The 56432-nt window shown below is 60.5% G+C and carries 53 protein-coding genes, 2 pseudogenes and 1 riboswitch (2 of these 56 cut by a window edge); of the genes and pseudogenes, 39 read left to right on the top strand and 16 right to left on the bottom strand.

Translation table 11 applies throughout. The features are described 5' to 3' along the window. The 9 genes from RLEG4DRAFT_RS61510 to RLEG4DRAFT_RS61470 form a co-directional block, all read left to right on the top strand. Window positions 1–574, top strand: partial view of a DUF3422 domain-containing protein gene (locus RLEG4DRAFT_RS61510; RefSeq protein WP_003576292.1) — the 3' end only. The gene continues 707 nt to the left of window position 1, outside the view; only the last 574 of its 1281 coding nucleotides appear in the window; the start codon falls outside the window, past its left edge; its stop codon occupies window positions 572–574. Between the two features lie 631 nt (window positions 575–1205). Then, window positions 1206–1317, top strand: a riboswitch (guanidine-I (ykkC/yxkD leader). Window positions 1318–1391: 74 nt separating this feature from the next. Further along, window positions 1392–2465 carry a putative urea ABC transporter substrate-binding protein gene (locus tag RLEG4DRAFT_RS61505; protein ID WP_003576294.1) on the top strand — a complete coding sequence of 358 codons (1074 nt, stop codon included), beginning with the start codon at window positions 1392–1394 and terminating at the stop codon, window positions 2463–2465. 58 nt (window positions 2466–2523) lie between these two features. Beyond that, window positions 2524–3342, top strand: coding sequence for an ABC transporter permease (locus tag RLEG4DRAFT_RS61500; RefSeq protein WP_003576295.1), 819 nt, complete (start codon window positions 2524–2526; stop codon window positions 3340–3342). Beyond that, a complete protein-coding gene (locus RLEG4DRAFT_RS61495) occupies window positions 3339–4163 on the top strand; it encodes an ABC transporter ATP-binding protein (RefSeq protein ID WP_003576296.1) in 825 nt (274 codons plus the stop codon). Before RLEG4DRAFT_RS61500 ends, RLEG4DRAFT_RS61495 begins: the two co-directional genes overlap by 4 nt. Continuing rightward, complete coding sequence (locus RLEG4DRAFT_RS61490; protein WP_003576298.1) at window positions 4160–4981, top strand: urea amidolyase associated protein UAAP1; 822 nt, start codon at window positions 4160–4162, stop codon at window positions 4979–4981. Before RLEG4DRAFT_RS61495 ends, RLEG4DRAFT_RS61490 begins: the two co-directional genes overlap by 4 nt. Window positions 4982–4991: 10 nt before the next feature. Next, window positions 4992–5642 (top strand): urea amidolyase associated protein UAAP2, encoded by a 651-nt coding sequence (locus RLEG4DRAFT_RS61485; protein ID WP_003576300.1) that lies wholly within the window; start codon window positions 4992–4994, stop codon window positions 5640–5642. 2 nt (window positions 5643–5644) lie between these two features. Beyond that, on the top strand, window positions 5645–9184 hold the full coding sequence (uca, locus tag RLEG4DRAFT_RS61480) for an urea carboxylase (protein ID WP_003576303.1): 3540 nt from the start codon (window positions 5645–5647) through the stop codon (window positions 9182–9184). A gap of 3 nt (window positions 9185–9187) precedes the next feature. Then, on the top strand, window positions 9188–10999 hold the full coding sequence (gene atzF, locus RLEG4DRAFT_RS61475) for an allophanate hydrolase (protein WP_003576305.1): 1812 nt from the start codon (window positions 9188–9190) through the stop codon (window positions 10997–10999). 259 nt (window positions 11000–11258) lie between these two features. Beyond that, on the top strand, window positions 11259–12056 hold the full coding sequence (locus RLEG4DRAFT_RS61470) for a creatininase family protein (protein WP_003576309.1): 798 nt from the start codon (window positions 11259–11261) through the stop codon (window positions 12054–12056). A gap of 18 nt (window positions 12057–12074) precedes the next feature. Here the strand turns inward: RLEG4DRAFT_RS61470 and RLEG4DRAFT_RS61465 are convergent, their stop codons facing one another. Next, a complete protein-coding gene (locus tag RLEG4DRAFT_RS61465) occupies window positions 12075–13025 on the bottom strand; it encodes a LysR family transcriptional regulator (RefSeq protein WP_003576310.1) in 951 nt (316 codons plus the stop codon). A gap of 182 nt (window positions 13026–13207) precedes the next feature. On the opposite strand from RLEG4DRAFT_RS61465, the gene RLEG4DRAFT_RS61460 reads away from it, so the two are divergent. The 6 genes from RLEG4DRAFT_RS61460 to RLEG4DRAFT_RS61435 all read left to right on the top strand — a co-directional run bounded on the left by RLEG4DRAFT_RS61460 (window position 13208) and on the right by RLEG4DRAFT_RS61435 (window position 19261). Continuing rightward, the gene (locus RLEG4DRAFT_RS61460; protein ID WP_003576311.1) at window positions 13208–14224 is read left to right on the top strand and encodes an ABC transporter substrate-binding protein; all 1017 of its coding nucleotides are present in this window, start codon (window positions 13208–13210) and stop codon (window positions 14222–14224) included. 68 nt (window positions 14225–14292) lie between these two features. After that, entirely contained in the window at window positions 14293–15117 is an 825-nt protein-coding gene (locus RLEG4DRAFT_RS61455; RefSeq protein WP_003576313.1) for an ABC transporter ATP-binding protein, read from the top strand. Beyond that, window positions 15117–15959, top strand: coding sequence for an ABC transporter permease (locus tag RLEG4DRAFT_RS61450; protein WP_003576315.1), 843 nt, complete (start codon window positions 15117–15119; stop codon window positions 15957–15959). The genes RLEG4DRAFT_RS61455 and RLEG4DRAFT_RS61450 overlap by 1 nt, the downstream gene beginning before the upstream one ends. Continuing rightward, a complete protein-coding gene (locus tag RLEG4DRAFT_RS61445; protein WP_003576317.1) occupies window positions 15959–17272 on the top strand; it encodes a cytosine deaminase in 1314 nt (437 codons plus the stop codon). The genes RLEG4DRAFT_RS61450 and RLEG4DRAFT_RS61445 overlap by 1 nt, the downstream gene beginning before the upstream one ends. A gap of 1 nt (window position 17273) precedes the next feature. Then, complete coding sequence (locus RLEG4DRAFT_RS61440) at window positions 17274–18683, top strand: FAD-binding oxidoreductase (protein ID WP_003576319.1); 1410 nt, start codon at window positions 17274–17276, stop codon at window positions 18681–18683. Next, window positions 18680–19261, top strand: a complete 582-nt coding sequence (locus tag RLEG4DRAFT_RS61435; protein WP_003576321.1) for an NAD(P)H-dependent oxidoreductase — start codon at window positions 18680–18682, stop codon at window positions 19259–19261. Before RLEG4DRAFT_RS61440 ends, RLEG4DRAFT_RS61435 begins: the two co-directional genes overlap by 4 nt. Window positions 19262–19282: 21 nt before the next feature. On the opposite strand, the gene RLEG4DRAFT_RS61430 is transcribed toward RLEG4DRAFT_RS61435, so the two are convergent. Continuing rightward, a complete protein-coding gene (locus RLEG4DRAFT_RS61430) occupies window positions 19283–19672 on the bottom strand; it encodes a RidA family protein (RefSeq protein ID WP_003576323.1) in 390 nt (129 codons plus the stop codon). Between the two features lie 449 nt (window positions 19673–20121). On the opposite strand from RLEG4DRAFT_RS61430, the gene RLEG4DRAFT_RS61425 reads away from it, so the two are divergent. From RLEG4DRAFT_RS61425 to RLEG4DRAFT_RS61415, 3 genes are read left to right on the top strand one after another with little or no spacing between them, the layout of a single operon-like run. Beyond that, window positions 20122–21420, top strand: a complete 1299-nt coding sequence (locus RLEG4DRAFT_RS61425) for a CmpA/NrtA family ABC transporter substrate-binding protein (protein WP_003576325.1) — start codon at window positions 20122–20124, stop codon at window positions 21418–21420. 58 nt (window positions 21421–21478) lie between these two features. Beyond that, a complete protein-coding gene (ntrB, locus tag RLEG4DRAFT_RS61420; protein WP_003576327.1) occupies window positions 21479–22372 on the top strand; it encodes a nitrate ABC transporter permease in 894 nt (297 codons plus the stop codon). Window positions 22373–22383: 11 nt separating this feature from the next. Next, on the top strand, window positions 22384–23181 hold the full coding sequence (locus RLEG4DRAFT_RS61415; protein WP_003576329.1) for an ABC transporter ATP-binding protein: 798 nt from the start codon (window positions 22384–22386) through the stop codon (window positions 23179–23181). Window positions 23182–23248: 67 nt separating this feature from the next. Here RLEG4DRAFT_RS61415 and RLEG4DRAFT_RS61410 read toward each other — a convergent pair whose 3' ends face one another. Next, the gene (locus RLEG4DRAFT_RS61410; RefSeq protein ID WP_037093457.1) at window positions 23249–23941 is read right to left on the bottom strand and encodes a GntR family transcriptional regulator; all 693 of its coding nucleotides are present in this window, start codon (window positions 23939–23941) and stop codon (window positions 23249–23251) included. Window positions 23942–24279: 338 nt separating this feature from the next. Here RLEG4DRAFT_RS61410 and RLEG4DRAFT_RS61405 point away from each other — a divergent pair, with 338 nt between their 5' ends. The 9 genes from RLEG4DRAFT_RS61405 to RLEG4DRAFT_RS61365 are packed head-to-tail and all read left to right on the top strand — an operon-like array spanning window position 24280 to window position 32849. Then, window positions 24280–25407: a BMP family ABC transporter substrate-binding protein gene (locus RLEG4DRAFT_RS61405; protein WP_003576332.1), complete on the top strand. Its 1128-nt coding sequence runs from the start codon at window positions 24280–24282 to the stop codon at window positions 25405–25407. 20 nt (window positions 25408–25427) lie between these two features. Next, the gene (locus RLEG4DRAFT_RS61400) at window positions 25428–26558 is read left to right on the top strand and encodes an ABC transporter permease (protein ID WP_003576334.1); all 1131 of its coding nucleotides are present in this window, start codon (window positions 25428–25430) and stop codon (window positions 26556–26558) included. After that, window positions 26558–27484, top strand: a complete 927-nt coding sequence (locus tag RLEG4DRAFT_RS61395) for an ABC transporter permease (protein ID WP_003576336.1) — start codon at window positions 26558–26560, stop codon at window positions 27482–27484. Before RLEG4DRAFT_RS61400 ends, RLEG4DRAFT_RS61395 begins: the two co-directional genes overlap by 1 nt. 15 nt (window positions 27485–27499) lie before the next feature. Further along, window positions 27500–28516 (top strand): formamidase, encoded by a 1017-nt coding sequence (locus RLEG4DRAFT_RS61390; protein WP_003576337.1) that lies wholly within the window; start codon window positions 27500–27502, stop codon window positions 28514–28516. 10 nt (window positions 28517–28526) lie between these two features. Further along, complete coding sequence (gene biuH / locus RLEG4DRAFT_RS61385; RefSeq protein ID WP_003576339.1) at window positions 28527–29228, top strand: biuret amidohydrolase; 702 nt, start codon at window positions 28527–28529, stop codon at window positions 29226–29228. Beyond that, window positions 29228–30283, top strand: a complete 1056-nt coding sequence (locus RLEG4DRAFT_RS61380) for a ring-opening amidohydrolase (protein WP_003576341.1) — start codon at window positions 29228–29230, stop codon at window positions 30281–30283. Before biuH ends, RLEG4DRAFT_RS61380 begins: the two co-directional genes overlap by 1 nt. Before the next feature lies 1 nt (window position 30284). Beyond that, the gene (locus RLEG4DRAFT_RS61375) at window positions 30285–31835 is read left to right on the top strand and encodes an ABC transporter ATP-binding protein (RefSeq protein ID WP_003576343.1); all 1551 of its coding nucleotides are present in this window, start codon (window positions 30285–30287) and stop codon (window positions 31833–31835) included. Then, window positions 31835–32503, top strand: coding sequence for a cysteine hydrolase family protein (locus RLEG4DRAFT_RS61370; protein ID WP_003576345.1), 669 nt, complete (start codon window positions 31835–31837; stop codon window positions 32501–32503). The genes RLEG4DRAFT_RS61375 and RLEG4DRAFT_RS61370 overlap by 1 nt, the downstream gene beginning before the upstream one ends. After that, window positions 32496–32849, top strand: coding sequence for a cupin domain-containing protein (locus RLEG4DRAFT_RS61365; RefSeq protein WP_003576346.1), 354 nt, complete (start codon window positions 32496–32498; stop codon window positions 32847–32849). The genes RLEG4DRAFT_RS61370 and RLEG4DRAFT_RS61365 overlap by 8 nt, the downstream gene beginning before the upstream one ends. A 155-nt stretch (window positions 32850–33004) precedes the next feature. Here the strand turns inward: RLEG4DRAFT_RS61365 and RLEG4DRAFT_RS61360 are convergent, their stop codons facing one another. Further along, the gene (locus RLEG4DRAFT_RS61360) at window positions 33005–33157 is read right to left on the bottom strand and encodes a DsbA family protein (RefSeq protein ID WP_171898185.1); all 153 of its coding nucleotides are present in this window, start codon (window positions 33155–33157) and stop codon (window positions 33005–33007) included. Between the two features lie 92 nt (window positions 33158–33249). Here RLEG4DRAFT_RS61360 and RLEG4DRAFT_RS61355 point away from each other — a divergent pair. The 3 genes and pseudogenes from RLEG4DRAFT_RS61355 to rsgA form a co-directional block, all read left to right on the top strand. Then, window positions 33250–33465: pseudogene (locus tag RLEG4DRAFT_RS61355) on the top strand (pyridoxamine 5'-phosphate oxidase family protein); the annotation flags it as partial. 230 nt (window positions 33466–33695) lie between these two features. Further along, window positions 33696–33872: a hypothetical protein gene (locus tag RLEG4DRAFT_RS61350; RefSeq protein ID WP_003576347.1), complete on the top strand. Its 177-nt coding sequence runs from the start codon at window positions 33696–33698 to the stop codon at window positions 33870–33872. 64 nt (window positions 33873–33936) lie between these two features. Next, on the top strand, window positions 33937–34959 hold the full coding sequence (gene rsgA, locus RLEG4DRAFT_RS61345) for a ribosome small subunit-dependent GTPase A (protein WP_003576348.1): 1023 nt from the start codon (window positions 33937–33939) through the stop codon (window positions 34957–34959). Between the two features lie 102 nt (window positions 34960–35061). On the opposite strand, the gene RLEG4DRAFT_RS61340 is transcribed toward rsgA, so the two are convergent. Both RLEG4DRAFT_RS61340 and RLEG4DRAFT_RS61335 read right to left on the bottom strand, forming a co-directional pair. After that, window positions 35062–35298, bottom strand: a complete 237-nt coding sequence (locus RLEG4DRAFT_RS61340; RefSeq protein WP_003576349.1) for a hypothetical protein — start codon at window positions 35296–35298, stop codon at window positions 35062–35064. A 329-nt stretch (window positions 35299–35627) separates the two neighbouring features. Beyond that, the gene (locus tag RLEG4DRAFT_RS61335; RefSeq protein WP_003576350.1) at window positions 35628–36554 is read right to left on the bottom strand and encodes a LysR family transcriptional regulator; all 927 of its coding nucleotides are present in this window, start codon (window positions 36552–36554) and stop codon (window positions 35628–35630) included. Between the two features lie 218 nt (window positions 36555–36772). Between RLEG4DRAFT_RS61335 and RLEG4DRAFT_RS61330 the strand changes: the two genes are divergently transcribed. From RLEG4DRAFT_RS61330 to RLEG4DRAFT_RS61310, 5 genes are all read left to right on the top strand, one after another. Next, window positions 36773–37507: an SDR family NAD(P)-dependent oxidoreductase gene (locus RLEG4DRAFT_RS61330; protein WP_003576351.1), complete on the top strand. Its 735-nt coding sequence runs from the start codon at window positions 36773–36775 to the stop codon at window positions 37505–37507. 50 nt (window positions 37508–37557) lie between these two features. Further along, a complete protein-coding gene (locus tag RLEG4DRAFT_RS61325; RefSeq protein WP_003576352.1) occupies window positions 37558–38310 on the top strand; it encodes an SDR family NAD(P)-dependent oxidoreductase in 753 nt (250 codons plus the stop codon). Between the two features lie 31 nt (window positions 38311–38341). Then, window positions 38342–38944, top strand: a complete 603-nt coding sequence (locus tag RLEG4DRAFT_RS61320) for an NADPH-dependent F420 reductase (protein ID WP_003576353.1) — start codon at window positions 38342–38344, stop codon at window positions 38942–38944. A 49-nt stretch (window positions 38945–38993) separates the two neighbouring features. After that, window positions 38994–39407, top strand: coding sequence for a nuclear transport factor 2 family protein (locus RLEG4DRAFT_RS61315; protein ID WP_003576354.1), 414 nt, complete (start codon window positions 38994–38996; stop codon window positions 39405–39407). 105 nt (window positions 39408–39512) lie between these two features. Further along, a complete protein-coding gene (locus tag RLEG4DRAFT_RS61310; RefSeq protein ID WP_003576355.1) occupies window positions 39513–40145 on the top strand; it encodes a class I SAM-dependent methyltransferase in 633 nt (210 codons plus the stop codon). Window positions 40146–40500: 355 nt separating this feature from the next. On the opposite strand, the pseudogene RLEG4DRAFT_RS61305 reads toward RLEG4DRAFT_RS61310, so the two are convergent. The 4 genes and pseudogenes from RLEG4DRAFT_RS61305 to RLEG4DRAFT_RS61290 form a co-directional block, all read right to left on the bottom strand. Next, window positions 40501–40876, bottom strand: a pseudogene (locus tag RLEG4DRAFT_RS61305) (VOC family protein). Window positions 40877–41176: 300 nt separating this feature from the next. Then, window positions 41177–42271 carry a nucleotidyltransferase family protein gene (locus RLEG4DRAFT_RS61300; RefSeq protein ID WP_003576357.1) on the bottom strand — a complete coding sequence of 365 codons (1095 nt, stop codon included), beginning with the start codon at window positions 42269–42271 and terminating at the stop codon, window positions 41177–41179. A gap of 124 nt (window positions 42272–42395) precedes the next feature. Continuing rightward, window positions 42396–42623 (bottom strand): hypothetical protein, encoded by a 228-nt coding sequence (locus tag RLEG4DRAFT_RS61295; protein ID WP_037093319.1) that lies wholly within the window; start codon window positions 42621–42623, stop codon window positions 42396–42398. A 476-nt stretch (window positions 42624–43099) separates the two neighbouring features. Further along, window positions 43100–44245: a helix-turn-helix transcriptional regulator gene (locus tag RLEG4DRAFT_RS61290; protein ID WP_037093321.1), complete on the bottom strand. Its 1146-nt coding sequence runs from the start codon at window positions 44243–44245 to the stop codon at window positions 43100–43102. 609 nt (window positions 44246–44854) lie between these two features. On the opposite strand from RLEG4DRAFT_RS61290, the gene RLEG4DRAFT_RS61285 reads away from it, so the two are divergent. The 3 genes from RLEG4DRAFT_RS61285 to RLEG4DRAFT_RS61275 all read left to right on the top strand — a co-directional run bounded on the left by RLEG4DRAFT_RS61285 (window position 44855) and on the right by RLEG4DRAFT_RS61275 (window position 48712). Then, window positions 44855–45055 carry a hypothetical protein gene (locus RLEG4DRAFT_RS61285; RefSeq protein ID WP_003576359.1) on the top strand — a complete coding sequence of 67 codons (201 nt, stop codon included), beginning with the start codon at window positions 44855–44857 and terminating at the stop codon, window positions 45053–45055. 448 nt (window positions 45056–45503) lie between these two features. After that, the gene (locus RLEG4DRAFT_RS61280; protein WP_003576360.1) at window positions 45504–46736 is read left to right on the top strand and encodes an HlyD family secretion protein; all 1233 of its coding nucleotides are present in this window, start codon (window positions 45504–45506) and stop codon (window positions 46734–46736) included. Then, a complete protein-coding gene (locus tag RLEG4DRAFT_RS61275) occupies window positions 46718–48712 on the top strand; it encodes a glycosyltransferase (protein WP_003576361.1) in 1995 nt (664 codons plus the stop codon). Before RLEG4DRAFT_RS61280 ends, RLEG4DRAFT_RS61275 begins: the two co-directional genes overlap by 19 nt. Window positions 48713–48955: 243 nt before the next feature. Here the strand turns inward: RLEG4DRAFT_RS61275 and RLEG4DRAFT_RS61270 are convergent, their stop codons facing one another. Beyond that, window positions 48956–49552 (bottom strand): TetR/AcrR family transcriptional regulator, encoded by a 597-nt coding sequence (locus RLEG4DRAFT_RS61270; RefSeq protein WP_003576362.1) that lies wholly within the window; start codon window positions 49550–49552, stop codon window positions 48956–48958. Window positions 49553–49655: 103 nt separating this feature from the next. On the opposite strand from RLEG4DRAFT_RS61270, the gene RLEG4DRAFT_RS61265 reads away from it, so the two are divergent. Beyond that, on the top strand, window positions 49656–50729 hold the full coding sequence (locus tag RLEG4DRAFT_RS61265) for a saccharopine dehydrogenase family protein (RefSeq protein ID WP_003576364.1): 1074 nt from the start codon (window positions 49656–49658) through the stop codon (window positions 50727–50729). Between the two features lie 210 nt (window positions 50730–50939). Here RLEG4DRAFT_RS61265 and RLEG4DRAFT_RS61260 read toward each other — a convergent pair whose 3' ends face one another. The 5 genes from RLEG4DRAFT_RS61260 to RLEG4DRAFT_RS61240 all read right to left on the bottom strand — a co-directional run. Next, window positions 50940–51983: an ABC transporter ATP-binding protein gene (locus RLEG4DRAFT_RS61260; protein ID WP_003576367.1), complete on the bottom strand. Its 1044-nt coding sequence runs from the start codon at window positions 51981–51983 to the stop codon at window positions 50940–50942. A gap of 20 nt (window positions 51984–52003) precedes the next feature. Further along, entirely contained in the window at window positions 52004–53713 is a 1710-nt protein-coding gene (locus RLEG4DRAFT_RS61255; RefSeq protein ID WP_003576370.1) for a GH32 C-terminal domain-containing protein, read from the bottom strand. A gap of 4 nt (window positions 53714–53717) precedes the next feature. After that, a complete protein-coding gene (locus RLEG4DRAFT_RS61250) occupies window positions 53718–54611 on the bottom strand; it encodes a carbohydrate ABC transporter permease (RefSeq protein ID WP_003576371.1) in 894 nt (297 codons plus the stop codon). Then, window positions 54604–55542, bottom strand: a complete 939-nt coding sequence (locus tag RLEG4DRAFT_RS61245; protein ID WP_003576373.1) for a carbohydrate ABC transporter permease — start codon at window positions 55540–55542, stop codon at window positions 54604–54606. The genes RLEG4DRAFT_RS61250 and RLEG4DRAFT_RS61245 overlap by 8 nt, the downstream gene beginning before the upstream one ends. A gap of 92 nt (window positions 55543–55634) precedes the next feature. Then, window positions 55635–56432, bottom strand: the 3' portion of a protein-coding gene (locus tag RLEG4DRAFT_RS61240; protein ID WP_003576378.1) for an ABC transporter substrate-binding protein. It continues 495 nt past the right edge of the window; the window shows 798 of its 1293 coding nt (coding positions 496–1293); the start codon falls outside the window, past its right edge; its stop codon occupies window positions 55635–55637.

Here is a 56432-nt window from a genome sequence, read left to right as displayed (position 1 = left end):
GAGTACTCCTGCACATCAGCATAAGCAGCTGCTTGACGAGATCACGGTACTTTCATCGCATATCATCTCGGCCACTGCTGAGACCAGAAACAGGTTCGGAGCAACCGCTGCCTACGCGAAAATCGTTGAGGAGAGGATCGTCCTTTTACGGGAAAGCCACGTCCCCGGCTTCCAACGTTTCGGTACCTTCGTAGAGCGGCGATTCAAACCTGCGGTTCGTACCTGCGAGGCAACTGCGTTGAGGCTCGAACACCTATCGAGAGCTACGATGCATCTGCTCGACCTGCTACAAACCCGAATTCAGGTCGAGATTGAGTTCCAGAACGCTACACAAATCCAGGCAATGGCTGATCGAGCTGCGACGCAGGTCAAGATCCAGCGCGCGGTCGAAGGGTTTTCGATCATCGCGATCAGCTACTATCTGCTGAGCTTGTTGAAGTTTATATACGAGACAGCGGACCACGCAGGGTTCCATTTCGATCCCATGATCATGCTTGTTGCGGTTCCAGTGGTCGTGGGCACGGTTGCGATCACAATCCTCCGCGTCAAGCATGCTCTAAAGGCGGAGAACTAGAACTCGAGGCGAGCTGTGACAGAGTCGCGGAGCATCCGGCAAAAAATCAAAACGACTCGCGTGTCTGACATGGCATCGGCAACGCGTTGCTCAACCAGCCTTGGATACAGCGCCACAGCTTCATTCCTTATAACTGTTTGAAACTATGGTGATGACCAATTGAAAGTTAATGCGTGACCGTTTGAATCAGCATGGCCGCTGATTTAAAGTAGGCGGCTTGCCAGATTGTGGCATGAGATAGGCGAGAGGCCTCGCAGGCGCTGCTTAAACTTTCCCTGATTGTTCATCGGAACTGACTGAGCTGATCCGCAACGGGGGCTACCTGATTGGAAGTTAAGCGAAACCGAAGTTATGCATCGACGTAACGACGATCAGCAAACTGACGAATCCGGGCTCCTGGGAACCCACGACCGCATCCAACGACAGGCCTCCTCGTGCTGTGCAGTTGCTACTTGGATAGCGCCTATTGTTTCTCGCACACCGAACTGCTTCCCAGCGGGCGCGCTCCCGGGTCATCGCTCAAATATTGAGCAAAATGCTGCAAGTGTACACAATACCAAACCACCCAAGGAATTGAGACGAGAAAAATCAACACCTTAATCAGCTGGCACACCTCTTGCAGGTAATGTGCCGAGTTGGTGGCTAGGGTTCCGGCGCTTTTAAGAAGTGCGGCTGGTCCGAGAGCCACCACCGGCGGGGGAGAAATCCCGTCGGGTGCACGGCGGGAAAAAAGCCCGGGAGACCTCGTAAGCCAAGGGATTGGTGGCACGATGGTCTTTGCCGATCCCTTTTGAAGAAAAGCAGAAGGGGAATTTCAATGCAGACTTTTTCGAAAATTGCTTCCACCACAGCGCTGGCGGTATCGCTGATGCTCGGGCTCGCTTCCGTCGCGAAGGCGGAGACGAAGACCGAATTCAAGGTGGCTTGGTCTATCTATGTCGGCTGGATGCCCTGGGGCTATGCTGCCGATCACGGCATCGTCAAGAAGTGGGCTGACAAATACGGTATCAAGATCGATGTCACGCAGTTCAACGACTACGTGGAATCGATGAACCAGTACACGGCCGGCGCCTTCGATGCCGTCACGCTGACCAATATGGACGGGTTGTCGATCCCGGCCGCCGGCGGCGTCGATACGACTGCCGTGATCGTCGGCGACTTCTCGAACGGCAACGACGCCGTGATCCTGAAGGACAAGGCGAGCCTTGCCGATATCAAGGGTCAGAACGTCAATCTCGTCGAATTCTCCGTCTCGCATTATCTGCTCGCCCGTGCGCTCGAAAGCGCCAAGCTGACAGAACGCGACGTGAAGGTGGTAAACACGTCCGACGCCGACATGGTCGCAGCCTACAAGACGCCCGACGTCACCGCTGTCGTCACCTGGAACCCGCTGGTTTCCACCATTCTCGAAGATCCCTCGGCCAAGAAGGTTTTCGATAGTTCGCAGGTGCCGGGCGAAATCATTGACCTGATGGTCGCCAATAGCGGCGTACTGAAGGACAACCCTAACTTCGGCAAGGCGCTTGCCGGCATCTGGTATGAGACGGCCGCACTGCTGCGGGCAGACACCGCAGAGGGCAAGGCGGCCCGTGAGGCTATGGGCTCGGCTTCAGGCACGGATCTCGCCGGCTTCGAAGCCCAGCTTGCCGCCACCAAGCTCTTCGACAAGCCGGGTGATGCCGTTGCCTTTACCGCTTCGCCCAGCCTGCCGAAGACCATGGATCTGGTGCGCAACTTCCTTTTCGAAAAGGGACTGCTCGGCAATGGCGCGCCGTCAGCTGATGTCATCGGCATCGAAATGCCGGATGGCAAGGTGCTGGGCGACTCCGGCAATGTGAAGCTACGCTTCACCGAGGCCTATATGAAGGCAGCCGCCGACGGTTCGCTCTGATCGCAACGGAGGCGCGGTCTGCCCGCGCTCCCTCCCCTTCATCAGCGGAGCAATTCCCATGCGCTGGATCAACACGAGGCCGAGCCGAGGCGCCCAGCTCGCCTTGATGATGCTGCCCTTCGTGCTGCTCGCCCTTGCCTATGCCTTCGGCTCGGCCGCGCGGCTGGCGGAAAACGCCAATGATAAGCTTCTGCCGAGCCTTGCCGGCTTTGCCGATGCGATCAACCGACTGGCCTTCGTCGCCGACCCGCGTACCGGTGAGTTTCTGCTCTGGTCGGACACGGGCGCAAGCCTTATCCGCCTGCTCTCCGGCCTCGGCATCTCGACAGCGATGGCACTCATCATCGGCATGCTGATCGGCATGCTGCCATATCTCAGGGCGCTGCTTGCTCCTTTCGTCGCCGTCATTTCCATGGTGCCACCCTTGGCGCTGCTGCCGATCCTCTTCATCGTCATGGGGCTCGGAGAAACATCGAAGATCGCTCTCATCGTCATCGGTGTTGCGCCGGCGATGATCCGTGATCTCGCGCTGAAGGCGCTGGAATTGCCGCGCGAACAGATCGTCAAGGCTGAGACGCTTGGCGGCTCCTCCTGGCAGATCGGCCTGCGTGTCGTGCTGCCGCAGATCCTGCCACGGCTGATCACCTGCCTCAGACTGCAACTCGGCCCGGCTTGGCTGTTCCTGATCGCGGCCGAAGCGATCTCGTCGGATTCCGGCCTCGGCTACCGCATCTTCCTCGTCCGCCGTTATCTTTCGATGGATATCATCTTTCCTTATGTCATCTGGATCACCCTGCTTGCCGTCGTCATGAACACCCTCCTCGATCGCCTGCGCATCGCCGTCTTCCCCTGGTCGGAGCTGGAGAAGCAGGCATGAGCGAGTTGAAGATAGAAATGGTCTGGAAGGAATATGGCGACCAGATCGTGCTCGAGAACGTGTCCCTGACTGTCGCCTCGCGTGCTTTCATCGCCCTTGTCGGCCCCTCCGGTTGCGGCAAGAGCACCTTCTTGCGCATGCTGCTCGGCCAGGAGCAGCCGACGAAGGGCAAGATCCTGCTCGACGGCGAGCCGCTGCCGCCGGAGCCGGGATCGGATCGCGGCGTCGTCTTCCAGCGTTATTCCGTCTTTCAGCACCTGACGGTGCTTGGCAATGTGCTGCTCGGCAAGGAATTTACCGCTGCGCGCTACAAGGCCAAGCTTTTCGGCGCCGCACGCCGGACCGCCATCGAGGAAGCGCGGCAGCTGATTGCCGAGGTCGGGCTCGATGGTTCGGAGGACAAATATCCGGCCCAGCTTTCCGGCGGCATGCAGCAACGCCTGGCGCTCGCCCAGGCGCTCATCATGAAGCCGAAGGTGCTGTTGCTCGATGAACCCTTCGGTGCGCTCGATCCAGGTATCCGCGCCGAGATCCACACGCTGATGAAGCGGCTCTGGCATGAAACGCAGATGACCGTCGTCATGGTCACGCATGACATGCGCGAGGCGTTCACGCTGGCCAATCGCGTCGTCGCCTTCGAACGCCGGCGCGACCGGCCTGAAGAAAAGGAGCGCTACGGCGCCACCATCACCAAGGATATTGCCATCTGGCCGCCACGCCTTGCCGGCCAGCCATCGATTTTCAGCCCCGACCGGGACGGCCCGGTCGCTTCCCTGGGGCACAGCCGGGACGACCTGGCACCGTCAGGAGAGAAGCTATGATGCATGTGAGACGCTCGCCAGAAGAGATCGCCGCCAATCGCGCGCGCTATGAGGAGCACCAGAAGAAGGGTCTGGAATTTGCGCCCAAGGCGCTTCCCGGCCCAAGCCCGCTGCCGGCACCGGCCATCGATGCCGCTGCCGTCATTCATCAGGAGACCATTGCCGGCGGCTGGTACTGGGCAATGAAGCTTCTGCGTGGCGAAGCGATCCGCATCGACCAGGGCGAGGGAAATTCCACCGTGGCCCTCGTTGCCTGGAATGCCGGCGATACCAGCGAGCGGATCAATCTCGTCGATACTGCCAAGGTCCAGTGGACGACGGCACTCGGCAAGGGGCGGGTTATCTTTTCCGATATGGGCCGCGTCATGTTCTCGATGATTGAGGACAGTTCTGGCGCCCATGACTGCCTGATGGGCGGCTCGACGGCCGCCTCGAATGCCGCGAAATATCCCGGCGAGAAAACCCGCAATACGCGCGATAACCTGATCCTCGTCGCCGTCAAGCTCGGCCTCGACAGGCGCGATATTCCCGGCATCCTCAATTTTTTCGCGCCCGTCCGCCTGGCCGAGAGCGGAGGTTTCGGCTGGCAGAGCAAGCGCTCCAACAGCGGCGACTATGTCGAATTGCGCGCCGAGATGGACATGCTGGTCGGCTTTTCCACTTGCCCGCATCCGCTCGACCCGGATCCCACATATCAGCCGAAGCCTGTCGCCATCACCCGTTACAAGGCGGCAAGTGCGGCTGCCGATGATCTTTGCCGTACGGCAACGGCCGAAGCCGTGCGCGGTTTCGAGAACAACGCCCTGATGCAGGCCTGAGGAAAAGACGATGTCCGATTTCATCCAGACCTCCCCTGCCCGTAACCTGCAAAATGCCGTGCAGGACCATTTCATCGCGGCCGAAGCCCCGTGGTCCGGTATCGTGCGCAAGGGCCAGACGATCCGCATCGAAGACAGTCTTGGCCAGCAGGCGATCGACACGCTCTTCTACCGTGCCGACGGTTTTTCCGAGCGCTATTCCAATCAGGATACGATGCGCATGCAGGGTGCCGCCTATATCGGCATTGGCACGAAGATCATGTCGAACGAAGGCAATGTCATGCTGACCATGACGGCCAACAGCTGCGGCCGCCATGACACCTCCGCCGGCGCCTGCTCCTGCGAGAGCAACACGGTGCGTTTCGGCCATGGCACGAAATACCTGCATGCCTGCCGCGACAACTTCGTCCTCGAGATCAGCAAGCACGGCATGGGCAAACGCGACATCGTGCCGAACATCAACTTCTTCATGAATGTTCCGATCAAGCCGAATGGCGAAATGACCATCGTCGACGGCATCTCCGCGCCGGGCGACTATGTCGAGCTCGTCGCCGAGATGGACGTGCTCTGCGTCATCTCTAATTGCCCGCAGATCAACAACCCGTGCAACGGTTTTGATCCGACGCCGATCCGGGTGTTGATTTGGGATGGCGAGGACTGAGCATGTTCAAGAAAGTCCTGATCGCCAACCGGGGCGAAATCGCCATCCGGGTCATCAAGACCCTGAAGAGCATGGGCATTTCCTCGATCGCCGTCTATTCCGATGCCGACCGTTTCGCGAGACCTGCGATGATGGCGGATGAAGCGGTGCGGCTCGGCCCGGCGCCCGCCAATGAAAGCTATCTCAATGTTGATGCGGTCATTGCCGCCTGCAGGGCAACAGGGGCCGAGGCAGTACATCCGGGCTACGGCTTCCTGTCTGAAAATATCGGCTTTGCCGAGCGGCTTGCCGCCGAAGGCATCGCCTTCATCGGGCCGCGGCCTGAGCACCTATCTGCCTTCGGCCTGAAGCATACGGCGCGCGAGCTTGCCAACGCGAGCGGCGTGCCTTTGCTGCCCGGCACGAGCCTGCTGTCGAGCGCCGAGGAAGCACTCGCTGCGGCCGAAACGATCGGCTATCCCGTGATGCTGAAAAGCACGGCCGGCGGCGGCGGCATCGGCATGCAGCTATGCGTCGATGCCGAAGGCCTGAAGGCGTGCTTCGAAAGCGTGCAGCGCACCGCGCGGGCAAGCTTCGGCGATGCGCGTGTTTATATCGAGCGTTTTGTCGCCGATGCAAGGCATGTCGAGGTGCAGATCTTTGGCAATGGCAAAGGCAAGGTCATCGCGCTCGGCGAGCGCGACTGCTCACTGCAGCGGCGGAACCAGAAGGTGGTCGAGGAGACCCCCGCCCCCGGTCTTTCAGCCGCAATCCGCGCCCGCCTGCACAAGGCGGCCGTCGACCTCGGCTCGGCGGTCTCCTACGAATCCGCCGGCACCGTCGAATTCATCTATGATCCCGTACGTGAGGAATTCTACTTCCTCGAGGTGAACACACGCCTGCAGGTCGAACATCCCGTCACCGAAGCGGTGTTCGGGATCGATCTGGTCGAGTGGATGATCCGCCAGGCCGCCGGCGAGGACGTGCTTTCGGGCACTGAGGCGCTGCAGCCGAAAGGGGCGGCGATCGAAGTGCGCGTCTATGCCGAGATGCCGCATGCCGACTTCCGTCCGAGCGCCGGCCTGCTGACGGAGGTTGTCTTCCCTGAAGATGTCCGTCTCGACGGCTGGATCGAGACCGGCACGGAGGTAACGCCTTTCTACGATCCGATGCTCGCCAAGCTGATCGTTTCCGCGGAGGATCGTCCGGCGGCAATCGAGAAGCTGAAGGCAGCACTCTCCGGCACATTGATATCGGGCATCGAGACCAATCTCGATTATTTGCGCGCCATCGCCAGCTCCGAACTTCTTGCCAGCGGTAAGGTGGCGACGACCGCGCTGCGGGACTTTTCCTTCGTGCCGGACGTTATCGAGGTGATCGCCCCGGGCGCGCAGTCGAGCATTCAGGAATTGCCGGGCAGGCTTGGCCTCTGGCATGTCGGCGTGCCGCCGAGCGGTCCGATGGACGAGCGCTCGTTCCGTCATGCCAACCGTCTCGTCGGCAACGGCGACATGGTCGCGGCACTGGAGCTGACGGTCTCCGGACCGCTGCTTAAATTCCATACCGACACAGTGGTTGCGCTTGCCGGCGCCAGCATGGCGATGAGCGCCGACGGCGTGAAGCTGCCTCACGGTGAGCCCGTCACCATCCGCGCCGGCCAGACCCTGTCGATCGGTAGCATCGACGGGCCAGGGCAGCGGGCTTACCTCGCCGTGGCGGGCGGTTTTGCCGCCCCCGTCGTGCTCGGCTCGCGCGCCACCTTCGGGCTCGGCCAATTCGGCGGCAATGCCACCGGCACGCTGAAGACCGGCCATGTGCTGCATCTTGCCCGTCATGCCGCCGCAGAACCGGCGAAGCCGGCGACAGAGCCGCCGAAACTGACGCGTGAATGGGAGGTCGGCGTCGTCTACGGTCCGCATGGCGCGCCAGATTTTTTCCAGGACGGCGATATCGAGGCCCTGTTTTCGACGGACTACGAGGTGCATTTCAACAGCGCGCGCACCGGCGTTCGTCTCATCGGTCCGGCACCGAAATGGGCGCGAAGTGATGGGGGCGAGGCCGGTCTTCATCCCTCCAACCTGCATGACAACGCTTATGCGATCGGCGCGATCGACTTTACCGGCGACATGCCGATCATCCTCGGACCGGACGGGCCGAGCCTCGGGGGCTTTGTCTGCCCAGCGGTGATTGCCCGCGACGAGCAGTGGAAGATGGGCCAGTTCAAGCCGGGTGATCGCATTCGCTTCCGTCCCGTCGCGCGGCCCGAAGATCCGGTGGCCGGCCCGGTCGTGCATCGGGGGAAGGAAGAAGCGGGGTCGCCGATTGTCGGCAAGCGCGATGACGGCCCTGTCTCGGTCGTCTACCGCCGGCAGGGCGATGACAATCTGCTGGTCGAATACGGGCCGATGACGCTCGATATCGCTCTGCGGCTGCGGGTGCATCTTTTGATGCAGGCCGTCTCGCAGGCGCGTCTGCCCGGCGTGATCGATCTCACCCCTGGCATCCGCTCGCTGCAGATTCACTACGATGGCACGGCCTTGACCCGCAACCGCCTGCTCGGCCTGCTGGCCGAAATCGAGGCGAACCTGCCGGCAGCCCAGGAAGTCAAGGTACCGAGCCGCATCGTGCACCTGCCGCTTTCCTGGAACGATCCCGATGCGGAACTTGCCATGCGCAAATATCAGGAACTCGTGCGGCCGAACGCGCCCTGGTGCCCTGACAACATCGAGTTCATCCGCCGCATCAACGGGCTGGCAGACGAGCAGGCCGTGCGGGACGTCGTCTTCGATGCGAGCTACCTCGTGCTCGGCCTCGGCGACGTCTATCTCGGCGCACCGGTCGCGACGCCGGTCGATCCGCGCCATCGGTTGGTAACGACGAAGTACAATCCGGCCCGCACGTGGACGCCTGAAAATGCCGTCGGCATCGGTGGGGCCTATATGTGTATCTACGGCATGGAAGGCCCTGGGGGCTACCAGCTCTTCGGCCGCACTATTCAGGTATGGAATACATGGCGGCAGACGCCGGTCTTCGCCAAGGACAAACCGTGGCTGCTCGATTTCTTCGATCAGATCCGCTTCTTCCCGGTCAGCCACCAGGAACTGGCGGAAGCCCGCAGTGCCTTCCCCCATGGCGGCTATCCCGTCCGGATCGAGGAGGCGGAATTCTCTTATGCCGCCTATGAGAGAGAGTTACAGGCTAATTCGGCCTCGATCCGGGCCTTCAAGGCAAGACAACAGGCGGCCTTCGAGGCCGAACGCCAGCGCTGGAAGGAGGCTGGTCTCGATAGTTTCATTACCGACGAGGGCACGGGCGAAAGTCCGGATGGAGATATCCCGGAAGGCTGCTTCGGTGTTGCCAGCGCCGTGCCCGGCAATATCTGGAAACTGCTGGTGGAGCCGGGGGCACCGGTTGCAGCCGGCGACACGCTTGCCATTATCGAATCCATGAAGATGGAAATCAACGTCACCGCACATGCGGCTGGCCGCGTCCGCGACCTGCGCGCCGGCCCCGGACGCAATGTCAAAGCGGGCGATATCATTGTTGTTCTGGAGGAATGCTGAACCATGCTGCCGACCATTCTTGATCTCACCAGCCTTCGCGCAGCCTATTCTACCGGCCAAACCCCGCTCGACCTTGTCGAGACCATCATTGTCCGTCGCGCAGCCTCGGAGGATCCTGCAATCTTCATCACGCCGACGCCTGATGAAGCACTGCGGGCCGAAGCACGCGCGCTGATGGAGCGGGCACCTGAGCCGAACAGCCTGCCGCTCTGGGGCATTCCTTTCGCCGTCAAGGACAATATCGATGTGGAGGGGCTGCCGAGCACGGCCGCGTGCCCCGCTTTCGCCTATGATCCCGAGAGTGACGCAACCGTCGTTGCAAGACTGCGGGCTGCAGGCGCGATCGTGATCGGGAAGACCAACCTCGATCAGTTTGCGACCGGCCTCAACGGCACGCGCTCGCCTCATGGCGCGCCGCGCTCGGTCTTCGACAGGAACTATGTGTCGGGCGGCTCGAGTTCCGGCTCGGCGGTTGCCGTCGCCTCGGGCCTGGCAAGCTTCGCGCTCGGCACAGACACGGCGGGCTCCGGACGCGTACCGGCTGCCTTCAACAATCTCGTCGGCATCAAGCCGACACCGGGACTGGTGCCGAATGTCGGCGTCGTGCCTGCATGCCGCAGCGTTGATGTCGTCACCGTCTTTGCTGCAACGGTGGGTGACGGCGTCGCGATCCGCAAGGTGATGGAGGGCTACGATGCCGCCGATCCGTTTTCGCGCAAGGCGGTTGCCTCCTGCCTGCCCGTCTCAGGTTTGCGGATCGGTGTGCTCGACGGAGCAGAACGGGAATTCTTCGGCAACAGCCACGTCGAGGCTCTCTATGACGCCGCGATCGAAAGAGCGCGCGCACTCGGCGCCACGATCGTTCCCTTCGACTACGCGCCGTTCCGGCAGGCGGCAGAGCTGCTCTACAACGGCCCCTGGGTCGCCGAACGGCTGGCGGCGGTGAAGGATTTCCTTGCCACCAATGCCGCCGACTTCGACCCGACGGTTCGCATCATCATCGAGGGCGCGAAAGCCTATGACGCGGTCGCCGCTTTCGAAGGCCGGTACAAGCTCGAAGCGCTGCGTCAAAAGACCGGGAAGGAATGGGAAAAGGTCGATATCCTGATGCTGCCCACCTCGCCGACCACCTACACGGTCGAAGAAATGATGGCGGATCCGATTGTGAAAAACGGTCATTTCGGCCGCTACACCAATTTCGTCAATCTGCTCGATTGCGCGGCGATCGCCGTTCCGATCGGCTTCGACGCCAACGGTCATCTCCCGGCCGGCGTGACCCTGATCGGTCCCGCCTTCACCGATGACGCGCTTGCCCCCTTCGCCGATGCCATGCACCGGGCGGCGAATGCCGGCATGGGTAAGGACCGCAAGGTCGCCTTGCCGGAGGCAAGCCGCGTTAAACCTCCCGCCGATGACTTCATGCCGATCGTGGTTGTCGGCGCGCATCTGACGGATATGCCGCTGAACCACGAGCTGACGCGCGCGGGCGGATATAGGTTGAAAACAGCTCGGACGGATGGCAGCTATCGGCTTTTTGCCCTCCATGGCACCGTCCCGCCCAAACCGGGGTTGGTTCGCGATCCGGGCTTTACGGGCAATGGCGTGGAAATCGAAGTCTGGGCGCTCCCACCGACGGCATTCGCAAGTTTCGTTCAGAACATTCCGGCGCCGCTTGGCGTGGGTAAGATCACCCTGAACGATGGGAGTTGCCTTACGGGATTTCTTTGCGAGGGTCATGCCGTCGCCGGTGGGCGAGAGATCACCGAGTTCGGTGGCTGGCGCAACTATATCAGCGCCAGCAGTCCGATAGCCTGAAGGGAGATGGGATGCAGAAACTTTTGCCAATGACAATGCAGCTCATTCTCAGGGGGCTGATTGCCAGGTCCGGCGCGATATGGGCGGGGAAGCACTCGCGATAACCGGCGTGTCTGCTGCGCTTTCGATGAGCCGCGCCTTGAGCGGACGACAGCTGCTTTACCAGACGCTAAAAGGCATCGGTATGGGCGCAAATTGATGCTTTTCGCGCGCAATAATTTTCCCTACTCCTGCGTGATGAGCAACGCGAGGCGCAGCGATGGCAATGCCATTCTACTGGAACGAACTGAATAGCTCCGACTTCGCCGGACTCTCGCCCGACACCACCATCGCCATCCTGCCGATCGCCTCGACGGAACAGCACGGCCCGCACCTACCGATCGCCACCGACGTGGCGATCGCCAACGGCATGCTGGCCGAGTTGCGAAAGCAGAAGCCGGTCGACCTCGATTTTCTGGTCCTGCCGACACAGGAGATTGGCAAGGCCAACGAACATATCTACGGGCCCGGCACGCTGTCCCTCTCCGCGGAGCTGCTCATTCCGGTCTGGACCGCGATCGGCGCCAAGGTTGCCGAAGCCGGCATCCGCAAGATGGTGATCGTCAATTCGCATGGCGGCAATGTCGATATCATGAGCATCGTGGCGCGTGAGCTGCGTGTGCGTTACCAGATGGCGGTCGTGTCGACGCAATGGGGCCGCTTCGGCCATCCCGAAGGCATGATCGGCGAGCATGAGATGAAATACGGCATCCATGGCGGCGAGGTGGAAACGTCGCTGATGCTCTATTTTCGCCCAGACCTGGTGCGGATGGACAAGGCGGAGAACTTCACGTCCAAGGCGGAATGGATGCGTGAACAATCAAAATACATTCAGCCGCTGCCCCCTCATTCGCTCGCCTGGATCGCCCATGACCTCAATGCGAACGGCGTCGTCGGCAACGCTTCGCTCGGGACTGTCGAAAAGGGTGAAGCGATCTGCCGCCACCAGGTCAAGGGTTTCGTCGAGCTGCTCCACGACCTGAAACGCTATCCGCTTTCCAATCTTTATTCGAAATAGGCCAGTCCGCAAAAGGGCTCAGACCGCGACGGACTTTTCCATCGCGATATGCCCCTTTGCCTGCAGTTCCTGCACCAGGCCGGCCAACTCCGCCAGGAGATACTCGACGAACAGGCTGGTGGCGGAATCGAGCGGGGTGCGCGCGCGGGCGAAAAGCTTCATCGTCTGGTGGCGCGCATGCGGCTCGGCGATCGGCCGGAAGACCAGCTCGCCCTGCCGGCATTCGGTGATCACGTCGAGCGGGTTCAGCATCGTCACCCCGGCCCCCGCTTTAACCAGCTTCTTTAGCATCTCCGCTGCATTGGTTTCCAGCACAGGCTCGATGTGCACGTCGAGGCGCGCCATCGCCAGATTGATCACGTCGCGCAGGCTGGTGCCTTGCTGCGCCAATACCAGGCGCTCCTGGACGATATCGGCCAGGTTGATCGGACCCGAAGCAATCAGCGGGTGGCCGGGAGGCAGCACAACGCCGATCGGGATGTCGAAATTGCCGAGCGTGCGGATGCCAGGCGTTGCCGGAATATTGAAACCCAAGCCGATATCCACCTCGCCCGACAGCACCGGATTGACCGTCATCGTCCCCGCATCATTGCGCAGCTGCATGAAGACGCGCGGATGCTCCGACTGGAACCGGGCGATGATCTCAGGTAGCGGACCGGCGGCCAGGCCCACCGTCGTCACCAGGCGGATCTTGCCGGCCTGTTGCGTCTTGAGGCTGCGAATGCGGCCCTCCAGCCGCTCGTAATTCTTCAGCACCTCGCGAATATGCTCGATGCAGAGTTCACCCGCCGCCGTCAGGCGCAGGCCGCGCGGCAGGCGCTCGAAGAGCGGCGCGCCGATTTCCTCCTCCAGCGCCAAAATCTGGCGGTTGATCGCCGAAGACGCCACATTCAGCCGCGCCGCCGCCTTGCGGATCGAGCCGGCGCGGGCGATCTCATTGATGTAGAGAAGCTTTCTGGAATGCAGCATCGCGACCTCTTTGCATAAAAATACAGCACAAAGCACAAATTAGGCACAGGCTTCGCTTGAGATGCCGAAAAGGCATCATTGCGCACGAAATTTGATGCTTTTCAAAGAGCAAAGCAATCGGTCCTATGAAGAAAATCCGACGTTGCCACAGGCGTCGCGAACTCAGAAGGGGAACGCTGATCATGCGCATTGCACAAAAGAATACGGTCTTTTCCGCAGTCGTCAGCCTTGGTATCGGCCTTGGCGCTGCCGTCTCGGCGCAGGCGGCAGACAAGGTAAGCTATGGCACGAACTGGCTGGCGCAGGCCGAGCATGGCGGCTTCTACCAGGCGGTCGCCGACGGCACCTATGCCAAACACGGCCTCGACGTTACCATCGTCCAGGGCGGCCCCAACGCCGCCAACAGCGCGCTGCTGATCTCCGGAAAAATCGATTTCTACATGGGTGGGCCGCAGGGCGAAATCGCAGCCGTCGAACAGGGCATTCCGCTGGTCGACGTCGCGGCGATCTTCCAGAAGGACCCGCAGGTGCTGATCGCCCACCCCGATGCCGGCATCGACGAATTCGAAGATCTCGCCAAGCTCAAGACGCTGTTTCTCGGCAAGGACGGCTATCTCACCTATTTCGAGTGGATGAAGGCAAACTTCAAGGGCTTCAAGGACGAGCAGTACAAGCCCTATAATTTCAGCCCGGCGCCGTTCCTCGCCGACAAGGGGTCGGCGCAGCAAGGCTACCTCACCTCCGAGCCCTACGAGATCCAGAAGCAGGCCGGCTTCGAGCCGAAAGTCTTCCTGCTCGCCGATAACGGCTATTCCCCCTATTCGACGATGATCACCACCACGCAGGCGATGATCGACAGCAAGCCCGACGTCGTCCAGCGCTTCGTCGATGCCTCGATCGAGGGTTGGTACAACTATCTCTACGGTGACAACAGCAAGGCGAACGCGCTGATCAAGAAGGACAATCCCGAGATGACCGATGGCCAGATCGCCTACTCCATCGCCAAGATGAAGGAATACGGCATCATCGAATCGGGCGACAGCCTCGACAAGGGCATCGGCTGCATCACCGATGCGCATTACAAGGCGTTCTTCACCGAAATGGTTGGTATCAAGGTGTTCAAGCCGGAGACGGATTACACCAAGGCGTTCACGACGAAATTCGTCTGCAAGAACACCGGCGTTGCGCTGAAGAAGTAGGCCAGACGCCTCCGAGGTCCGCCGCAGATGCGGCGGATCGCATCCTCCCCTGGTGAACGAGACAGGCAATGCCCTTAGCAGAAGCCCAGGCCCTATCCCCGCAAGAGACACGCAAGCGACCGCTGGTCGTCATGCGCGAGGTCTCGAAGGTCTTTTCCAGCGGAACGGTGGCGCTTTCGAATATGTCGCTCACCGTCGAAAGCGGCGAGTTCGTCAGCCTGCTCGGCCCTTCCGGCTGCGGCAAGTCGACGGCGCTACGCATCATTGCCGGTCTCGGTGACGTCACGTCCGGCGCGATCGACTGGCCGAGTTCACGCATCAATTCCAGCGGCCTGCCGGAAGGCGATATCGGCTTCGTCTTCCAGGAGCCGACGCTGATGCCGTGGAAAAACGTCTTCGACAATGTCCACCTGCCGCTGAGGCTCAGGCGCGTTTCCAAAGCAGCGGCGCGTGACCAAATCATGGAAGTCCTGACGACCGTCGGCCTTCAGGATTTCGCCAGGGCCTATCCGCGCGAACTGTCCGGCGGCATGAAGATGCGCGTCTCGATTGCCCGCGCGCTGGTGACGAAACCGAAGCTGCTGCTGATGGACGAGCCCTTCGCGGCACTCGACGAGATCAGCCGGCAGAAATTGAACGACGACGTGCTGCGGCTCTGGAAGACAACCGGCATCACGGTGATCTTCGTCACCCATTCAGTCTTCGAGTCCGCCTATCTCTCGAGCCGCATCGTCGTGATGAAGGCAAGGCCGGGCCGCGTGCATGCCGACGTTCCGCTGACCACCAGCCTCGAACGCGACGCGCATTACCGCAGCTCGGAAGAATACCGGAAGGCCTGCGAGACCGTCTCGTATTCGCTGATCGGGGCGATCAACTCGGCGGGAGACCATTAATGAGCGACGAAACCAATGCACAGCCGCCACCCCTTCAAGGCACTGCCAGCGCAGCGCGCCGCGATCTGGCCCTGCGCATTTCCATCCCTTTCTTGGTCATCGCCCTGCTGATCCTGGTCTGGTACGCCTATGTGAAACTATCCGGCGTGCCGCCCTATATCCTGCCCGGGCCGGCGGCCGTCGCCAGCGCCTTCGTGACCGATTGGGGCACGCTTGCCCCTGCCCTCTGGGTCACCACCAAGATCACCTTCCTGTCGCTGATGCTGGCGCTTGTCGGCGGCGTCGGTTTTGCGATCTTCCTCGTGCAGTCGCGCTGGATCGAACTCGCCTTCTATCCGCTTGCCGTCATCCTGCAGGTGACGCCGATCGTGGCGATCTCGCCGCTGATCCTGATCTATGCGCCGTCGACGCAGGTGGCGCTGCTGATTTGCGCCTTCCTCGTCGCTTTTTTTCCGATCCTTTCGAATATGGTCCAGGGGCTGAAGAGCGTCGACCACAACCTCATCAACCTTTTCGAACTCTACGGCGCCTCCCGCTGGCAGACGCTGCTTTTTCTCAAGCTGCCCGCGGCCCAGCCCTATTTCATGACCGGGCTGCGGATCGGCGGCGGCCTTGCGCTGATTGCCGCCGTCGTCGCGGAATTTGCAGCGGGTTCGGCCGGCGCCGGCTCCGGTCTGGCTTTCCGGCTCCTCGAAGCGCAGTACCGGCTGAACATTCCGCGGCTCTTTGCGGCGCTCTTGATGCTCTCCCTGCTCGGCGTCGCAATCTTTGCCGTCACCTCCTTTATTTCCTGGCTCGCCCTGCACCGTTGGCACGAGAGCAGCCTGAAACGGGAAAACTGATGACTTATTCCTTCATCTCGCCGCCGAACGCCGGCCGCTTCGTGCTGAGCAACGCAACGCTGCCGGCCGTTGCCGTCGCAGGCTATGACGCGCCCGCTGTCGAAGGGCTGGTCAAAGCCGATATCGTCATCACCGACGGCATCGTTTCCGCCGTGCTGCCGCCGGGCGAAGCGCCGGTGGAATTTGCCAGATCCGATCTGAAGGACGGCATGGTCTGGCCCTGCTTCGCCGATATGCATACCCATCTCGACAAGGGCCATATCTGGCCGCGCAACGCCAATATGGACGGCACCTTCATGGGCGCGCTGGAGGCGGTGCGCACCGACCGCGAAGCGCATTGGTCGGCCGCCGATGTCAGGAAGCGCATGGAATTCTCGTTGCGCTCGGCCTATGCGCACGGCACCAGCCTGATCCGCACCCATCTCGATTCGCTGGCGCCGCAACACCGCATTTCCTTCGAGGTCTTCGCCGACCTGCGCGAGGTCTGGAAGGACAGGATCGCGCTGCAGGCAGTGGCGCTCTTCCCGACGGAAGACATGGTGGACACGGCCTATTTCGCCGATCTCGTCAGCGTGGTCCGAGACAAGGGCGGGCTGATCGGCGGCGTCACCCGGATGAGCCCCGATCTCGATAGCCAGCTCGACACGCTGTTCAGAGCGGCGGCCGACAACGGGCTCGACGTCGACCTGCATGTTGACGAAACCGACGATCCTGCCGCCGAGACACTGAAGGCGATCGCGCGGGCCGTGCTGCGCAACCGCTTCGACGGCAGGGTCACATCAGGCCATTGCTGCTCGCTCGCCCGCCAGGACGAGGCGACGGCAAAACGCACCGTCGAGCTCGTCGCAGAAGCCGGGCTCTCGATCGTCTCGCTGCCGATGTGCAACATGTATCTGCAGGACCGCTATCCTGGCCGAACACCGCGCTGGCGCGGTGTCACCCTGTTCAAGGAACTGGCCGCGGCCGGCGTTGCCACCGCTGTTGCCTCTGATAACACGCGCGATCCCTTCTATGCCTATGGCGATCTCGACCCGGTCGAGGTGTTCCGCGAGGCGGTGCGCATCCTGCATCTCGATCATCCCCTCGATAGGGCCGCGCGCGTCGTCACCACCTCGCCCGCCGATATTCTCGGCCGGCCGGATATGGGGCGCATTGCCGTTGGCGCTGCGGCCGATCTCGTGCTCTTCAGCGCCAGGCGCTGGAGCGAATTTCTTTCCCGTCCGCAGTCCGACCGCGTCGTGCTTCGCCGCGGCAAGGTGATCGACCGCAGCCTGCCGGACTATCGTGAACTCGACAGCACCGTTGGAGCCTGACATGCCGGATTATCAGACGATCAGACAAGAACTCGAAGGCATCGCCATCGAAGACAATCCGGCGCTCGTGCGCCAAAAGAGCCGCGATTTCTACTGGTATTCGCCGATCCTGAAAGCGCAGCTCGACAATGTGACGGCCGATCTCGTCGTCACGCCGAAAAACGAGGAAGAGGTGATCCGGACGCTGAAGGTTGCCTTCGCGCACGGCGTGCCGGTCACCCCGCGCGGCGGCGGCACCGGCAATTACGGCCAGGCCATGCCGCTTTCCGGCGGCATAGTGCTGAACCTTGCCGCCATGGACAAGATCAAGGAAATCCATCCTGGCCGGGTGATCTGCGAGCCGGGCATCGTCATTGCCCAGCTCGACAAGCAAACCAAGGCGCATTCCGGCCAGGAGTTGCGGTTTCACCCCTCGACGGCGCAAATGGCGACCGTCGGCGGCTTCATCGCCGGCGGCTCCGGCGGCGTCGGTTCGATCACCTGGGGCGGACTGCGCGATCTCGGCAATATCCTGCGCCTGCGCGTCGTCACCATGGAGGCCGAGCCGCGCGTGCTCGATCTCACAGGCTGGGACCTGCAGAAGGTCAGCCACGCCTACGGCACCAACGGCATCATCACCGAGATCGAAATGCCGCTGGCGCCCGCCTATGACTGGGTCGACGTGCTCGTTGGTTATGACGACTTCATGACCTGCGTGCGCTTTTGCGATGCGCTCGCCAAGTGCAACGGCATTCTCGTCAAGGAGATCGCACCGATCGCCGCCCCCATCCCGCACGACTATTTCACCCGTCACAAGCCCTATATCCGCAAGGGACAGTCGGTGGCGGTGCTGATGATCGCCCCGCATTCGATGGATGCCTTCCTCGCCTTCACCTCCGCCCATAAGGGCGAGGTGATCTTCCGCTCAGACACGGTCGAGAGCATGAAGGGCATTCCGCATGCCTATGAGCTTGCCTGGAATCATACGACGCTGCGCGCGCTGAAAGTCGATCCTGGCTTCACCTATCTGCAGGTACAGTATCCGGGGCCGGATCACGTCGCAAAAGTCGCCAAGATGGTGGAGATATTCGGCGACGAGGTGCCGGGCCATCTCGAATTCATCAAGTTCGACGGGCAGATCCAATGCTCCGGCCTGCCGCTGGTGCGCTATACCACCGAGGAGCGTCTCGAGGAGATCATCAAGATCCATCAGGACCACGGCTGCCCGATCTTCAACCCGCACCGTTACACACTGGAGGAAGGCGGGATGAAGCGCACCGACAAGGTGCAGCTCGCCTTCAAGCACGAGACCGACCCGAAGGGGCTGCTCAACCCCGGCAAGATGATCGCCTGGGAAAACCCAGACTTCGATTTCAATGCCGGCAAGAACTATCTCTTCCCCGGCCTTGCGAGCGTCATGGAAGCCTCATGAGGGTTCTGGTGCTGCATTCGCATCCGGTCGAGGAGAGCTACGGCAAGGCGCTTTACAAACAAACGCTGGAAAGCCTTCAACAGGCCGGGCACGAAGTGGATGGCTGTGACCTCTATGCCGAGAACTTTGATCCCGTGTTGTCCCGCCATGACCGGCTCGCCTATCACGACTATCCCGGCAATACCGAACTGGTGAAGCCCTATGTCGAGCGGCTGAAGCAGGCCGAAGGGCTGGTGTTGGTCACCCCGATCTGGAATTTCGGTTTCCCGGCGATACTGAAAGGTTATTTCGACCGCGTCTGGCTTCCCGGCGTCTCCTTCGAACTTGTCGACGGCAAGGTGGAATCGCGGCTGCGCCACATCAGCAAGCTTGCCGCCGTGCTGACCTACGGCGCAACGCCGTTCCGCGCCTTTGCCGCCGGCAACCCGCCGAAGAAGATCGTCAAACGTGTGCTGAGAGCACAGATCAACCCGCTGCGGCCCGTCACCTTTCTTGCTCATTACGATATGAACAACTGTACGCCTGAAACGCGGGCAAGGTTTCTGGCGCAGGTGGAGAGGTCGATGGAACGGTTCTGAAGCGCATCGCGCCAGCGGAAATCAGAACAGTTTGGCGGCCGTGACCTCGACTTCGACGAGGAAATTCGGTCGGGTGAACCCGCCGACGATGATCAAGGTCGAGACGGGTTTCGGGTCGAGCGTATAGCGATCGCGCACCGCCATATAGGCCGGGAAGTCCTCCCTATTCGTCACGAACCCGGAAATGCGGATGACGTCCGCAAAACTCATCTCCGCATCGGAAAGAATGGCATTGATCGCTTCGAAACATAGCTCAGCCTGCTTGCCGATATCCTCCGGAACCTCGTCGTCGAGACCAATGCCGAGTTGACCTGAGGTGACGAGCAGCGAAGCGCCCGGCGGCACAAGTAACCCATGATTATAATGTCCGAACGGACGGCGGACCGAGGGCGGATTGAAAACCTTCTTCATCGGATCTCCTGCTTCAAGCCGAACACGACGCGGGAAAACGAGAGCGGGGATGGGTTGATAGCGGTTTTTCGACTCCCAACCAATCAAGCTTCTCCGACGTTGCAACTTTGTGCGGTGCATAAATATAACGCTGTTTAAAACCCAGGCGCAACCACAGACGCATAAATGGTTAGCATATTTTGTCGCTGCCCAATAAACGGGCAGTTCAAAATTTCCAGTATTTCTCCTTTCTGTTCATGAGGTTATTCGACTTTTGGAAATTTGGCACGCGGATTGCAAGCCTCCTGTCTGCATCGGTCAACGACGACCGCTGCAGATAGGCGCGGCATAAGCGCTTACACAAGACACCGACGTCGCAAGGATTGCCATCCGGGATACTTCCATTCCCGAGGACGCATTCCGGCGGCGTTTTTTTGTGTCCAAATTCGGCCAGCAGAGGGAACCTGCACATGACGAAGAATTCCACCATCGGCATAACCCGCCGCAGCATGCTCAAGACGACCGCAACGGCTGCCCTCATCGGCGCCGTCAAGACTGCCTTTCCGTCCGGCGCTTTTGCAGCCGGTGCGGGCCCTGAAGTGAAAGGCCTCAAGCTCGGCTTTATCGCTCTGACGGATTCCGCGCCGCTGATCATCGCTAAGGAAAAGGGTTTTTTCGACAAACATGGCCTTCCGGAAACGGACGTCGCCAAACAGGCATCCTGGGGCGCGACCCGCGACAATCTGGTGCTGGGCGGTGCCGCCAATGGTATCGACGGTGCCCATATTCTTTCGCCACTCCCCTATCTCATGCATACCGGCAAGGTGACACAGAACAACAAGCCGGTGCCGATGGCGATCCTCGCCCGGCTTAACCTCGACAGCCAGGGCATTTCCGTCTCCAAGGAATATGCCGAGACCGGCGTGCAGCTCGATGCCTCCAAGCTGAAAGCCGCCTTCGAGAAAAAGAAGGCGGAAGGCAAGGAGATCAAGGCCGCCATGACCTTCCCGGGCGGCACCCACGATCTCTGGATCCGTTACTGGCTCGCTGCCGGTGGCATCGACCCGAACAAGGACGTTTCGACCATCGTCGTGCCGCCGCCGCAGATGGTTGCCAATATGAAGGTTGGCAACATGGACGTCTTCTGTGTGGGCGAGCCGTGGAACGAGCAGCTCGTCAACCAAGGCATCGGCTTCACCGCGGCGACCACCGGCGAGCTCTGGAAGGGTCATCCCGAAAAGGCGCTCGGGCTCCGCGCCGAGTGGATCGAAAAGAATCCCATTGCTGCCAAGGCCCTGCTGATGGCTGTCATGGAGGCTCAGCAGTGGTGCGACAGCATGGATAACAAAGCGGAGATGGCCGATATCCTCGGCAAGCGCCAATGGTTCAACGTTCCGACCAAGGACGTGCTCGGCCGCCTCAAGGGCGACATCAATTATGGCAACGGACGCGAAGCCAAGGCCACCGACCTCTACATGAAGTTCTGGAAAGACGGTGCCTCCTACCCGTTCAAGAGCCACGACACCTGGTTCATGACGGAAAATATCCGCTGGGGAAATCTGCCGGCGACGACCGACACCAAGGCGCTGGTCAACCAGGTGAACCGCGAGGACATCTGGCGCGAGGCCGCCAAGGATCTCGGTGTTGCTGCAGCCGACATCCCCGCATCGTCCTCCCGTGGCAAGGAGACCTTCTTCGACGGCAAGGTTTTCGATCCCGAAAATCCCTCCGCCTATCTCGACAGCCTTTCGATCAAGGCCGTCTCGTGATCTCGCCTCCGGCGCGCCAGCGGCGGGCCGGCCTTTCATTCCCGTGAGGAGCACGTCGATGCCCGCCCTGGCAAACAAAGAAAATCTCTCCACTGCCGCCGCTGCCAAGCCGGCGGCAAAGGTTCTGCCGTTTTCCGCCAAGCACGGATCACGGATCGATTTTCGTCGTGCGGCAATCGCCGCGTTTCGCAACGTCGTTCCGCCAGCCGTCGTAATGGCACTCATCCTGCTCGTCTGGCAGGTGCTCTGTTCATCGCCGGATGCGTCTTTGCCCTCGCCGCATCGGGTCTGGCAGGATAGCTACGACCTGATCGCCTATCCGTTCTTCAACAACGGCTCCCAGGATATCGGGCTTGGCTGGCGCGTGCTCGTTTCGCTGCAACGCGTGCTCTATGGCTTTGGCCTTGCCGCCGTCACCGGGGTTATCATCGGGGCGATTATCGGCCAATCGGTTTGGGCAATGCGCGGTCTCGATCCGATCTTCCAGGTGCTGCGTACGGTTCCGCCGCTCGCCTGGTTGCCGCTATCGCTCGCAGCCTTCCAGGATTCCAACCCCTCGGCGATCTTTGTCATCTTCATCACCTCGATCTGGCCGGTGATTATCAACACTGCCGTCGGCGTACGCAATATCCCACAGGACTATCGCAACGTTGCCGAGGTACTGCGGCTCAATCAGTTCGAGTTTTTCTGGAAGATCATGCTGCCTTCTGCAGCGCCTTACATCTTCACGGGGCTCAGGATCGGCGTCGGCCTATCCTGGCTCGCCATCGTCGCAGCCGAAATGCTGACCGGCGGCGTCGGCATTGGCTTCTTCATCTGGGACGCGTGGAACTCGTCGCGCCTGCCGGACATCATCGTAGCGCTCGCCTATATCGGCATCGTCGGCTTTGCCCTCGATAAGTTGGTGGCAGCACTCGGCAAACTTATCACTCGCGGCGCCACCGCCAATTAAGGAACGTCCCGATGAATGCCTATCTCAAGCTCGATCATATCGACAAACATTTCGATAGCAGCGGCGTGCGCGCCGAAGTCCTGAAGGACATCAACCTGACGATTTCCGCGGGCGAATTCGTCTCGATCATCGGCCATTCGGGCTGTGGCAAATCCACCCTGCTTAATCTGATTGCCGGCCTGACCCCGGTTTCCGCAGGCGCCGTGCTGCTTGAGGACCGCGAGGTCAACGAACCGGGTCCGGAACGCGCGGTCGTCTTCCAGAACCACTCGCTGCTGCCCTGGCTGACGGTCTACGAGAACGTCAATCTCGCCGTCTCCAAGGTCTTCGGTAGAACAAAGACCAAGGCCGAGCGGCATGAGTGGGTCATGGCCAATCTCGATCTCGTACAGATGGCGCATGCGAGCGATAAGCGGCCTTCGGAAATTTCCGGGGGTATGAAACAGCGCGTCGGCATTGCCCGCGCGCTTTCGATGGAGCCGAAGATCTTGCTGCTCGACGAGCCCTTCGGCGCGCTCGATGCGCTGACCCGCGCCCATCTTCAGGACGCGGTGATGGAGATCCATGCCCGGCTTGGCAACACGATGGTGATGATCACCCATGATGTCGATGAGGCGGTGCTGCTGTCCGATCGGATCGTGATGATGACCAACGGCCCGGCCGCCCGCATCGGCGAAGTCCTCGATGTGACCATGTCCCGTCCTCGCCATCGCATCGAACTCGCCTCCGACTGGACATATCTGAAATGCCGCGAAGCCGTGTTGAAGTTCCTTTACGAACGCCACCGTTTCATTGAGGCTGCGGAGTAGATGCAAAGGGCAGCCGGGGTGGTTGTGGCCGCCGTGGCTTTCGTTGTCACGGAGCGCGCGCGCATGACTAGGTACTTCGCGCGCTAGCCTCGCCGGTTGTTGCAAACACCGCGCTCGCATCGCTGACCATCCCCACATGGGAATAGGCTGCCCGCGCGGCAGCGCTACCGTTCGCTCGCATGATCGCGATCACGATCTGGCCGTGCTCCTCGTAGGACTTTGCCAAGCGGCCGGGCAGCCGAAATTGCGCCCGTCGAAATGGGGCAAGCCGTGCCCGCGTCTGCGTCACCATCTCGAAGATATGATCATTATGCGCGCCGCGATAAAGGCGGGTGTGAAATTCCGTGTTGTGCGCCGAATACTCCTCTTGCGCGCCGGCATGGACGAGCTTCATCGATGCCTTGTGCTCCAGCTCCATCGTGCGCCGCTCATCCACAGTCATTCGCTCAGCCGAGAGCCTGGCGCAGATCGCTTCGAGTTCCGCCATCGCTTCGAACATCGAATGCAGATAGGTCTCGCTCACATTGGTGACAACAGCACTGCGGTTCGGCTCCCGGTCGACGAGTCCCATCGCTCCGAGTTCACGGAGCGCCTCGCGCACCGGTGTGCGCGATACTTCGAAACGGGCAGCCAGCGAGACTTCATCAAGCTTCTCGCCAGGCAACATCTGCCCGGTGACGATCATATCGGCGATCGCCCGCACCATCTGCTCGACGGTCGTCCCTGCCCTGATGATTTCTCTGCGTCTGACTTGCTTCAAGGAATGGTTCTGCATTGTTGCGATTGCATACACATGCCTGCTCGAGCAGACAAAGTCAAACCTCAGTATATATCTTTGATTTTGCTGAAAGACTCGCATTTTTCACTATTCAATCACGCGGCCCCTTTAGCTCACAAAGCAAATATTCGGTAAAATTATAGGCGCTGCATATTTTTTGATCTAATCCGAAGATTAAATTGCATGCACTTCTCCGTCCCGGCTGGCGTGCCCGAAGATTTCTTTCATAAATTCAATAGAATAAAATTTGGCATGACCATTGCATACACTTTTCCGTAACCAATTGAAAACGGCAAGAATGCCGTCAGGGGAGCATTCCGATGACCAGACTCCTTTCTATGAATCGACGCCAATTCCTCCAGGCTTCCGCCGCCGCCACTCTCGTCGGCACGGCGCCCGGTCTCCTTTCCTCGCCCGCATTTGCGCAGACCGCTCTCACCGTTGGCTTCATCTATGTCGGCCCCAAGGATGACTATGGCTATAACCAGGCGCATGCCGAGGGCGCTGCCGCCGTCAAGGCGTTGCCCGGCATTACCGTCGTCGAAGAAGAGAACGTTCCAGAGACGGTGGACGTTCAGAAGACGATGGAATCGATGATCAATCTCGACGGGGCGACGTTGGTCTTTCCGACCTCCTTCGGTTATTTCGACCCCCACATGCTCGCCATGGCCGCCAAATATCCTGACATCCAGTTCCGCCATTGCGGCGGCCTCTGGCAGGAAGGCAAGCATCCCGCCAATACGGGATCCTACTTTGGCTACATCAATCAGGGCCAGTATCTGAACGGCATTGCCGCCGGCCATGCGACGAAGACCAAGAAGATCGGCTTCGTTGCCGCCAAGCCGATTCCCCAGGTGCTGCAGAATATCAACGCCTTCCTGCTCGGTGCCCGCTCGGTCGATCCTGCCATCACCTGCCAGGTGATTTTCACCGGCGAGTGGTCGCTCGCCGTCAAGGAAGCCGAAGCCACCAACGCCTTGGCCGATCAGGGGGCCGACGTCATTACCTGCCACGTCGATAGCCCCAAGGTCGTGGTCGAGACGGCCGCCGGCCGTGGCGCCTTCGTCTGCGGCTACCACGCCAACCAGAGCCCGCTTGCGCCCGAGAAATACCTGACCGGCGCGGAATGGGCCTGGGGCAATGTCTACAGCGACTTCGTCAAGAAGGCGCAGGCCGGCGAAAAGCTCGGAAACTTCGTCCGCGGCGGCCTAAAGGACGGCTTCGTGAAAATGAGCGCGCTCGGCCCCGGCGTTTCCGAGGAGGGGCGCAAGGTCTTCGAAGCCACCCACGCGGACATGATGAAGGGCGGCTTCTCGGTGTTCAAGGGACCGCTGAAGGACAACAAGGGCAACACCGTCGTCACCGCCGACAAGAGCTATCCTGAAGGTGCGATCGAGCTCGAAAGCATGGATTATCTGGTCGAGGGCGTCGTCGGATCCACGGCCTGAACCGGAAAGGGAGAAGCGCCATGACCGTCGAGGCCAATGATCCCGCAATATCAATTGCTTCAGAAAAGGCTTTTTCGTTGCGCCCGGTTCTCGAATGGATCGCGCGGCGAGCCGAACCTGTTGTCATCGGCCTTGCGGCCATCCTGATTGGTCTGGCGCTCTTCTCCCTTTTCATCCTGGCGGTTGGCAAGTCGCCGGCCACCCTCTTCCAGCTGATGTATACCGGCGGCTTCGGCAGCTGGTTTTCCGTCCAGAACAGTTTAAGCCGCGCCGCACCCCTTCTCCTGACGGCGCTCTGCGTCGCCCTGCCCGCCCGTCTCGGCCTCGTCATCATCGGCGGGGAAGGAGCGGTCGTGCTGGGCGGCGTTGCGGCGGCGGCGATCGCCTTGCCGATCGTCGGCACGCTTCCGCCGCTCGTGGCGCTCATGCTGATGGGCATCGCCGCCATGGTGATCGGCGGCATCTGGATCGGCCTTGCCGGTTTCCTGCGCCATTACCGCGGCGTCAACGAAACCATCTCCTCGTTGCTGCTTGCCTATATCGCCATTGCGCTAATGAACCAGTTCGTCGAGGGGCTGCTGCGCGATCCCGCAAGCCTCAACAAACCGTCGACCAAACCACTGCCGCCGGAATACATGCTCGGCAACATTCCCGGCATGGACGTGCATTGGGGCCTCGTCATCGGCATCGTTGCCTGCATCCTCTCCTGGATCCTGATCGAGGTGACGAGTTTTGGCTTCGCCGCCCGCATCGCCGGCGGCAATGTCCGCGCCGCCCAAATCCAGGGCCTGCCCGTCGGTCGCTTGATCGCTGGCTTTACGGCGATTGCCGGCAGCTTCGCCGGGCTTGCCGGCATGGTCGAGGTCGCAGCCGTCCAGGGCAGCGCCAATGCCTCGCTCGCGGCAGGTTATGGTTATACCGGCATCCTCGTCGCCTTCCTCGCCAGGCACAATCCGCTGGCGATCATCCCGGTCGCGATCCTGCTCGGCGGTATCGATGCCTCGGGTGGCCTCATCCAGCGCCGCATGGGTCTGCCGGATGCAACGGTGCTGGTGCTTCAGGGCGCGCTCTTCATCGTCATCCTCTTCTGCGAGACCTTCTACGGGCGCTTCAAGATCTTCAATCCCGACCTCTGGAAAAGGAGCCTCTGATGGAAGAGACAGGTATCGGCCTCTGGGGCGTGCCCCTCGCCATCCTTGCAGGCGCCATCCGCGTTTCGACACCCTTTATCTTCGTCAGCCTCGGCGAGACGATCACCGAGCGCTCCGGGCGCATCAATCTCGGCCTCGAAGGCACATTGGTCTTCGGCGCCATGACAGCCTATGCGGTCGCCGTGATGAGCAATTCGCCCTGGCTTGGGGTCCTTGCCGCCATGGCGACGGGCGCGGTCTTCGGCCTTGTCCACGGCTGGATCTGCAAATGGCCGAAGGTCAACGACATCGCCATCGGCATCGCCATGATGCAGTTCGGCCTCGGCCTTGCCTTCTTTCTCGGGAAGTCCTTCATCCAGCCGGCCGCACCGCATCTGCCGGCGATCCCGCTCGGCTTCTGGTCTGATATGCCGCAGATCCAGGCGGCCCTGAACATCAACGTGCTCTTCGTGATCGGCGCGGTGCTTGCCTTCGTGCTTCGCTGGGCCTTCAAGAACACCCGCATCGGCCTGATCCTGCGCGTTGTCGGCGACAGCACCGATGCGGCGCGCGCCATGGGCATCGATCCGGATCTCGTCCGCCTTCTCGCAACCGCCGTCGGTGGTTCGCTGGCGGCGATCGGCGGCGCTTATCTGTCGCTCTACTATCCCGGCTCCTGGAATGAGGGCATCTCCTCCGGCCAGGGCTTGATGGCCGTGGCGCTCGTCATCTTCGCTCGCTGGAACCCGATCGGCTGCTTCCTCGCCGCCCTGCTTTTCGGCGGCGCCGGTGCGCTTGGTCCTGCACTGCAATCGGTCGGCGTCACCCAAGGTTATTACCTCTTCTACGCCGCACCTTACGTGCTCACCCTCGTGATCATGATCGCCACCTCCTCGCCCACCCGCTCGCTGTCAGGCGCGCCGGGCGCGCTGTCGCTGACGAAATAAATAAGGAAAGACGCCATGAACGGCCTCGGCGGATTGAACAAATCGGAGCATGGTGTCGGCATCGGCCTCGTCCAGCTGCAATTGCCGAATACCGTCACCAAAGCTGATCTCAACAGGCAGACCCAGGTGATCGTCGATCTGGTCGGCAAAGCGCGGCGCAACCAGCCGGGCATGGATCTGGTTGTCTTCCCGGAATATGCCCTGCACGGCCTGTCGATGGACATCAATCCCGAAATCATGTGCACGCTCGACGGCCCGGAGGTCGCGGCCTTCAAGAAGGCCTGCCGCGACAACCGCATCTGGGGCTGCTTCTCGATCATGGAGCTCAATCCCGGCGGCATGCCCTATAATTCCGGCATCGTCATCGACGATACCGGCGAGTTGAAGCTCTATTACCGCAAGATGCACCCCTGGGTGCCGGTCGAGCCCTGGGAGCCCGGTAATCTCGGCATCCCTGTTATCGATGGTCCGAAGGGCGCCAAGCTGGCGCTGATCATCTGCCATGACGGCATGTTCCCCGAGATGGCGCGCGAGTGCGCCTATAAGGGTGCCGAAATCATGATCCGCACCGCCGGTTATACCGCGCCGATCCGCGAGAGCTGGAAGTTCACCAACCAGTCGAACGCCTTCTGCAATCTTATGGTCACCGCCAGCGTCTGCATGTGCGGCACGGACGGCACTTTCGACAGCATGGGCGAAGGCATGATCTGCAACTTCGACGGCACGATCATCGCCCATGGCACATCGGGCCGCATCAACGAGATCATTACCGCCGAGGTTCGACCCGACCTCGCGCGCGAGGCGCGCCGCGGATGGGGCGTCGAGAACAACATCTATCAGTTTGGCCATCGCGGCTACGTCGCCGTTTCCGGCGGCGCCGGCGACGCGCCCTACACCTACATGCACGACCTCGTCGCCGGGCGATATCGCCTGCCCTGGGAAGACGAGGTCAAGGTGACGGACGGCACGTCCTGCGGCTTCGACAGGCCGGTGCGCCGCTATGGCGAGACATTCAAACTTGCTGGCGAATAGGAGAGACAGGATGGACGCGATGGTCGAGACCAAAGGGCACTATATCAACGCCGACCCCTATCCCTGGCCCTATAACGGCGATCTGAGGCCGGAGAATACAGCGCTGATCATCATCGACATGCAGACGGATTTCTGCGGCAAGGGCGGCTATGTCGATCACATGGGCTACGACCTGTCGCTGGTCCAGGCGCCGATCGAGCCGATCAAGAAGGTACTGACCATGATGCGCGCCAAGGGCTATCACATCATCCACACGCGCGAAGGCCATCGCCCCGATCTCGCCGACCTGCCGGCCAACAAGCGCTGGCGCTCGCAGCGCATCGGCGCCGGCATCGGCGATCCCGGTCCCTGCGGCCGCATCCTGACCCGTGGCGAGCCCGGCTGGGACATCATCCCGGAGCTCTACCCGATCGAGGGCGAGGTGATCATCGACAAACCGGGCAAGGGCTCCTTCTGCGCCACCGATCTGGAATTGATCCTCAGCCAGAAGCGCATCGAAAACATCATCCTGACCGGTATCACCACCGATGTCTGCGTCTCCACCACCATGCGCGAGGCGAACGACCGCGGCTTCGAATGCCTGCTGCTCGAGGATTGCTGCGGCGCCACCGACTATGGCAATCACCTCGCCGCCATCAAGATGGTCAAGATGCAGGGCGGGGTATTCGGCTCGGTCTCCAATTCCGCGGCCCTGGTCGAGGCGCTGCCCTGATGCCGTCATTGCGTGCCCATGTCTTTCGCGTGCCGGCCGACGGCCCCGATGACGTCGCCGGCGTCGAGGCGCTCTTTGCCGGCGGCCTTCCGGCCAACAATGTCGTCGCCGTTCTCGGCAAGACGGAAGGCAACGGCTGCGTCAATGATTTTACTCGCGGATATGCCACGCGCAGCTTCGAGACATTGTTCGGCAGGCATGGCGTCGACGGTGTCTCGATCGTCATGTCCGGCGGCACCGAAGGTGCGCTCTCGCCGCATTGGACGGTTTTTGCGCGTGAAACCGTAGAGGTCCCGGGCGAACGGGCGCTGGCCATTGGTGTGTCGCGTACCCCCGCGCTGCCCTTTGAACATCTCGGGCGGCGGGAACAGATCCTGCTCGTTGCCGAAGGCGTGAGGTCCGCGATGAAGGATGCCGGCATCGATGATCCCGCCGATGTCCATTTCGTGCAGATCAAGTGCCCGCTGCTCACCTCGCGCCGGATTGCCGAGGCCGAGGGCGCAGGCAGGACGGTCGCAACCCGCGACACGCTGAAATCCATGGGCCTCTCGCGCGGTGCTTCGGCTCTCGGCGTCGCCGTAGCACTCGGCGAGGTCGATGCGGCATCGATCGGCGATGCCGACATCTGCACACGTTTCGATCTCTTTTCCCGCTGCGCCTCGACATCAGCCGGCGTCGAACTCACCGATCACGAGATCATCGTCCTCGGCATGAGCGCAAAATGGTCCGGTCCGTTGTCGATCGACCACGCCGTCATGCGGGATGCGATCGACGCGCTCTCCGTCACGAAAGCCCGCGAACGCCTGCCGGAAAACAGCCGGCTGGCGGCGGTTCTCGCCAAGGCCGAGCCGGACCCGTCCGGCAGGGTCGGCGGCCGGCGTCACACGATGCTCGACGACTCCGATATCGCCGGCACCCGCCATGCCCGTGCCTTCGTCGGCGGCGTTCTCGCGGGCATCTTCGGCATTACCGATCTCTATGTGTCCGGCGGCGCCGAACACCAGGGGCCGCCCGGCGGCGGTCCTGTCGCCATCATCGTCGAAAAGGAGCAATGAAGTGAGCACCGTCCGCGATACGCCTCTCCCGCAAGCTGGCAAGGCCGTCGGCATCGAGACGCTCGATATGACCATGCGTTTCGGCAGCTTCACCGCGCTCGACCACGTCTCGATCAACATTCCGGCCGGCACCTTCCATGCGCTTCTCGGCGAAAATGGCGCCGGCAAGTCGACCCTCGTCAAATGCATCATGGGCTTCTATCACCAGACCTTTGGCTCGCTCTCGGTCGACGGCCGCGAAGTCGCCGTCGCCTCGCCGAAGGATGCGGCGACCTATGGCCTCGGCATGGTCTATCAGCATTTCACCCTTGTGCCTTCGCTGACCGGCGCCGAAAACCTTGTCATCAGCCGCACCGAAGTGCCCGCCATCATCAACTGGGCAAAGGAGCGCAAGGACCTCGCGGCCTTCATGGAGCGTATGCCCTTTCAGATTCCGCTCGACCGGCCGGTGAGCGAGCTTGCCGCCGGCGAAAAGCAGAAGCTGGAGATCGTCAAACAGCTCTACCTCGGCCGCAGCTTCCTCGTGCTCGACGAGCCGACGTCGGTGCTCACGCCTGCCGAGGCCGATGAAATGCTCGGCCTGGTTCGCGCCATGACCGAACGCGGCGAACTGACGGTGCTAATGATCAGCCATAAATTTCACGAGGTGACGAAATTCGCCGACGCAGTGTCGATCCTGCGCCGCGGCAAGCTTGTCGGGTCCGGCAGGGTCGGCGACCTCTCGACATCGGATATGGCAGCCATGATGATCGGCGACGTCAAGCTTGCCGAACTCGACACCCGCGTAGCGGTCGGCGATACGGCCAAACCGGTGCTGAAGGTCGAGCGCGTCAAGGCGCCGGATCGATCCGGCCTCAAGACCATCGAGATCGACAATCTGACGGTCCGCTCCGGCGAGATCGTCGGCATTGCCGGCATTTCGGGAAACGGCCAGAAGGAACTGACCGAAATCCTCGCCGGCCAGCGCCCCGCCGTCACGGGCATGGTGAGCGTGAACGGCGAAGCCTATGGCGCCACGCGGCCGGAAACGCGCCGGAACAATGTCCGCTTCATTCCGGAGGAACCGCTGCAGAATGCCTGCGCCCCGCGCATGACCGTCAGCGAGAATCTCGCCTTCCGCACCTTCGACCTGAAGGAGGATGGCAAGGATGCGATCTGGCTCAACAAAGGCCGGATGAAGAAGAGCGCCACCTCGCTGATCTCCGATTTCAAGGTGAAGACCGCGTCTTCGTCCTCGCCGATAGCGGCGCTATCAGGCGGCAACGTCCAGCGCGCCGTGCTCGCCCGTGAACTGACGGGAGAAGTCGATCTGCTGATCGTCTCCAATCCCTGCTTCGGCCTTGATTTCTCCGCCGTCGCCGAAATTCGCGCCCGCATCATGCGCGCCCGCAATGCCGGCACCGCCGTGCTGCTGCTGTCGGAGGACCTGGACGAGTTGCTCGAAATGTCCGACCGGATCATCGTCATTTCCGAAGGCAAGCTGGTTTACGAGACACCGGCACGGTCGGCCGATATCGGCGTGATCGGCGCGCATATGGCAGGGCATCACTGATGGTGAAGATCAAAGCCGAACCCTTCGCCTTTGCGGTGAAGCACGATCAGCTCGCGCTTATCGTCATCGACATGCAGCGTGATTTTGCCGAGCCCGGCGGCTTTGGCGCCAGTCTCGGCAACGACGTCAGCCGAATCACCCGGATTGTGCCTGACGTCAAACGGCTCATCCAGGGCTTCCGTTATGCCGGGCTGCCGGTCATCCACACGATGGAATGCCACAGGCCCGATCTTTCGGATCTGCCGTCGGCGAAACGCAACCGTGGCAATCCCGCGCTTCGCATCGGCGACAAAGGCCCCATGGGCCGTATCCTCATCTCCGGCGAGCCCGGCACCGGGATTTTGCCGGAGCTTGCTCCGATCAAAGGCGAAACGGTCATAGAAAAACCCGGCAAGGGCGGCTTCTACGCGACCGAGCTCGATGCGATCCTGCAGCAGAAAGGCATCACGCAGCTCGTCTTTGCCGGCGTCACGACCGAGGTCTGCGTGCAGACAACCATGCGTGAGGCCAACGACCGCGGTTACGAATGCCTGCTCGCCGAGGAGGCGACGGAAAGCTATTTTCCGGAGTTCAAGGCCGCAGCAATCGCCATGATCCGCGCCCAGGGGGCGATCGTCGGCTGGACGGCCCATGTCGACGACATCCTGGAAAGCATCGCCCATGCCTGAAACCACCCGTGAACTGCTGACCTCGGGTGGCTGGAGGGATCTGGAGTTCGGCCCCTTCCGCGATCAGGTGACGATCCACTGGATCCGACCGTTTGAGGGCGATCAGCCGGGCGTCGCGCTCTTGAAATACGAAGCCGGCGCCGGCGTCCCCCGCCATCGGCATGAGGGGCTGGAGACCATTCTCGTCCTTGATGGCGTTCAATCCGACGAAACGGGCGACTACGGCCGCGGCAGTTATGTGGTCAACGCATCTGGCACCGAACACTCGGTCTGGAGCGACACCGGTTGTGTCGTCCTCATCCAATGGGATCGGCCTGTGACCATACTGGGAGAGGAAGCAGAATGAATTCGGCGCCCGGCACCGGTGGTCAGGTGACAGTCTGCTGGGACAATCTGGCAGCTAACATCATGTGAATGGTTCCTTGCGATGGGCATCTGATTGCGATGCCAATTAGAGCGATAAGGCATCGACGACCGCCGTCCTCAGCCGACGAGCATCGCTCAAGCGGCGGCGAGGATTGCCTCATTAATCGCCGATAAAAGTGCGCCGCCGCCGTAGGGGCCGTCGTGCCGCGCCCCGTTGATGAAGAACGTCGGCGTACCATTGACGCCGCTTCGAACGCCGCCGATGAAATCCTCCCGGACCTTTTCCACAAAAGTACCGGACGCTAAGGCGTCGCGCAGTGCGATTTGGTGAGAGCTTGAGTTCTGCGGCGAGCGCGACGAGAAGCGAGACGCTCAATCGGGACATAGTTTTCGACGCCAGCTATCGAGCAAAGGCGGAGCGGATTTTGCGGCTCAGACTGGAGGCCTTCGATTGGAATTGCCCGCAGCATATCACGCCTTGCTACACCGAACCGGAAATCGAGACGGCGGTAACACTCTTGCGTGACCGGTTGACGCAACTGGAAGAAGAGAATGCAGAATTACGTGCTCGGTTCAACGCACTTGGAGCACAATGATGGACACGACAAGTCCGCCTCGGGCACCTTTTCGGATCGCCTCCACAGCGGAAAAGATTGGTCTTGCCGAGGACGGCTGGAATAGCCGTAACCCCAAAGGGCTCTAGCTCTGCCCGCAGCCGGCATGCTAGTCCCATGGCTAAACACCCGATAGATCACTGGCCGCTGAGCATGAACTGTCGGGCATCATTTTCAGAGTACAGAAATCTCGGACCAGACTGGAGAGCTTGATGGGTTGGAAAACACCGAAGATTGAATACGTGAACGGTTATAAGATTGTTGAAGTTGATGGGCCGGTCTTCAAGGTCTACAACGGCGATTGTCAGCTCGGAGATGATTTCCCCTATTCCGGCGAGGCTGCGGCTTACGCAACCTCGTTGCCAAAACGCGATCATCCACGCAGGTAGGCGAGAAGCCCTGGAAAATGATCTAAAATCCTTTATGGCAGCCTAACCGAATGCGGAACGAAAATTGACCAGTTCCAACCTTTCTTCATCGCTGAAACTGCTAGGGTGGTCTGAATTCTTCGCGGATCAGGTCCAAACCGGCGAAGCACACCTCGTCCCCAGACGGATCGCATCAGTTCACCGGGCGCGCATCGAGGCGATCGATGTCACGGGGCCCGTCGGACTGACGCTTCCAGCCAACTCCAACAGTGCTGACTACGCGGTGGGCGACTGGGTTCTTGTGGATCCGCTTACCGACATGCTTGTCGGCCGTCTCGAGCGAAAAAGCGTCTTTCAACGACGCTCGGAAGGCGGACGTGGCCATCAACTTCTTGCCGCCAACGTCGATTCCCTACTCATTGTGACCTCGTGCAACGCAGATTTCAATCTTGCTCGGCTGGAACGCTACCTGATCATGGCCAACCAAGCCGGTAGCAACCCGGTGATCGTACTGACGAAGGCTGACACCGCCGACGATGCTGGCGTGTTCCAGGCGCAAGCCGAGACTCTGCAGCGTGACTTGCCTGTCATCGCCGTGAACGGGCGCTCCGCGGACGCCGTTGCCCTGTTGAGGCCCTGGTGCGGTGTTGGCCAGACGGTTGCGCTGGTGGGATCCTCCGGTGTCGGAAAATCGACACTGGTAAACACCATGACTGGGCCTGAATCTGACACAAAGCAGAAAACCGGGACTATCCGCGAATACGACGCGCAGGGTCGACACACTACTACGGCGCGATCGCTGCATGCTATTTCAGGCGGCGGCTGGGTCATAGATACCCCGGGAATAAGAACGCTCTACCTAAGTGATGTCACCAACGGTATAGACACTCTCTTTGCGGAAATAGCCGAACTGGCGCCGCTTTGCCGGTTTCGCGATTGTACACATGCCCACGAACCCGGGTGCGCGGTTCAGGCCGCTGTCTCAAGCGGTGCCCTGGTCCCCGATCGCTTGGAACGTTGGCGGGCTCTCCTTCGAGAAAATCGCGACCGAACACCGGTCTTAAGCGGGCCCCGTGGCAACAAGATCGTTCGCAAGAAGAAATATTGAAAGTTTTGAGCGTTTGAGCAGGGCCTCATCGGCGCGGGCCACGATCCCCCGCCTTGATGAATTGGCTCGGCGGGATCACCGCGTCAGGATTCAGTGATCGTATTAGCGGTCAAGAAGAGGAACCTGAAAGCGGCCGCTTCCGCTCGTAAGGGGTATGTCTTTGAACAACCGCGATATGAGGCGCGGTCGCAATCCTTGCCTCTCATCGATGAGGAGAAATGACATCCTCTTTATCTCGATCGTGATCACGCCTTCATTGTCATGGCGACGATAATTCCTGGAATCGATCGCAAGGAATCCGTTTTCCACCGCCCAGGCGGCTATCATATCCGCGTTCATCAAGGTCCTGCTTTAGGAGATGTGGACGTGCTTCTCTCGCTGTCCCGCTCATGCAAATCGCTTTGCAGTCCTACGGATACCGCAACTGAAACGCTCTAATCCAACCAAATCCGTGCAAGATCAAAGTTCCCGCTCAGGTGTTGCGAGAAAGACTCGCAGCACTCGGTACGAGTCCGACGTGGCCCCGCCGTTTCGTGCTGTTGGAGGGAATCGAACCAATGATCCTGTTGTTGCTATTTCGATCCTCCCTCCGCAATGCGCTTCGATTTCACGCAGAGCGGCCGCTCCGCAGCCTGTCCCCTTGAGAAGCCAATCCAACAGCAATTTCTCTAGCCCATTTGTGGCGTTGGCACGGGACGTTCAGCCGCGTCTATGGACCGCCCGGCGAGGAGCGGAGCATACGCGGCGAGCCGGTAGGAAATGAACTCTGTGAAAAGCCGCACGCGCTTCGTCTTGCGTGTCTCCCCCTGCGTGAGAAGCCAGATCGTCGCAGGTGATTTCAAATCGATGCCCGGGACTTTCGCCAGCAGGTGATCGGCATCTCCGACGAAACAGGGCAGTTTGGTCATGCCTATCCCTTGCCTTGCCGCATCGATCTGCGCATCGGCGTCCGGCGTCCTGAACGGAACCCCTGTAGCGCGAACCTCCCCTTGGTCGACCCAGTCCGGAAGAGCCTGACCGCCGATGACGATGGGCCGGATTGGATCCGGCGCACCCGCACGCCACGCCGCCAGTCTATCGCGGGACATATAAACACCCGCAAGCAGATCCGGACCTTTCAGGCCATGAAGATTGAGCGGCAGGGTCTTGCGATTGGAGACCATCCGGATCGCCACATCCGCCTCCCGGTTGGTCAGATTCACGACCTCGCCGGTCGATACGATCTCCATCTCGATGTCCGGATGCAGACGGGCAAAATCGGCGATATCCGGCATGAGCAGGTGTGTCGCAAGGAACGGGGGCAGCGTCACCCGCAGAAGCCCGCGTACGCTCTGATCGCGCCCGAGGACGCGCGTCTCCAGTTGGTGCGACGAGGCTTCCATCTGGTTCGCGAACTCCAGAACCTCCTCGCCCGCGGCCGTCAGGCGGTAGCCCGAAGGTAGCTTTTCGAACATCTGCGCCCCGAGGCGATCCTCGAGCTGGGCAATGCGCCGCAGCACGGTCGCGTGGTTCACGGCCAGACGTTTAGCGGCAGCCCGCACTGAGCCGCCACGCGCGGCGGCAAGAAAGTAGCGAACGTCATCCCAGTCGATCATGGTCCATTCCCGCGCCGCATGGGGCGGCTTCCGAAGACCAGGCTACCATGGATCGCGCGCGATCGTCGCTGCGTTCAATCACGTAGGTGGATCGTTTTCGCACCACGGATACGCGCGATTGCGCACTCACCGCCTGGCGCCGGCGAACCCATATCGAGGCTATCGGAGGGTGTCTCCGCAAAGCGATGACCCGAGACGCGACACAAGGAATGCATGACATGACCAGACTGAATGGAAAGACCGCCGTGATCACGGGCGGCGCCACCGGTATCGGCCTCGCCGCTGCAAGGCGCTTCATCGAGGAGGGTGCCTTCGTCTTCATCTACGGCCGTCGGCAGCAAGCACTCGATGCGGCTGTGGCCGAGCTCGGCCCCAACGCCCGCGCGGTGAAGGGCTCGGTCTCAGATGAGGACGACCTTGATCGGCTCTACGCGGCGGTGAATGCCGAGCGCGGAACGCTTGACGTCATCTTCGCCAATGCCGGGGCCGGGAGCCCGCTTCCTCTCGGCCAGATCACCGCTAAGCATATCCAAGATACTTTCGACACCAATGTGAAGGGCACGATCTTCACAGTCCAGAAGGCGTTGCCGCTGATGGGTCCAGGCGGTTCGATCATCCTCACCGGATCGAGCGCCGGCACCACGGGTGCCGCCGGTTTCACCGCCTACAGCGCCAGCAAGGCGGCAGTGCGCAATCTCGCGCGCACCTGGGCGGAGGACCTGAAGGGCACAGGCATCCGGGTCAACGTGCTGTCGCCCGGCGCGACGGCGACAGAACTTGCAAAGGAAGCGCTCGGAGAGGACGGCCAGAAGGCCTACGGCGCGATGACTCCGCTCCAGCGCATGGCAGATCCGGCGGAGATCGCGGCGGCTGCCGCCTTCCTCGCGTCGGACGACAGCAGCTTCATGACCGCCAGCGAAGTCGCCGTCGATGGCGGCCTGGCCCAACTCTGACCCCGGCACGGCTCCGTGCCTAGCTCACACACAACGAAGGACAAAATATTATGAAACCACTCGAAGGTAAAATCGCCGTCATCACGGGCGGAAGCAGCGGGATTGGCTTGGCCACAGCCAAGCGTTTCGTGGAAGAAAGTGCGCAGGTCGTGATCATTGGGCGACGCGAGAAAGTCTTACAAGAGGCCGCGGCCCTTATCGGGAAAAACGTGACAACAGTAGTGGGCGACGTCTCGCGCCTGGAAGACCTGGACCGGCTCTATGCCACCGTGAAGGAGAAACATGGTCACATCGACATTCTCTTCGCAAACGCGGGTGCAGGCACGGTCGCGCCGCTCGCGGCAGCGACTGAGGCCCATTTTGACCAGACCTTCGATGTGAACGTGAAGGGTCTGTTCTTTACGGTGCAGAAGGCCCTTCCTCTCTTCAAGGACGGCGGTTCGATCATTCTGAACTCGTCGGTCTCGAATGTGATGGGGCTGCCAGCGTTCAGCGCCTACGCAGCAAGCAAGGCGGCTGTTCGCAGCTTCTCGCGGTCCTGGACCCAGGAGCTGAAGGATCGCAATATCCGCGTCAACACGATGAGCCCCGGCGCGATCGAGACTCCCGCCTTGGCGACAACGACCGGCCTCACCGCTGAGCAAGCCGAGGAGGCGGTCGCCCAGTTTGCGTCACAGATCCCAATGGGCCGCAGGGGCAAGCCAGAGGAAATCGCAGCTGCACTCACGTTCCTTGCCTCCGATGAAAGCTCCTACGTCACCGGTATAGATCTCGCCGTCGATGGTGGTTGGGCGCAGGTCTGAACCGGCGCCAACACAGGATCGGAGAAGCATTATGAGCTATGCAATTATTGGCTTAGGCAATATCGGCCGAGCTTTGGCCAAAGCGTTTTCCCGCAAGGGCATCGAAGTATCTGTCGCAACCAGGCGGGACCCGGAAAGCTTTGCAGCTGATGCGGCCGCGATCGGGCCCAAGGTCATAGCCAAAACCCTGGCGGAGGCCGTCAAGGCGGACGTCATCTTTTTGGCTGTCCGCTTCGAGGCGCACCCGGATGTCGCAAGGGCGCTCTCCAACTGGGATGGCAAGATCATCATCGATGTGACCAATGCCTACGGCGTGCCCCCTGAGGAGCTGGGAGAACAGCCTTCTTCCAAGGCCGTCGCGCAAGCCTTTTCTGGCGCAAGGCTGGTCAAGGGCTTCAACCATTTGATCGCCGCCTCCCTTGCCCAAGATCCAGCCGCGCATGGCGGCAGGCGAGTTGTGTTCCTGGCGAGCGACGACGACGCTGCCGCAGACGAGATTGGCGCGCTCGCGGAAAATCTCGGCTTCGCGCCGATCAAGCTTGGCGGGCTGTCGGAGGGCGGCCTGCTGGTCCAGGCGCGCGGAAAGAGCTGGGGTCATCTGATCTTCAAGAATCTGGTCAAGTTCGACGGATAAAACGACAGCCCCGCCGACAGGACCACGATGTACGGATGGAGACGTTCCCATGAGTATTGAAAAAAACATCCAGACCGTGAAGGACTTCTTCACTGCGATCGGCCGGGGCGACAAGGAGGCTCTGCTGGCGCTGGTCGCGGAAGATTTCGAGTGGATCATTCCGGGCAAGGACTGGCCGCTGGCCGGCACCTACCGGGGGCACGCGGGGCTGGCAGATTTGCTGGAGACGGCATCCAGGTCGATGGAAACCTCCACGGAGCCCCGGGAGTTTGTCGCACAAGGAGACCGGGTTCTCGTCGTCGGCTTCGCCAGCGGGAAGGTCAAAATCACGAACAAGCCGTTCGAGGACGACTGGATCTTTTCCATCACGGTCCGGGACGGCAGACTGGCCAGCATCCGGGAATATGTCGACACGCAAGCGCTGGCCCGGGCCTCGCAGATGGACGCTTCCGGGCCCACGTAGCGCAAGTCTTCTGCAACCATCAGCTTTCGCCGAAGGTGAATGAGCCGCGGATCGCCGTCTCGCGTGCCGCGCGCTCGTCAAATACCCAACCGTAAAGGAGATCCGATGTACGACCAATCCAAACTATCCGAGTTAATCCGGTTCGCACGCATTGATGCGGGTGCCACCGTCATCGACGTTTACCCAGGCGACGGCGACTGGACGCGCCTGTTCTCCGACATCGTCGGACCCGAAGGTCAAGTCACCAGCTTCGTGCCGGCCGAAGTCGCGCACTTCAAGAACGATCCGGTCGGCCTCATGCGAACGCTCGCGCAAGAGCCAGGCCTGGAAAACGTCGAAGCCGTCTCAGCGGACCTCGTGGCAATGCCGGACGTCACTCAGCCAGCTGATGTCCTGTGGCTGCACCTGTTCTACCACGATCTCCACACCGCGCTGATGCGGGCCAAGGGCGCGACGGCGGCCGACTTCAATCGAGCTGTCTACGAGCGGCTGAAGCCCGGTGGATTCTACGTCATCGTCGATCACGCCGCCGCCGCCGGAGCCGGCACAGGTGATGCCCAGTCACTGCATCGCATCGACCCTGCCTCCGTGCGCGAGGAGGTAGAGGATGCCGGCTTCGTACTGGATGGGGAAAGCACCCTGCTCGCGAACAGGAACGATCCACACGCGATCAAGGTCTTTGATCCCTTAATCAAGGGCGAGACCGATCGCTTCGCATATCGGTTTGTGAAGCCCTGAAGCTCAAGTCGACCACCCGAGGACGTCGGGATACTGCTCAACTGCGCCAGTCTGCGGCAACGTTTGCGTTCGGAACTCGCTGGAGAGCCTGCAAAGGTCAAGCTTGGGGGCGCGAAAGAGACCTCGGCCTAAAGCCGCATTCGGGCCCTTCGCGGCCGTTCGAGGTCGATTCGAGAAACGCGCGACATGTTTTCACCGCGTCGTGTCCGCTTTTGCAGCAACGGCGACCGGTGGCTCGATGACCGCTAGGAGCCCGATGCCGCCATGACGAGGTCCGCCCGAAGCAGACATTCCCAAGCCTATTTGCCGCTTGAGCATCGATCACTATGGCCACCAAGCACTGAATGACGCTGTTTCATCTCGTCGGCTGAGACCGCGCGGTCAATTTATTTCCGTCAGGATCGCGAAGGTATGCGACAAATGACCCGTTCGGACGCTCTGCGGGCGGGCTCTCGATTGCCGTGCCGCCATGCGCTGTACCGGCGGCATGCCACGCGAGAACATGGTCGCGGCTCGCGACGGCTATACCGATAGTCCCGCCGTTAGCCGCGGTTGCAGGTTTGCCGTCGATCGGTTGGGTAATCATCAGCCGACCGCCGTCGTGGGCATAGATCAGCCTGCCTCGCGCATCCATCTCGCCGAGATTGCCCCCCCAATGCAGCGAATGTGGCGTCGTAGAAGCTTCTGGCTCGCTCCAAATCGTTGCTTCCAATCATGACGTGAGTGAACATGCTTCATCTCCAGAAAAATACCCAATGGATCCCACCAAGGCTAACCTAATCTAGCTATGGGGCAGCAGCAAAACTCACGATTAAAGTCGCACTTGTTTTCCGGACTTTTGCACATCGCAGACTAGGGCGCTTCGCGCCGGCCGCAATGTCCCGCATTGGCGCAAACCTGTCGTTGAGATCGCAGCAAGTTTCAGCGCGGGACGCGGGAGCGGATGCGTGGTCTTGCGCGGACTCGAACTCCAGGCACCATATTTGTCTTCACATTTATAAATTAAATCAACTCTTCGAATAGCAGAATACCTATTCCTCAAACGGGAGCTCGATGTCTTCACGGTTTTTCTTTGCCCCCTCGATCAGGACCGTGTTGAACCGCTCGGCATCTTGAGCCGGCAGCATTCCCGCCCCGGTTCGAATACCTTCTTGCCACGCAGGTCCGCGCTCCCATGCTTCCTTGTAGACGAGCGCCAAGTCGGCAGATCGCCTTGTCTGCTGCAAGGCTTCAAAGAGCAGCGCAGCTTGACGAACATCCTTCTCTCGCTTCGCGGACTCCTGCCCGTCGGTGTGTCGGCGGCTGGCGACTATGAGCTTGTGGACCGCATACCGCGATGGATCAGGGACGACGACTGGGACACCGCTTCGGTGAAGCAGCATTGTCCTGACGGGTTCCCTTATGAGGAAGTCGAGAAAGCGTAGTGGATCGGCGCTGGCACCACCAAGGGCGGGCATCTTCGCCGGCTGGTCAATGTAGTCATCCGAACCACGGTTCGACGTCAGGAATTCAACCCTGTAGCCGTCGGCATTCTGAAACGCCGACGAGGCCGCGGATCCCGATCGATGTGGAACTGGCCGGAAGCTGGCGTCGACGCCCTGCAGCAGCTCAATGATCGGAGGCAGACTGTCTTCAACCTCTCGACTGATGGCATAGTCCTGGGCGATGTCCGCATCCCCCGTCAGGATAGCAGCCATGGGAAGGCGGACGCCCAGAAGTCCTGAATAGCACTGAAAGGCAACCGTGCCGATCAGAACACCCCGTAGCCGAAAAAGACCGCCATCGGCAAGTGCCTCGACGACGTCGCCAGACATGGCGTCAGGGGCGATCATCCCGCCTTCGCGGGTCAGGGTATTTACCAAGCGTCTGCGAGCGCGTAGATCGTCCTTGTCCCGCTTATGATTAGCTACGCGCTGCGTGATATCCGGATCATCAGCAGAACCGACATAACGACGCTTCGTACCACCATGTCCATCCGGGATGTCGAAGTACCAATATTTGCGCCCTTTAATCTTCGCCGGGGTGAACCGACCTTCCGGAGAGAAATCGGCCGTCCAAGCGGCGTCGAGCGAGCGCTGACCTAGCTCGGCGAGCATCGTCTGATACATGAGGTCGATGGACTTCAAAACCCGACTCGGTGTTATACTGTTTTTCAAAAACAGTATAACGGCCGAGAAGGTAGGTCACAAGATGCTAGCTATATCGCCTTGGTATTTGCGGGGCGCACCCAAGTTGACCAGTGTGTCTCAGCTACCGGACTGTCACGAACATCGGCGACGTCCAGACACGGGAATGATCGCGCTGCCTTGCCGTCAGGAAAAGCGGATGTTCGTGCCCATCCTGCAATCCGAGTTCGTCAATCGGTATCTTGCCTGAGAGGTCGCGCGGCAAGGTGTGATCGGTGACGCGCTCCAACAGAAGGCGTAACTCAACACCGGCAAGATCGATGGAGATGGAGCCCTTTCCCTCGTGCGGCATACGTAACCGGCATTGAGTGTTTGCGATTGCGACACCAAGCATTCCTCAAAAGGCTAGCTGTCTTACTAATCGATATGCGCCACGGAGAAACTGCTATCATCGCGGCTCGTTCTCCATCTCGTCCCTTCCGTCGAAGAGCGCCGCGTCTACGATCCCTGGTTCACCGCCTTACGCCGGACCACTAAATCCGAGACTCGCGACACCTCGAGTCGCCCTCGCCGGTCGGCTACCGAGAGACCGCCTCGGAGTTCATGGGAACCGGCTGAAATGATCAAGCTGCCCGATCGTTCCAATACCGGGCGGGGTCTCGCGCAGATGACTCCAGCATGTCCTCGGGCCTGGTTCCTGGGGCTGGACTCACCTTCAAGAATGCCTTGAGTTCCGCCTCGCCTGCCTTGCAAGGCGATGCATCATCTGACCGAAGTGTATCCTGGGGTGGATCTCAGACTGAGTTGAAGAAAGCTTAGCCCACCGCATCAACGTGCGAGCGTTGTTAGCCAATCGCCGATCGTTGTCCCAAAACGCCGCATGGAACGTGTTGCGGGGATGGCGGGGCGCTCAATTGCTATGGTCTTTCTGACTTCACGCGGGCTGAGCCCGAATTCATGGCTGAACGCGCGCGTGAAATTGGCTGCAACGTCGAAGCCAGCGGCCTCGGCAATCTCCGAGATCGGCCTGTTGTCGGTCGGCTTGGTAAGATCCGCATATGCCTGCAGCAATCGACGTTTGCGAATGTAGTTGAAGACGCCCCCGCTCGTTTCAAACAATTGGTAGAGCCGGGTTCGCGAGATGCCCAGCGCACGGCAGATGACATCAGGCGTCAGGCTGTCTGAATGAAGATTGAGGTGAATATAGCGATGCGCCCGCTCCATGAGCCCCATAGTGGTCTGTTCCTGACCGCGATCCAAACTTGCCGACGATGCAGCGCATGCAACGACCATATCGCTGATCGTCCGTATGATCCGCGGCGCCTCCTCCACCGTCAAATTGCCCAGGTTCGCTTCCAGGCCGTCGATATAGCTGACGAGCAATTCGGCGAGGCTGCCTGAGAGGGCGATGTTGTGGGCGTTTTGCAGAAGACCCGCATCACGGGTCAACAGTTCATAGGGCAGGAAGACGAGCACCGCGGCTGAATCGGTCATCCGCCCACGGTACGGAGAACCTAGAGACCTGAAAAATATCTCCCCCGGGCCGGTCTCCGTTACATGGCGATTGGCCTCGGTCCAGGCCCGGCCGCTGCGAAATACGCCAACGTTCCAGTGATCGATTGGGCTCGATCGCAGCATGGCCTGATCGCGGATATAGCTGCATGCCTGCGCGCGCTGCTGGACGATGAGGATATCGCCGAGATGCCAGCCGGTCTGTTCTGCGAGAAAACCGTCGTCCTCTGATTGTCCGTCCGGCAGATGGACATCCATAAGCGGCGCCATGTGTGATCGCCAGGACTGGAATTGTTCTTTCGGCGGCAGGTCTCGCGTCGAAAATCGCAAGGGCACCAATGCAGGCGGAACGTCCACCCGGTGTTCTTTCTGCGTGGACGGTTCGCGCGGCCAGCGCCGCCGCTCCAGGTGGGCCGGCCATTCCCGTCCAGCAGCGGGGTCATCTCCAGACTCCGTAACCATCCAATTCCCCCAGCGCATAAGCCGATCCGGGCTGTTGACAGCAAAAAACCGACTTCGCGGCTGAAACGTCCGCGAGCCATCCGATAACACCGAATCGACTGAAGCCTTACGTGCATAAGTTACTTATCATATTCCATTACGAGCAGAAATGGACGGACCGATAATTTTCGGGATGCGGCGATAACGACAATAGCGTCCTGTTCCTGTATCTAAATGAGCACGGGTTAGTTCCCCGAAGGACGTTCGGAAAGCCCAAATACTCACTTGCCAGTGCCAGGCAGTTTCAAAGCACTCTCAACGTGAAACGACAATAATCACAACAAAATATGCAAGCAGAGGAGGATAGGTCGTGAACTATCGGAGCAATATTCGTGCGCGCTTTGTGCGAGCGTCGGCTTACGACAGGAATTCGGCGGGTTTCCTCTGCTCAACTTCATGCGAGACGCTCCTGAGGCCGGACATCGGCAAATAAGGACGCGAAGGGGTTGCGCGCAGGCTAAGGCCGCCTGTGTCGATGCGTAATAAGGCCGAGGCTTGCACGCAACCCTTACCATATCCACCCATTGGCGAATTGACGCTGCCCATTGCTATGGCAGAACGGAGGCTACGATGACCACCGCATGTGATGAGAAACATAACGAATTGAAGCCGATTTCGATCTGCAGACGAGAGGTCGAAGTCGCGATGGTGGAAATGCTCGTCAGTTTGCAGAAACGTGGATGGACGGCTGCGGAACTGGCATTGGAGCTCGCAGATGCCTCCGAAGATCTCGTCATGCTGATCGCGACCAAAAGGCTTCGACCGCATTAGAGCAATTCCAGGAAAAGTGCGAAGCGGTTTTCCGTCCGGGATTGCGAAAAAACAAAGTTAGAGCGGTTCGGCGCTTCCGTGAAAACCTGAACCGCTCTAGAAAAAAGATCGCGTGGAATTATGCCATTTCTGACTGAATGAGATGGCAGCACTGTCGGGCGCGGCGCAGTGATTTCCCACGCCATCATCACCCCCATCACCCATCACCCATCACCTCAGGCGCCGCGCCGGAGATGGCTTGACCATATTCCCTGCGCCGCATCGATACGATGCCAAGCCTCCCGTCCGCGGCGGTTCCTCCACATCCGAACTTTGTTTCTGCCTCAGCTTTACGACCATCACTTGTCTACTAATTTTCGATGCGCTAAATTACCAGAATGAGTTGCATCCGTTTGTGCCGGCTCGATAGGGACGGATGGCTGCAGAAGCGATATCGTCGGATGCCAACATGATCTGGAACCACCGCATCACGCGCATCGTTGTCGGCTTGCTGCTGCTGGCACTCGTGACTGTCATCTCATTGCCGACGATCACCGGCTTTACGAGCCTTGATGGCACGGTCAATGCGCGGTTTGCCGTCGTTAATGCGCCGATTGACGGCACGATTGCGGAAGACCCCCTCAAGGTCGGCAGCCCGGTCAAAGCGGGACAATCGCTGGCTCAAATCAGAAATACCCGCGTCAACCACGCAATCCTCGCTTCGCTCGAGGCGGATCGCAATACGGCGCTCGACCGCGTCGCGGCGCTGAAAAAAGAACGGGAGGAGCTCTCCACGCTTCGCGAGGAATTGTCTGCCAGATTGGAAGTCTACAGGCAGACCACCATTGCCAATCTCGAAAGCGAAGTCGAAATCCTGCGGAAAAAAGTCGAAGTGTCGCAAGCGCAGGATCTGGTCGCCCAGGTCGACCTGAGCCGCCGGATGCAGCTCGAGTCAAAAGGCATTCTGACGCAGAAGCTGGTTGAGGCCGCGCGTGCTGCCGGCGCTGCGACCGGCGGCGAGGTCGAAATCAGCAATCTGACTGTCGATCAATTGCAACAAAGGCTCAATGCGGTCCGCCAGGGTATCTTTGTTTTCGGCGACGGACAGAATGACGTGCCTTATTCGCGACAGCGTGAAGACGAGGTGGTCGTTCGCATCAATGACTTGAACTCGCGCATCGCGGAAAACGAGACACGAGCGACCGAAGTTCAAAAGCAGCTGGTCAAAGAGGCAGGCCGCGTCAGCAGCCTTGAATCCGCAACTGCAATGGCGCCGTTCGACGGCGTTGTTTGGACCAGGAGTATCGTCAACGGTTCCAACGTCGTGCTGAACGACGAACTGATGCGCCTTCTCGACTGTCGAGAGCTGTTCGTGGATATCCTGGTCCCTGAGGTCAACTATGACGAGATTTATCCAGGACTCGTCGCTCAGGTGCGCTTGTTCGGCCGCAGCGATGTCTTCCAAGGTACGGTCGTGGCCGTCAGAGGCAGTTCGGCTTCGGTCGAGGCCGATTCCTTTGCCGCCAGTTTGCCGCCGTCGACACAACGCAATGCCCGCATTCGGGTTCGCCTCGATCCATCCTTCATGAACGACGACTTTGCGAACTCCTGCCAGGTCGGACGTACAGTGCAGGTACGGTTTTCCAAACACGGCATCAACGTATCCAACTGGGTCAAAAGCCTGTGGTTCAGTATCTTGTAGCGCTGGTTCCGACCTTTGTCGTTTTGGCCTTCTTCTTCCTGGGGCCGTTCAATTGGTCGCGCCTTCACACCTGGACACGGGCGGTGACCTGCGCGTTTGTCGCAGCAGTCGCACTGCGATACATGTTCTGGCGTTTGACCGAGACAGTGCTTCCCTATCCCGACGGCGGTGCGAGTTTCTACTGGGTCTGGATCCTCTTCATCGTCGAGATTCTGGCGTGCGTCGAAGTCATCCTTTTTCTGGTATTGATGAGCCGCTACGTCGACCGCAGCGCAGAAGCGGACAGGCTGGCGCGCGTTTTCTTTGCGCGGGAGCAGCGTGAGCTGCCGACTGTCGATGTTTTCATTCCCACCTATAATGAGCCGCTCGACGTGCTCGAGCGAACCATCATCGGCGCCCGCGCGCTGGATTATCCTGCCGACAAATTGAATGTGTATGTGCTTGACGATCAACGCCGAGATTGGCTGAAGGCCTATTGCGAGGAAAAGAACGTCATCCACGTCACGCGCGGCGACAACAGCCATGCCAAAGCAGGCAATATGAACAATGGGCTGAAAGTCAGCTCGGGCGAGTTTATTGCGATCTTCGACGCCGATTTTGTTCCCTATCGACATTTCCTTCGCCGGACGCTGCCCTTCTTTGGCGATGACAGCATCGGCATCGTCCAGACGCCTCAACATTTCTTCAATGTCGATCCGGTGCAATCAAACCTTGGCCTGGAGAATATCTGGCCGGACGAGCAGCGCTTGTTCTTCGACGAGATCGCGCCCAGCCGGGATGCCTGGGACGTCAGTTTCTGCTGCGGGTCATGCTCGATTGCCCGCCGCAAGGCCGTCGACGCGATCGGCGGGTTTCCGACGGAGTCGATCACAGAAGACCTGCTGACAACTCTTTCGATGCTCAACAAAGGCTACAAGACGCGCTATCTGAACGAGCGGCTATCGATGGGACTGGCCGCCGAAAACCTGACCGGATATTTTGTGCAGCGTGAACGGTGGTGTCAGGGGGGTATTCAAACCCTTTACCTGTATAATGGCCCGCTGCGCGGCCCGGGATTGACGCTCTTTCAACGGATCATGTTCCTGCCGGCATCATGGCTGGTGCAGTACCTGGTCCGCTTCACGATATTGCTCGTCCCCATCGTCTATCTTTGGTTCGGCCTGCTCCCGCTCTATTTCACTGATATAGCCGATTATGTCTCTCATCAGGTGCCGTTGCTGGCGGCGTATTTTCTACTGATGCTGTGGATCACGCCGACCCGCTATTTGCCTGTGATTTCCAGCGCCGTCGGGACCTTTGCGACATTCCGCATGTTGCCGACCGTGGTCTCCAGCCTGGTGAGGCCATTCGGCAAGGCGTTCAGGGTGACGCCAAAGGGCAGCGGCAATGAGTCGAACCAGTTCGACCGCTACAGCTTTACCTGGATCGCAAGCGTAGTCACGATCACCGTCCTTGGTCTGCTGGTCAACGTCGTACCGGAAACGTCGCATGTACAAGGCCAGTTTTCGCCGGTCGCGGCCTGGTGGTCAGGTATCAATATCGTCGTCCTGCTCATCGCGTCGCTCATCTGCTTTGAGAAACCCCGGCGCCTGTTTCATGCGTTCAAGCTCGATGAGCCCGCCGTCGTCGACGATGTCTCCGGCCAAATCGTCAGCCTGGCACTGGACAAGGCCGTCGTTGCAGTCCCCACCATGGCCCGATTTCAATCCAAATCGGTCATGCTGAAACTCCCCGGCTTCGCCCCGTTCAAAGCGGAGCTCGGACAGGTCACTCAGCGAGGAAGGAGCGTAAGTCGCAGCGGCGACAAGCAAGCCTATTACCTGCATCTGTATTTCGAACTCAGCGGCGCTGCTCGCGACAGCATGATTGTCAAACTCTACACCGGTCAATATTCGCGGGATATTCGCGACATCGACAAGGTTGCCGTCTCTCTTAATCTGTTGTTGCGGTCATTCGGGCGAACGCGCACCTTGTAGCCCGGCTCACGCGAGAGTTCGTCGCGTCTTTGACAAAGTTGACCTCGCTTGATCGCCTTGAAGGGATCCGAACCCGCGGCCCGTTGTTGCGAAAGCCTTGTGCTCGCAAAAGCGCCGACAGGAAATATTGCGGTACAAATTTTGGCTGAGCACAAATCGACGAATGTCGGAAACTCTCGATCCCGATGCGTGGCCAGTTCCATTGATCCATTTCCCAACTCTGGGAACTGTGCCTCAAGTGAATCAATTGCGGCTGGCGGCGATCAGGGCGTGAGCGGCATCGCGGAGCAAACCCGTTGCTTCGCCGGGTTCGAAGACCTGCATGCTGACAAAGGCGCCGTTGATCAGCACCGCGAGTTGGCCGGCAAGCCGGTCGGGCGCTGCAACCGCCAGTCTCCCGGCGATGATCTGCAGACGCCGCCGCATTTCGCGCATGTGGGCTTCGGCGACTTTGCGGGCGGGGTGACCGGCTTCGGGAAACTCGGCAGCCGTGTTGATCTGCGGGCAGCCACGGTAATTATCCCGCCCGACCCGCTCGCCGATCCACTCGAAATGGGCGTCGAGTTCGGCCCCGGCGTCGTCCGCGTGCTGTTCGGTTACCTGGTCCCAGGTGCTCCAGAAGTCCAGGTCCTCGCGCTTCAGGAAGGCCGCGATCAAATCGTCCTTTGTGCCGAAATGCCGGTAAAGGCTGGTTTTGGCGACGCCGGATTTTTCAACCACCAGATCGACGCCGACGGCACGCACGCCGCGCCGGTAGAAGAGCTCCGACGCCGTCTCGAGAATTCTGTCCCGCACCTCGTTCACGGCCGGCGCGGGTGCGTTCGCTGTGCTTTTCGTCATTTGTGTATCTCCAATTCAGTCATCCTAGCAGAAAGTTGGTTGACACGCTACAGACCTGTATGTTTTATTGAGTACAGACAGGTCTGTATCGATGGAGAGAGCAATGACCACCACCCAACAAGCCGACACTATCAGAACACCACCCGCGTCCGTGGCGGTGCTTGGCGTGAATGGCCATACCGGCCGTTTTGTCGTCGCTGAACTGTTGCGGCGCGGGCTGAAGCCGATTGCGATCGGACGGAGTGCCGAACGTTTGGCGGAGGCGGGCTTTGCGGAACGCGGCGTCGAATGCCGGGAAGCAGCGATAGAGGATGACGCGGCGCTGGACCGGGCACTCACTGGTGCGGCAGCGGTCATCAACTGCGCCGGCCCGTTCATGGACACGGCCGACGCGGTCGTGCGTGCGGCGTTGCGGGCCGGCATCCATTATCTCGACGTAACGGCCGAACAGCCAAGCGTACAGGCGACGTTCGAGCGGCACGAGGCTGCGGCTCGGAAAGCCGGCGTAGCCGTCATCCCGGCCATGGGATTTTACGGCGGACTGGCCGACCTGCTGGTGGCTGCCCTGATGGACGAATGGCAACACGCCGACACTGTCGAAATCCGAATTGCGCTCGACAGTTGGCTGCCCACGAAAGGCACGCGCGTGACCGGGGAAAAGAACACCGCAAAGCGCCTGGCGGTCAGCGGCGGCCAGCTTGGGCCCGTGCACCAGCCGCCGGCCGAGAAAGTTTCCGTTTTGCCGGCCCCGTTCGGCCGGCAGACATTCGTCGAGCTCCCATTTTCAGAAGTGCCGCTGATCGCCCGCCATGTCAGGACCAAGGAGCTGCACAGCTTTCTCAGCGCGATAGCCCTACGGGATGTTCGGGATCCATCGACGCCCCCGCCCCAAGCCATCGATGAAACCGGACGTTCGGCGCAGCGCTTCGCCGTTGAGGTGATCGTCACGCAAGGCAACCTGCGCCGCCGGAGTCTCGCCCAGGGGCAGGACATCTATGCCGTTACCGCGCCGATCATTTGCGAAGCGGTCCAGCGTATCCTGTCCGGTGACATCCGCGATACCGGGGCAAAGCCACCGGCTGCCATCTTCCATGCCGCGAGTTTCCTGGACGCGCTCGGCCCCAATCTGTCGATCGAGACATCGGAAACCCCGGATTTTCAGAAGGTCCATCCATAAATGGCGTGAGGGACCTCAAGTCTCCAGCGTAATTTGAGAGCCTGTTGCTGCACAACTCCCCGCGAAACCACCCACTTTAATCGTCCAGAACAATCTGTGTGGAAGACGTCCCTCGCAAAAGTCGGGCATTTTGCGAGGGACCTCTGCGACACTCACAATCGGCACGCCACTCAAGGCGATCATAGGGCATCGATTCATAGGGCATCGATCTTAATTTAGGCGGTTGCCGCCTGTTCCAAACAAATGCACCTTCGACAGGTCAGGGGCGATCGAGATTTGTTGTCCCGGTTCCAATTCGACCCGTTCCCGCAGAAGCAGGCTGATATCAGCGTTCCCGAGCCTGGCGTTGATGTGGGTTTCCGATCCGGTCGGCTCGACAACGACGATGGTAGCCGGCACGCCGTCCTCGCGGATCACCATATGCTCGGGGCGGATGCCATAGGTGACGGCGTCCGCCTTTTGCTGACCGGGCGGCAGAGGCAGGTTGGTTCCGTCCAAAACGAAGCTGCCGCCGCTGACCTTGCCTTCGAACAGGTTCATGGCGGGCGAGCCGATGAAAGAGGCGACGAAGGTGTTTGCCGGCCGGTCGAAGAGCTCGAGCGGCTTGCCGATCTGCTCGACGCGGCCGCTGCGCATCACGACGATTTTGTCGGCCATGGTCATGGCTTCGATCTGATCATGGGTGACATAGACGGTGGTGGTCTTCAGCCGCTGATGAAGCTCCTTGATTTCCGCCCGCATCGTTACACGCAGCTTGGCGTCGAGATTCGAGAGCGGCTCGTCGAAGAGAAAGACCTGCGGGTGACGGACGATTGCGCGGCCCATGGCGACGCGCTGGCGCTGGCCGCCCGACAGCTGTTTGGGCAATCTGTCGAGGAGAGGTCCGAGCGCCAGGATGTCGGCCGCCTCCCTCACCTGCTTTTCGATCGTCGACTTGTTCCGCCCCTGGAGCTTCAGAGCGAAGCCCATATTCTCCGCAACGGTCATGTGCGGATAGAGCGCGTAGCTCTGGAAGACCATGGCGATATCCCGCTCCTCCGGCGCCACGTCGTTCATGACCCGGCCGCCAATGCGGATTTCGCCGTCGCTGATCTCCTCCAGCCCTGCGAGCATTCTGAGCAGCGTAGACTTGCCGCAGCCCGAGGGGCCGACGAGCGTGACGAATTCGCCGTCCTCGATATCGACGGAGACGCCGTGGATCACCGGAACGGCACCATAATGCTTGCGGGCTTTGTCTATCGTCACCGATGCCATGTCGTTTCATCCTCCAGAAATTAAAGACCGAGCTGCCAGATTTCGGCGGCGAGCATATTGCCCTCGGGCGCGGTCAGTCGCACCGAGCTTACGCCCTTGAAGCCGGGCAGCCGCTTGGTTCCCGTCCAGCGGCCATCGTCGGCGAAGACTTCGATCGAGCCCGCATCGAGGAATATCCGGATGGTCGAGGGGCGTGCGCCGGCGGCGATATAGCGGGGGGATGTCTTGGCATTCGCCACCGAAAAGGGAATGCTCAGCCCATCATCGTCCAACTGAACCGCAACAGTTGCTTCGGAATGTTCGAATTCCAAACGGAACGCGTTGCCGGCTTCCTTCAGCGTCAGCAGGATTTCGACGGAGCCGTTGGCGAGAGAGACAGCTTGGCCTTCCAGAAGGCCTCCGACATCCAGTCGGTGCCGCCGCAGGCTTTCCGCAGCGGCGACCGGCGGGGTGATCAGTGCCCCGCTTTGCAATGCCAGCCGGCGCGGCAGGGTCATCGCCGTCGGCATGTCGATCTCTCTGGAAATATCCGTCCAGTTCGCAAGCCATGCGATGCCGACCGGGCCGGTATCGTCGACGAAGGCCTGGAACGCGTAGGCATCCGTGCCGAAATCCAGTTCCTGTTCAAATTCTACGGAGAACTTTTGGCCATCGAAACGTCCGACTGTCGCAAGCGTCATGTTGCGCCGGCCGGTTGCCGGGTCGCGGCTTGTGAGAAGACCGAAGATCAGGGCCCAGCGCGTCGCCGGGTCAGCTGCCGGACCGTCGAGCGGCACCATGCAGGGGCACTCCGCCGCCGTCATCCCGAAGCGGTTTTCGCGGTGAAGTATGCCGAGGAACGTCCATCCCGTCGCTGCAATCGGGTCATCCGTTTCGTAGAGCAGGATGACTCCACCCTCGCGGTCCCGCGTGCCCAGCAACATCTTCCATTTGCCGTCAGGGCCTGAAAAGACGTAAGGGTCGCGGAAGTCGGTCGTCAGGCCGAGCCCTTCGGGACGCGCCGGCAGGATCAGGCTTGCCGGCTCGACATTGACAAGATCGCGGCTGGTGGCCGTGAACTGAACCTGCTCCTCCGGTTCCCGGTCCTTCATATGCTCGGTGAAAAAGATGCGAATTCCGGTATCATCGAGCGCGATCGCCGAGCCGGAAAATGCCCCGCCGCGTCCATCGGCCCGCGCGGCGAGTTCATCCGAAGGCGGAAGAAAGATCGGGAGATGCGTCCAGCGAAGATAATCGTCCGAGACTGCATGACCCCAATGCATGTTGTTCCAGCGAAGGCTATGGGGATAATGCTGGTAGAAGAGGTGCAGCTTGCCGCCGAAACGCCCGAACCCGTTGGGATCGTTCATCCAGCCGAAAGGTGGGCGGAAGTGATAACCGCCCGGAACTTCGGGGGTAGCATTGGAAGGGCGGACATAAAGCAGCCGGATGCCTTCCTCGAGAACGCGGGGCGGGAGAAAGGCATAAAGGACCGATATTTCGGTCGTAACGGGATCGTAGGAGAAGGCAGCCTCTCCGCCTTTTTCCAGCGTCAGCAACCGAAATTCGAATTCATGCGGATTAGAAGTTTCGACAGCACCGGCTGGGTCGCCGTCGACATGTGCCGTCAGCCTTCCCGCGGCGCCGTGCGACGCCTTGATCCAGGCATGGATCGTCGACCCCTCGGGCAGGACGGCGCTGATCGTCTCCAGCCCGCCTTCATCGGACGGAGAAATCGCTTGGCTTGTCATCAATTCAACCTTTCACGGCAGAGCCGATAAAGGAACTCACGAACCAGCGCTGGAATGCGAGGTAGAGTCCCAGGATCGGGATCATCATCAAAACGGAGGCTGCCATCGCACGATCCCAGTAGATGCTGTCCTGTCCGAAGAAGGTGGCGATGGCCACCGCGATCGGCCGGGCATAATCGGTCTGCGTGACGAGGATCGGCCAGAGATACTGGTTCCAGGTCTCGATACCCATGAGGATCGACACGGTGGCGAGCGCGGGCAGGCTGAGCGGCAGGAAGATGGAGCGATAGACCCGGAAAAAGGATGCGCCATCGATCTCGGCCGCCTCCAGCAATTCTTTCGGCAGCTGCGCGAAGAACTGGTAGAACAGGAAGATATAGAGGGGGCTGGCGACCCAGGGCACGATCTGCACCGCGAAGGTGTCGGTTATTCCCGCCCGGGAAACCATGATCACCAGCGGCATGATGATGCTTTCCTGCGGGATCACATAGAGCGCGATTACGATCGACAGGATGACGGCACGGCCCTTGAACGATCCCCAGGCCAGGACAAACGCGGCCATCGAATTCACAATCAGGCCGGAACAAACCGTTGTGACCAGGATGATCAGCGAGTTGATGAGGTAGCGTCCGAAGGCGAGTTCGCCTGAGAGGTGGCCGACCTCGGCATAGTTGGAAAGCGTCGGGTTCGACACCCAGAAGGCCCGGAAGCTGCCCATATCGGCCAGAATCTGGAACCGGTCATCCTTGAGGCTTGCCACGACCAGGAGCAGCAATGGAGAGACGATCACCAATGCGATGATGAAAATGCATATCGTCTGGATGATGCGGAGAACCGTTGCGGCGGAACGGGGCCGCGCCGTGCGGGCCTGCGGGATCGAGAGTGCGATATCAGACATCGAAACGCCTCAGGAGCTGGCGCTGGATCAGCGCGATGACGAGAACGATCACGAACAGGATGACCGAAACGGCGGAGGCATAGCCCATCTTCTGCTCTTCGAAGCCGGAACGGACCATGTAGTGCACCACCGTTTCGGTGCTGCTCTTCGGGCCGCCCTGCGTGAGGATGGCGAGCTGGGTATAGAGCTTGAACGCCTGGATGGTCGTGATCACCAGCACGAAGACATGGGTCGGCCGCAGGCCGGGCATGGTCACATGCCAGAAGCGGCGGAAAGCGTTTGCACCGTCGATCTTGGCGGCATCGTATAGTTCGTCCGGAATGCCCTGAAGGCCGGCGAGGTAGACGATCATCTGAAAACCGTAGGCCTGCCAGGCCGAGAGCAGGACGAGCGAGAACATCGCCCATTGCGGATCGCCGAGCCAATCGATCGGCTGGATCGCTCCGCCGGAGAGAAAGCCGAGGATCTGGTTGAACGGTCCCGTCGGATACTGGAACAGGGTGCCCCAGATGACGCAGACCACGACCATCGAGGTGATCGCCGGCAGGAAGAACATGCCGCGCAGCAGATTGCGGAACGGCAGCTTCTGATGCAGCAGGAGCGCTGTTGCGAAAGCCAGGCCGCACTGCGCCGGAATGATCCAGAAGGTGAAGCGCGAGACGTTCCAAAGGGCGGTCCAGAAAAGATCGTCCTGGAAGATGCGAATGAAATTGTTAAACCAAACGAAGCGGACGGGCGTCGGCCGCGGCACCAGAGGCTGGTTGGTCATCGCCGTCCAGAAGGACAAGAGAAACGGCAGGATGAGAAAGAGGGTCAACAGGATCACGGCCGGCGCGAGCATGGCCGCTTCCTGCATCAGCCGCCCCTTGTCATGCCGGCGCGCCGGAGCCTTTCGGACGGATGTCGAAGATGTCGATTGTTGCATGACCATGCAGTTCCTCCTTTCCAAGCGCGGATGCCGGTCCCGCCCTGCGATGTCTGCCGGAGACATCGCAGGGGTTCGACCTGTCGGCAGCGATGCGCTTATTGCTCGTCGCCGAACGGCGGATATCCGTCATTGTCCTCGATATCCTCATCGATCTTCTTGGCGGCTGACGTCAGCGCCTCCTTGGGATCGCCACCGTTGAAAGCCTCGTCGACGGCCTGCATGAAGGCCGAGGTGATTGTCGGATAGGCTGGATGCGGCGGGCGCGAGACGGCCGTCTTCGACGCCTGTTCGAAGGCGATCGCCATCGGGCCGCCATTTGCATAGAGCGGAGATTCGGCCGCGAAACTCTTCAGGCCGGGATATCCCGACTGGCTCGCGACATAAGCCCGATACTCCTTGTCCTTCAGCAGGAAGCTGATGAATTTGGCCGCGATATCGGGATGTTTCGACGTCTTGGTCATCGCCCAGATCCAGGTGCCATTGGGGCTCGCGGCCCTGGCGCCGAACTTCGGAAGCGGCAGCACGACGATGTTGTCCTTCATGGTCGCGGCGGCCTCGGCATAGACCCAGTGGCCGCCGAGGGCCAGCGCTGCGGGATTGCCTTCGGCGAAGAACTGGTTGGTTCCGGCCGACTGCGGGACGACCCAGCCGTTCTTGACCCATTTCTGCATCATGGTGAGAGCATCGACGCAGGAGTCGCTGTCGAGCGTGCCCTCGGATTTCCAGGCCTTGCGATCGATCAGATCGCAGCCGGCCGATTGCAGGATCGGACTATAGGCATAGGTGATCCACTCCGTCTTGATGCCGTAGCCGCGGAAGGTGTCGATCGGCCACTTTACGCCGTCGAGCTTCGACAGCTTCTCGAGATAGGTTTCGAACTCCTCCCGGGTCCA

The sequence above is a fragment of the Rhizobium leguminosarum bv. trifolii WSM2297 genome (genome assembly GCF_000271845.1).
The sequence above is the reverse complement of the archived record's forward strand: the minus strand, read 5'-3'. Positions and strand labels throughout refer to the sequence as shown.

Excerpts from the sequence above, each read along its gene's own strand:
- RLEG4DRAFT_RS61320 (WP_003576353.1), top strand. The coding sequence starts at position 38,342 with ATGAGCTATGCAATTATTGGCTTAGGCAATATCGGCCGAGCTTTGGCC.
- RLEG4DRAFT_RS61245 (WP_003576373.1), bottom strand. The coding sequence starts at position 55,542 with ATGGTCATGCAACAATCGACATCTTCGACATCCGTCCGAAAGGCTCCG.
- RLEG4DRAFT_RS61295 (WP_037093319.1), bottom strand. The coding sequence starts at position 42,623 with ATGCCGCACGAGGGAAAGGGCTCCATCTCCATCGATCTTGCCGGTGTT.
- uca (WP_003576303.1), top strand. The coding sequence starts at position 5,645 with ATGTTCAAGAAAGTCCTGATCGCCAACCGGGGCGAAATCGCCATCCGG.
- RLEG4DRAFT_RS61255 (WP_003576370.1), bottom strand. The coding sequence starts at position 53,713 with ATGACAAGCCAAGCGATTTCTCCGTCCGATGAAGGCGGGCTGGAGACG.
- RLEG4DRAFT_RS61495 (WP_003576296.1), top strand. The coding sequence starts at position 3,339 with ATGAGCGAGTTGAAGATAGAAATGGTCTGGAAGGAATATGGCGACCAG.
- RLEG4DRAFT_RS61350 (WP_003576347.1), top strand. The coding sequence starts at position 33,696 with ATGGGTTGGAAAACACCGAAGATTGAATACGTGAACGGTTATAAGATT.
- RLEG4DRAFT_RS61335 (WP_003576350.1), bottom strand. The coding sequence starts at position 36,554 with ATGATCGACTGGGATGACGTTCGCTACTTTCTTGCCGCCGCGCGTGGC.
- RLEG4DRAFT_RS61250 (WP_003576371.1), bottom strand. The coding sequence starts at position 54,611 with ATGTCTGATATCGCACTCTCGATCCCGCAGGCCCGCACGGCGCGGCCC.
- RLEG4DRAFT_RS61450 (WP_003576315.1), top strand. The coding sequence starts at position 15,117 with ATGAGCGACGAAACCAATGCACAGCCGCCACCCCTTCAAGGCACTGCC.
- RLEG4DRAFT_RS61330 (WP_003576351.1), top strand. The coding sequence starts at position 36,773 with ATGACCAGACTGAATGGAAAGACCGCCGTGATCACGGGCGGCGCCACC.
- RLEG4DRAFT_RS61285 (WP_003576359.1), top strand. The coding sequence starts at position 44,855 with ATGACCACCGCATGTGATGAGAAACATAACGAATTGAAGCCGATTTCG.
- RLEG4DRAFT_RS61505 (WP_003576294.1), top strand. The coding sequence starts at position 1,392 with ATGCAGACTTTTTCGAAAATTGCTTCCACCACAGCGCTGGCGGTATCG.
- RLEG4DRAFT_RS61460 (WP_003576311.1), top strand. The coding sequence starts at position 13,208 with ATGCGCATTGCACAAAAGAATACGGTCTTTTCCGCAGTCGTCAGCCTT.
- RLEG4DRAFT_RS61440 (WP_003576319.1), top strand. The coding sequence starts at position 17,274 with ATGCCGGATTATCAGACGATCAGACAAGAACTCGAAGGCATCGCCATC.
- RLEG4DRAFT_RS61425 (WP_003576325.1), top strand. The coding sequence starts at position 20,122 with ATGACGAAGAATTCCACCATCGGCATAACCCGCCGCAGCATGCTCAAG.
- RLEG4DRAFT_RS61365 (WP_003576346.1), top strand. The coding sequence starts at position 32,496 with ATGCCTGAAACCACCCGTGAACTGCTGACCTCGGGTGGCTGGAGGGAT.
- RLEG4DRAFT_RS61455 (WP_003576313.1), top strand. The coding sequence starts at position 14,293 with ATGCCCTTAGCAGAAGCCCAGGCCCTATCCCCGCAAGAGACACGCAAG.
- biuH (WP_003576339.1), top strand. The coding sequence starts at position 28,527 with ATGGACGCGATGGTCGAGACCAAAGGGCACTATATCAACGCCGACCCC.
- RLEG4DRAFT_RS61265 (WP_003576364.1), top strand. The coding sequence starts at position 49,656 with ATGACCACCACCCAACAAGCCGACACTATCAGAACACCACCCGCGTCC.
- RLEG4DRAFT_RS61280 (WP_003576360.1), top strand. The coding sequence starts at position 45,504 with ATGATCTGGAACCACCGCATCACGCGCATCGTTGTCGGCTTGCTGCTG.
- RLEG4DRAFT_RS61340 (WP_003576349.1), bottom strand. The coding sequence starts at position 35,298 with ATGAACGCGGATATGATAGCCGCCTGGGCGGTGGAAAACGGATTCCTT.
- RLEG4DRAFT_RS61390 (WP_003576337.1), top strand. The coding sequence starts at position 27,500 with ATGAACGGCCTCGGCGGATTGAACAAATCGGAGCATGGTGTCGGCATC.
- ntrB (WP_003576327.1), top strand. The coding sequence starts at position 21,479 with ATGCCCGCCCTGGCAAACAAAGAAAATCTCTCCACTGCCGCCGCTGCC.
- RLEG4DRAFT_RS61430 (WP_003576323.1), bottom strand. The coding sequence starts at position 19,672 with ATGAAGAAGGTTTTCAATCCGCCCTCGGTCCGCCGTCCGTTCGGACAT.
- RLEG4DRAFT_RS61470 (WP_003576309.1), top strand. The coding sequence starts at position 11,259 with ATGGCAATGCCATTCTACTGGAACGAACTGAATAGCTCCGACTTCGCC.
- RLEG4DRAFT_RS61465 (WP_003576310.1), bottom strand. The coding sequence starts at position 13,025 with ATGCTGCATTCCAGAAAGCTTCTCTACATCAATGAGATCGCCCGCGCC.
- RLEG4DRAFT_RS61270 (WP_003576362.1), bottom strand. The coding sequence starts at position 49,552 with ATGACGAAAAGCACAGCGAACGCACCCGCGCCGGCCGTGAACGAGGTG.
- RLEG4DRAFT_RS61325 (WP_003576352.1), top strand. The coding sequence starts at position 37,558 with ATGAAACCACTCGAAGGTAAAATCGCCGTCATCACGGGCGGAAGCAGC.
- RLEG4DRAFT_RS61485 (WP_003576300.1), top strand. The coding sequence starts at position 4,992 with ATGTCCGATTTCATCCAGACCTCCCCTGCCCGTAACCTGCAAAATGCC.
- RLEG4DRAFT_RS61370 (WP_003576345.1), top strand. The coding sequence starts at position 31,835 with ATGGTGAAGATCAAAGCCGAACCCTTCGCCTTTGCGGTGAAGCACGAT.
- RLEG4DRAFT_RS61395 (WP_003576336.1), top strand. The coding sequence starts at position 26,558 with ATGGAAGAGACAGGTATCGGCCTCTGGGGCGTGCCCCTCGCCATCCTT.
- RLEG4DRAFT_RS61290 (WP_037093321.1), bottom strand. The coding sequence starts at position 44,245 with ATGGTTACGGAGTCTGGAGATGACCCCGCTGCTGGACGGGAATGGCCG.
- RLEG4DRAFT_RS61405 (WP_003576332.1), top strand. The coding sequence starts at position 24,280 with ATGACCAGACTCCTTTCTATGAATCGACGCCAATTCCTCCAGGCTTCC.
- RLEG4DRAFT_RS61380 (WP_003576341.1), top strand. The coding sequence starts at position 29,228 with ATGCCGTCATTGCGTGCCCATGTCTTTCGCGTGCCGGCCGACGGCCCC.
- RLEG4DRAFT_RS61445 (WP_003576317.1), top strand. The coding sequence starts at position 15,959 with ATGACTTATTCCTTCATCTCGCCGCCGAACGCCGGCCGCTTCGTGCTG.
- RLEG4DRAFT_RS61490 (WP_003576298.1), top strand. The coding sequence starts at position 4,160 with ATGATGCATGTGAGACGCTCGCCAGAAGAGATCGCCGCCAATCGCGCG.
- RLEG4DRAFT_RS61435 (WP_003576321.1), top strand. The coding sequence starts at position 18,680 with ATGAGGGTTCTGGTGCTGCATTCGCATCCGGTCGAGGAGAGCTACGGC.
- atzF (WP_003576305.1), top strand. The coding sequence starts at position 9,188 with ATGCTGCCGACCATTCTTGATCTCACCAGCCTTCGCGCAGCCTATTCT.
- RLEG4DRAFT_RS61415 (WP_003576329.1), top strand. The coding sequence starts at position 22,384 with ATGAATGCCTATCTCAAGCTCGATCATATCGACAAACATTTCGATAGC.
- RLEG4DRAFT_RS61500 (WP_003576295.1), top strand. The coding sequence starts at position 2,524 with ATGCGCTGGATCAACACGAGGCCGAGCCGAGGCGCCCAGCTCGCCTTG.
- RLEG4DRAFT_RS61315 (WP_003576354.1), top strand. The coding sequence starts at position 38,994 with ATGAGTATTGAAAAAAACATCCAGACCGTGAAGGACTTCTTCACTGCG.
- RLEG4DRAFT_RS61260 (WP_003576367.1), bottom strand. The coding sequence starts at position 51,983 with ATGGCATCGGTGACGATAGACAAAGCCCGCAAGCATTATGGTGCCGTT.
- RLEG4DRAFT_RS61400 (WP_003576334.1), top strand. The coding sequence starts at position 25,428 with ATGACCGTCGAGGCCAATGATCCCGCAATATCAATTGCTTCAGAAAAG.
- RLEG4DRAFT_RS61310 (WP_003576355.1), top strand. The coding sequence starts at position 39,513 with ATGTACGACCAATCCAAACTATCCGAGTTAATCCGGTTCGCACGCATT.